This window comes from Pseudosporangium ferrugineum (genome assembly GCF_003002065.1).
In the GTDB taxonomy this organism is placed as follows: Bacteria; Actinomycetota; Actinomycetes; order Mycobacteriales; family Micromonosporaceae; genus Actinoplanes; species Actinoplanes ferrugineus_A.
In genome coordinates this window covers 451490-508565 of sequence record NZ_PVZG01000003.1, presented here as the reverse complement: position 1 = coordinate 508565, position 57076 = coordinate 451490, and the positions used below count along the sequence as shown (strand labels likewise).

At 72.0% G+C, this 57076-nt stretch carries 51 protein-coding genes and 2 tRNA genes (2 of these 53 cut by a window edge); 26 read left to right on the top strand and 27 right to left on the bottom strand.

Translation table 11 applies throughout. From position 1 onward, the window contains the following. Positions 1–973, bottom strand: partial view of an alpha/beta hydrolase family protein gene (locus CLV70_RS09675; protein ID WP_106126033.1) — the 5' portion only. 1748 nt of this gene lie to the left of the window's left edge; 973 of the gene's 2721 nt are visible here — the first part of the coding sequence; the start codon lies at positions 971–973; its stop codon lies off the left edge, out of view. A 51-nt stretch (positions 974–1024) separates the two neighbouring features. Beyond that, positions 1025–1786 (bottom strand): AbfB domain-containing protein, encoded by a 762-nt coding sequence (locus tag CLV70_RS09670; RefSeq protein WP_146164005.1) that lies wholly within the window; start codon positions 1784–1786, stop codon positions 1025–1027. 290 nt (positions 1787–2076) lie between these two features. Between CLV70_RS09670 and CLV70_RS09665 the strand changes: the two genes are divergently transcribed. Further along, positions 2077–3063, top strand: coding sequence for a hypothetical protein (locus CLV70_RS09665; RefSeq protein WP_106126031.1), 987 nt, complete (start codon positions 2077–2079; stop codon positions 3061–3063). A gap of 39 nt (positions 3064–3102) precedes the next feature. Here the strand turns inward: CLV70_RS09665 and CLV70_RS09660 are convergent, their stop codons facing one another. Beyond that, positions 3103–3696, bottom strand: a complete 594-nt coding sequence (locus CLV70_RS09660; RefSeq protein WP_106126030.1) for a LysE/ArgO family amino acid transporter — start codon at positions 3694–3696, stop codon at positions 3103–3105. Positions 3697–3761: 65 nt separating this feature from the next. Here CLV70_RS09660 and CLV70_RS09655 point away from each other — a divergent pair, with 65 nt between their 5' ends. Continuing rightward, a complete protein-coding gene (locus tag CLV70_RS09655; protein ID WP_106126029.1) occupies positions 3762–4619 on the top strand; it encodes a LysR family transcriptional regulator ArgP in 858 nt (285 codons plus the stop codon). On the opposite strand, the gene CLV70_RS09650 is transcribed toward CLV70_RS09655, so the two are convergent. Both CLV70_RS09650 and CLV70_RS09645 read right to left on the bottom strand, forming a co-directional pair. Then, positions 4620–5168, bottom strand: a complete 549-nt coding sequence (locus tag CLV70_RS09650; protein WP_106126028.1) for an LOG family protein — start codon at positions 5166–5168, stop codon at positions 4620–4622. It abuts the gene before it with no gap. A gap of 1 nt (position 5169) precedes the next feature. Next, complete coding sequence (locus tag CLV70_RS09645; RefSeq protein WP_106126027.1) at positions 5170–5946, bottom strand: LOG family protein; 777 nt, start codon at positions 5944–5946, stop codon at positions 5170–5172. 197 nt (positions 5947–6143) lie between these two features. On the opposite strand from CLV70_RS09645, the gene CLV70_RS40100 reads away from it, so the two are divergent. Then, the gene (locus CLV70_RS40100) at positions 6144–6305 is read left to right on the top strand and encodes a hypothetical protein (protein WP_170148592.1); all 162 of its coding nucleotides are present in this window, start codon (positions 6144–6146) and stop codon (positions 6303–6305) included. A gap of 4 nt (positions 6306–6309) precedes the next feature. On the opposite strand, the gene dapE is transcribed toward CLV70_RS40100, so the two are convergent. Next, positions 6310–7383, bottom strand: coding sequence for a succinyl-diaminopimelate desuccinylase (gene dapE, locus CLV70_RS09640; RefSeq protein WP_106126104.1), 1074 nt, complete (start codon positions 7381–7383; stop codon positions 6310–6312). A 59-nt stretch (positions 7384–7442) separates the two neighbouring features. Here dapE and dapD point away from each other — a divergent pair, with 59 nt between their 5' ends. From dapD to CLV70_RS09620, 4 genes are all read left to right on the top strand, one after another. Further along, a complete protein-coding gene (gene dapD / locus CLV70_RS09635) occupies positions 7443–8390 on the top strand; it encodes a 2,3,4,5-tetrahydropyridine-2,6-dicarboxylate N-succinyltransferase (RefSeq protein ID WP_211303694.1) in 948 nt (315 codons plus the stop codon). 213 nt (positions 8391–8603) lie between these two features. Beyond that, complete coding sequence (locus CLV70_RS09630; RefSeq protein ID WP_106126026.1) at positions 8604–9617, top strand: LacI family DNA-binding transcriptional regulator; 1014 nt, start codon at positions 8604–8606, stop codon at positions 9615–9617. 38 nt (positions 9618–9655) lie between these two features. After that, the gene (locus CLV70_RS09625; RefSeq protein ID WP_106126025.1) at positions 9656–13309 is read left to right on the top strand and encodes an ATP-dependent helicase; all 3654 of its coding nucleotides are present in this window, start codon (positions 9656–9658) and stop codon (positions 13307–13309) included. 31 nt (positions 13310–13340) lie between these two features. Further along, complete coding sequence (locus CLV70_RS09620) at positions 13341–16928, top strand: ATP-dependent helicase (protein WP_106126024.1); 3588 nt, start codon at positions 13341–13343, stop codon at positions 16926–16928. Between the two features lie 232 nt (positions 16929–17160). On the opposite strand, the gene CLV70_RS09615 is transcribed toward CLV70_RS09620, so the two are convergent. Beyond that, a complete protein-coding gene (locus CLV70_RS09615; protein ID WP_106126023.1) occupies positions 17161–17568 on the bottom strand; it encodes a pilus assembly protein CpaE in 408 nt (135 codons plus the stop codon). Positions 17569–17791: 223 nt separating this feature from the next. On the opposite strand from CLV70_RS09615, the gene cspE reads away from it, so the two are divergent. Then, positions 17792–17995, top strand: a complete 204-nt coding sequence (cspE, locus tag CLV70_RS09610) for a transcription antiterminator/RNA stability regulator CspE (protein WP_015625344.1) — start codon at positions 17792–17794, stop codon at positions 17993–17995. 418 nt (positions 17996–18413) lie between these two features. On the opposite strand, the gene CLV70_RS09605 is transcribed toward cspE, so the two are convergent. After that, positions 18414–19145, bottom strand: coding sequence for a lysophospholipid acyltransferase family protein (locus tag CLV70_RS09605; RefSeq protein ID WP_106126022.1), 732 nt, complete (start codon positions 19143–19145; stop codon positions 18414–18416). A gap of 159 nt (positions 19146–19304) precedes the next feature. Between CLV70_RS09605 and CLV70_RS09600 the strand changes: the two genes are divergently transcribed. Both CLV70_RS09600 and CLV70_RS09595 read left to right on the top strand, forming a co-directional pair. Beyond that, a complete protein-coding gene (locus CLV70_RS09600; RefSeq protein ID WP_146164004.1) occupies positions 19305–19484 on the top strand; it encodes a hypothetical protein in 180 nt (59 codons plus the stop codon). A gap of 120 nt (positions 19485–19604) precedes the next feature. Then, a complete protein-coding gene (locus CLV70_RS09595) occupies positions 19605–20492 on the top strand; it encodes a hypothetical protein (protein WP_106126102.1) in 888 nt (295 codons plus the stop codon). A gap of 48 nt (positions 20493–20540) precedes the next feature. Here CLV70_RS09595 and CLV70_RS09590 read toward each other — a convergent pair whose 3' ends face one another. The 8 genes from CLV70_RS09590 to CLV70_RS09555 form a co-directional block, all read right to left on the bottom strand. Beyond that, on the bottom strand, positions 20541–21479 hold the full coding sequence (locus CLV70_RS09590) for an ABC transporter permease (protein ID WP_106126020.1): 939 nt from the start codon (positions 21477–21479) through the stop codon (positions 20541–20543). Then, the gene (locus CLV70_RS09585; protein ID WP_106126019.1) at positions 21469–22242 is read right to left on the bottom strand and encodes an ABC transporter ATP-binding protein; all 774 of its coding nucleotides are present in this window, start codon (positions 22240–22242) and stop codon (positions 21469–21471) included. Before CLV70_RS09585 ends, CLV70_RS09590 begins: the two co-directional genes overlap by 11 nt. Positions 22243–22303: 61 nt before the next feature. Next, the gene (locus tag CLV70_RS09580) at positions 22304–23356 is read right to left on the bottom strand and encodes an ABC transporter substrate-binding protein (RefSeq protein WP_106126101.1); all 1053 of its coding nucleotides are present in this window, start codon (positions 23354–23356) and stop codon (positions 22304–22306) included. Between the two features lie 8 nt (positions 23357–23364). Next, complete coding sequence (locus CLV70_RS09575; RefSeq protein WP_106126018.1) at positions 23365–23778, bottom strand: RrF2 family transcriptional regulator; 414 nt, start codon at positions 23776–23778, stop codon at positions 23365–23367. 208 nt (positions 23779–23986) lie between these two features. Then, a complete protein-coding gene (locus tag CLV70_RS09570) occupies positions 23987–24358 on the bottom strand; it encodes a hypothetical protein (protein ID WP_106126017.1) in 372 nt (123 codons plus the stop codon). A gap of 48 nt (positions 24359–24406) precedes the next feature. Then, on the bottom strand, positions 24407–26479 hold the full coding sequence (locus CLV70_RS09565) for an SIR2 family protein (RefSeq protein WP_106126016.1): 2073 nt from the start codon (positions 26477–26479) through the stop codon (positions 24407–24409). Next, positions 26476–27747, bottom strand: coding sequence for a YqgE/AlgH family protein (locus tag CLV70_RS09560; RefSeq protein ID WP_106126015.1), 1272 nt, complete (start codon positions 27745–27747; stop codon positions 26476–26478). Before CLV70_RS09560 ends, CLV70_RS09565 begins: the two co-directional genes overlap by 4 nt. 2 nt (positions 27748–27749) lie before the next feature. Next, complete coding sequence (locus CLV70_RS09555; protein ID WP_146164003.1) at positions 27750–28097, bottom strand: effector-associated constant component EACC1; 348 nt, start codon at positions 28095–28097, stop codon at positions 27750–27752. A gap of 145 nt (positions 28098–28242) precedes the next feature. On the opposite strand from CLV70_RS09555, the gene CLV70_RS09550 reads away from it, so the two are divergent. From CLV70_RS09550 to CLV70_RS09535, 4 genes are all read left to right on the top strand, one after another. Further along, positions 28243–29538 (top strand): M16 family metallopeptidase, encoded by a 1296-nt coding sequence (locus tag CLV70_RS09550; RefSeq protein ID WP_106126013.1) that lies wholly within the window; start codon positions 28243–28245, stop codon positions 29536–29538. Continuing rightward, positions 29535–30854: a M16 family metallopeptidase gene (locus tag CLV70_RS09545; RefSeq protein WP_106126012.1), complete on the top strand. Its 1320-nt coding sequence runs from the start codon at positions 29535–29537 to the stop codon at positions 30852–30854. The genes CLV70_RS09550 and CLV70_RS09545 overlap by 4 nt, the downstream gene beginning before the upstream one ends. A gap of 38 nt (positions 30855–30892) precedes the next feature. Next, positions 30893–31864, top strand: a complete 972-nt coding sequence (nudC, locus tag CLV70_RS09540) for an NAD(+) diphosphatase (protein ID WP_106126100.1) — start codon at positions 30893–30895, stop codon at positions 31862–31864. Positions 31865–31967: 103 nt separating this feature from the next. Continuing rightward, positions 31968–32849, top strand: coding sequence for a phytanoyl-CoA dioxygenase family protein (locus tag CLV70_RS09535; RefSeq protein ID WP_106126011.1), 882 nt, complete (start codon positions 31968–31970; stop codon positions 32847–32849). Positions 32850–33044: 195 nt separating this feature from the next. On the opposite strand, the gene CLV70_RS09530 is transcribed toward CLV70_RS09535, so the two are convergent. Beyond that, positions 33045–33287: a mycoredoxin gene (locus CLV70_RS09530; protein WP_106126010.1), complete on the bottom strand. Its 243-nt coding sequence runs from the start codon at positions 33285–33287 to the stop codon at positions 33045–33047. A gap of 81 nt (positions 33288–33368) precedes the next feature. Between CLV70_RS09530 and CLV70_RS09525 the strand changes: the two genes are divergently transcribed. The 3 genes from CLV70_RS09525 (at position 33369) to CLV70_RS09515 (ending at position 36450) form a co-directional block, all read left to right on the top strand. Continuing rightward, on the top strand, positions 33369–35510 hold the full coding sequence (locus CLV70_RS09525) for an ATP-dependent DNA helicase UvrD2 (RefSeq protein WP_106126009.1): 2142 nt from the start codon (positions 33369–33371) through the stop codon (positions 35508–35510). A gap of 117 nt (positions 35511–35627) precedes the next feature. Next, positions 35628–35942 (top strand): hypothetical protein, encoded by a 315-nt coding sequence (locus CLV70_RS09520; RefSeq protein WP_245908127.1) that lies wholly within the window; start codon positions 35628–35630, stop codon positions 35940–35942. A gap of 145 nt (positions 35943–36087) precedes the next feature. Then, the gene (locus tag CLV70_RS09515; RefSeq protein WP_106126008.1) at positions 36088–36450 is read left to right on the top strand and encodes a WhiB family transcriptional regulator; all 363 of its coding nucleotides are present in this window, start codon (positions 36088–36090) and stop codon (positions 36448–36450) included. A gap of 728 nt (positions 36451–37178) precedes the next feature. On the opposite strand, the gene CLV70_RS09500 is transcribed toward CLV70_RS09515, so the two are convergent. From CLV70_RS09500 to CLV70_RS40095, 3 genes are all read right to left on the bottom strand, one after another. Further along, on the bottom strand, positions 37179–38525 hold the full coding sequence (locus CLV70_RS09500; RefSeq protein ID WP_106126005.1) for an ABC1 kinase family protein: 1347 nt from the start codon (positions 38523–38525) through the stop codon (positions 37179–37181). A 4-nt stretch (positions 38526–38529) separates the two neighbouring features. Continuing rightward, positions 38530–39909 (bottom strand): PqqD family protein, encoded by a 1380-nt coding sequence (locus CLV70_RS09495; RefSeq protein WP_106126004.1) that lies wholly within the window; start codon positions 39907–39909, stop codon positions 38530–38532. Between the two features lie 462 nt (positions 39910–40371). Next, the gene (locus CLV70_RS40095; RefSeq protein ID WP_015625326.1) at positions 40372–40533 is read right to left on the bottom strand and encodes a DUF5679 domain-containing protein; all 162 of its coding nucleotides are present in this window, start codon (positions 40531–40533) and stop codon (positions 40372–40374) included. Between the two features lie 593 nt (positions 40534–41126). Here CLV70_RS40095 and CLV70_RS09490 point away from each other — a divergent pair. Together CLV70_RS09490 and CLV70_RS09485 are read left to right on the top strand one after the other, a co-directional pair. Further along, on the top strand, positions 41127–41660 hold the full coding sequence (locus tag CLV70_RS09490; RefSeq protein ID WP_106126003.1) for a M48 metallopeptidase family protein: 534 nt from the start codon (positions 41127–41129) through the stop codon (positions 41658–41660). Between the two features lie 353 nt (positions 41661–42013). After that, entirely contained in the window at positions 42014–42610 is a 597-nt protein-coding gene (locus tag CLV70_RS09485; protein WP_106126002.1) for a hypothetical protein, read from the top strand. Between the two features lie 206 nt (positions 42611–42816). Here the strand turns inward: CLV70_RS09485 and CLV70_RS09480 are convergent, their stop codons facing one another. Further along, positions 42817–44067 carry a zinc-dependent metalloprotease gene (locus CLV70_RS09480; protein WP_106126098.1) on the bottom strand — a complete coding sequence of 417 codons (1251 nt, stop codon included), beginning with the start codon at positions 44065–44067 and terminating at the stop codon, positions 42817–42819. A 90-nt stretch (positions 44068–44157) separates the two neighbouring features. Here CLV70_RS09480 and CLV70_RS09475 point away from each other — a divergent pair, with 90 nt between their 5' ends. The 6 genes from CLV70_RS09475 (at position 44158) to CLV70_RS09450 (ending at position 52975) form a co-directional block, all read left to right on the top strand. Then, positions 44158–45189 (top strand): YlbL family protein, encoded by a 1032-nt coding sequence (locus tag CLV70_RS09475; protein ID WP_106126001.1) that lies wholly within the window; start codon positions 44158–44160, stop codon positions 45187–45189. 109 nt (positions 45190–45298) lie between these two features. Continuing rightward, complete coding sequence (locus tag CLV70_RS09470) at positions 45299–48274, top strand: UPF0182 family membrane protein (protein WP_106126000.1); 2976 nt, start codon at positions 45299–45301, stop codon at positions 48272–48274. 407 nt (positions 48275–48681) lie between these two features. After that, positions 48682–48755 (top strand) — tRNA-Met (locus CLV70_RS09465). A gap of 334 nt (positions 48756–49089) precedes the next feature. Further along, positions 49090–49821, top strand: coding sequence for an NUDIX hydrolase (locus CLV70_RS09460; protein ID WP_106125999.1), 732 nt, complete (start codon positions 49090–49092; stop codon positions 49819–49821). Then, a complete protein-coding gene (locus tag CLV70_RS09455; RefSeq protein ID WP_106125998.1) occupies positions 49818–50969 on the top strand; it encodes a 5'-methylthioadenosine/S-adenosylhomocysteine nucleosidase family protein in 1152 nt (383 codons plus the stop codon). The genes CLV70_RS09460 and CLV70_RS09455 overlap by 4 nt, the downstream gene beginning before the upstream one ends. Further along, complete coding sequence (locus CLV70_RS09450) at positions 50966–52975, top strand: hypothetical protein (protein WP_106125997.1); 2010 nt, start codon at positions 50966–50968, stop codon at positions 52973–52975. The genes CLV70_RS09455 and CLV70_RS09450 overlap by 4 nt, the downstream gene beginning before the upstream one ends. 87 nt (positions 52976–53062) lie before the next feature. Here the strand turns inward: CLV70_RS09450 and CLV70_RS09445 are convergent, their stop codons facing one another. From CLV70_RS09445 to CLV70_RS09435, 3 genes are all read right to left on the bottom strand, one after another. Continuing rightward, complete coding sequence (locus CLV70_RS09445) at positions 53063–53674, bottom strand: class I SAM-dependent DNA methyltransferase (protein ID WP_106125996.1); 612 nt, start codon at positions 53672–53674, stop codon at positions 53063–53065. A gap of 10 nt (positions 53675–53684) precedes the next feature. Beyond that, on the bottom strand, positions 53685–54167 hold the full coding sequence (locus CLV70_RS09440; protein ID WP_106125995.1) for a hypothetical protein: 483 nt from the start codon (positions 54165–54167) through the stop codon (positions 53685–53687). Between the two features lie 100 nt (positions 54168–54267). Next, positions 54268–54651 (bottom strand): helix-turn-helix domain-containing protein, encoded by a 384-nt coding sequence (locus CLV70_RS09435; protein ID WP_106125994.1) that lies wholly within the window; start codon positions 54649–54651, stop codon positions 54268–54270. A gap of 152 nt (positions 54652–54803) precedes the next feature. Here CLV70_RS09435 and CLV70_RS09430 point away from each other — a divergent pair, with 152 nt between their 5' ends. After that, the gene (locus CLV70_RS09430) at positions 54804–55181 is read left to right on the top strand and encodes a hypothetical protein (protein ID WP_106125993.1); all 378 of its coding nucleotides are present in this window, start codon (positions 54804–54806) and stop codon (positions 55179–55181) included. Positions 55182–55466: 285 nt separating this feature from the next. Here CLV70_RS09430 and CLV70_RS09425 read toward each other — a convergent pair. From CLV70_RS09425 to CLV70_RS40345, 3 genes are all read right to left on the bottom strand, one after another. Beyond that, positions 55467–55540 (bottom strand) — tRNA-Met (locus CLV70_RS09425). A 50-nt stretch (positions 55541–55590) separates the two neighbouring features. Beyond that, positions 55591–56343, bottom strand: a complete 753-nt coding sequence (locus CLV70_RS09420; protein ID WP_245908126.1) for an enoyl-CoA hydratase — start codon at positions 56341–56343, stop codon at positions 55591–55593. Positions 56344–56367: 24 nt separating this feature from the next. Further along, positions 56368–57076 carry the 3' portion of a lamin tail domain-containing protein gene (locus CLV70_RS40345; RefSeq protein ID WP_245908125.1) on the bottom strand. 407 nt of this gene lie beyond the right edge of the window, so only the last 709 of its 1116 coding nucleotides appear in the window; its start codon lies beyond the right edge, outside the window; the stop codon is at positions 56368–56370.

Below are 57076 nucleotides of genomic sequence, written 5' to 3'. Positions count from 1 at the left end.
AGCGCACCCTGCCGTGGTAGCCCTCCTGCGCGGCCGGCGGCGGGGTGAGCGTGTCCATCGCCGCCCGGCTCACGCCCTCGCCGCCGCGGGAGTGGCCCATCAGGAACACCCGCGACAGGTCGGCGCGGGGCGCGGACCGGACGATCGCGGGGGCGCCCGCCCGGCCGCTGCCCGCCCAGTCCGCCCACTTCGCGAGGTGGTTGCGGACCAGCGAGGAACGGGCCTGCGCGCCGCGGTCGGCGGCGTACTCGTTGTCCTGGCCGTTGATGCCGTTGGCCGAGATGGAGACGGTCACGTAGCCCTGCGACGCGAGCAGTTCCTGGGCCTGGAGGTAGCCGCGGTGGCTCGGGATGGGCTGGGAACCGGCCGGGCACGGCCAGGTCTGATCGCCCAGGTCGTCGGGCCCGGCGAAGCACAGGTAGTGCCGGCCGTGCAGGAACAGGGCGAGCGGGCGCTTGCCGGGTGCACCCTTCGGCGCCACGACCACGGCCTGCATCTCGACCTTCTCGGGGAGGTCCGGCAGCTTGATGCCGGGGAGCGTGTACTCACCCTGGACGGTCCGGTAGGGCCCCTTCTTCCCCGGGTCGACGGCGTTCGCCTTCGCCGGCCCCGGGACCACGGGCTCGGGGGCGACGGACCGGCGATGGGCCGCCGGCGCGGCCTGGTCGAGGCGCCGGCCGCCGGCCCGCACCTCCAGCGAGCCGAGGCCGGCCGCCCGGTCCAGGTCGAGCGTGAAGGTCTTCCGGTCGGGCGCCGCCTTCGGCCGGCCGAGCAGCCGCCCGCCGGACCAGAACTCGACCTCGGCGTCGCCCATCGGCACCCGCTCGTCCGAGCGCCAGGTGAGGTGGCCTCCCTCGACGGACCACCCGCCGGAGGAACCCGCGGGGCCGGGCGGCGGGGCGGCGTGCGCCTGCCCGCCCGTCCCCACTATCAGTGCCGCGGCGAGCGCGGCCGACACGACAAGTCTGCGCATGCGCCCGGTGTACTCGATAGGTGCAAATCGCTCGATGATCGTCGAAACACCTCAGAGCGGCGGGCGGACCGTGAATCCGGTGGCGATCGGGGCCAGGTACAGCGAGGACTGGTACCGGGAGATGTAGCGGTCCGGGTAGTTGACTGATCGCAATGCGTAGATGCCGCCTCCCCGGGACGCCGGGCAGAACGTGCTGTCGGCGGCGAACAGGGGTGTGCCGTCGAACCGCTCGAGACGCAATTCGAAATTGCGGTGGCGCAGGAAGAACCCGGGGAGGTTCACCGCTTCGAAGGACACGCATCGGGCGTCGGCGGCGCCCCGGCGTACGCGGAACCGGGAATCGGCGCGGTCCCCGGCCGGGCTGCGCGCGTCGATCCGGTCCACCCGGCCGCGGAAGTCGTGGTGGCGTACCCGGCTGCCCGGGTCGCCCGCCGGCGACAGCCCGATCGTGGTGCCGGCGACGAACCCCGCGACGGGCGGCTTCGACGAGGGCTTGGGCGTGCTGGTGCCCGTCCCGGTCGACGGCGCGCGGGTGCGCGGCGCCGTGACCTGCTCGGACTCGTCGGCGACCGGCTCGATCGGCGGCCGGGCCGGACGGGTGGCCGAGGGAGCGGCCGAGGTGGTCGCCGACGCCCGCGGTGCCGCGTCGGGCACCGGCGGGATCGGCGGCATCGGCACGAACTGGGCACGCTGGGACCCGGGCCCCGGCATGAGCGCGATGGCGACGGCGCCGGCCACCGCGAGCAGCGCGAGGGCGACCAGGGCCGCGCCGGGTCGCCCGCCCACCAGGGGCCGGTCGGCCGGCGGGGGCATCGGAGGAAGCGTGGTGGTGGGGCGATTCGCCGGGGCAAAATATTGCACCGGGGATACCCATTCCTCGTGCGGAGGTCCGGGCGAAGGACGATCCTCAGGGGGCATCGGCGTCCGTTCGATGAATAGCCGGCAAGCCGCGCGAAAGCGCGGGCCGTGGGGGCGCAAGTAATGGTCGATGCGAAGACGGCCGATGGCAAGAGGCAATCTTGCGAACACCGCGGGTGATCGATCCGCGGAGGGCGCTGATCCGTAGTGACGGGGGAAGACCGCCGCCCCGAGGGAGTTCCGCCGTGGACCATCTCCCGCCCGCAGACCGCCCCCGCTCCGACCGCGACGCCCTCTACCGGCGGCCGAACGCCGTCCCGCCCGCGTACGTCCCCGAGCCGCCGATGCCGGCCGCGCTGCCCTCCATCTCGGACTACTGGCCGGACGCCCCGCACCGGCAGGCCCCCGTGGCCCCCGCCGTGCCGCCGCGCCCGCACCGGCAGCCCGTCGCGCCCGCGCCCCGGCCCCGGCGGCGGCGTACCGGGCTGGTGCTGGTCACGGTCGTGGTGTTGCTGGCCGCCGGGGGTGTGGCCGGTGCGTATCTCACGCGGCGTACCGACCCGCCGCGGCCGGCCGCCGCGCCGCCCCCGGTGGCCCGGACGACGACCACCGCGGCGCCCGTCCGGAACAGGCTGGCCGCGCCCGTGTCCGGCCTCGACCGGGCGAGCTTCGAGCTGGTCAGCGACACCAGGGTGCTGCGGCTGCGCACCACCGACCTGGGCGACGACCTCTACCGGGTCACCACGCCGGAGGGCGGCAGCGTGCTGCCGCGGGTCACCGTCGAGGACACCGCCGTGCGGCTCTTCCTGGAGCGCAGCGGCCAGCGCGGCAAGGACGAGGTCGAGGTGCTGCTGAACACCGCGGTCCGGTGGCGGCTGACGATGACCGGCGGCGTCCAGCGTGGTGCCTTCGACCTCGGCGGGGCCCGGATCGAGGGGGTGAACCTGGTGGGCGGCGCCACCCGCCTCGAACTCACCCTGCCCCGCCCGGACGGCACCCTGCCGATCCGGATGTCCGGCGGGGTGAACCAGTTCGAGGTGTCGGCCGCGCCGAGCGTGCCGGTCCGGGTCCGTACCCGGCGCGGTGCGGGGCAGGTCAAGTTCGACGGGCGTACGGACGACGGCGTGGCCCGGGGAGCGGCGTTCCTCAGCCCGGACTGGGGTGCCAGCCGGAACCGGGTCGACCTGGACGCGGTGGCCGGCGTCGGCACCCTGCGCCTCGGCCGGGCATGACGGCTGCCTCGGACCGCACGGCGCGGCCGGGAGTGAGGCTCAGACCAGCAGGGCCACGGCCAGGCCGGCCATGACGGCTGCGATCAGGCCGTCCAGGATCCGCCAGGCGGCGGGCCTGTTCAGTACGGGCGCCAGCCGCCGCGCGCCCAGCCCCAGGGCCGTGAACCACACCGCGCTGGCCGCCGCGGCGCCGAGGCCGAACAGCCACTGGTGCGGGTGCTGCTGCGCGACCGAGCCGAGCAGGAGCACGGTGTCGAGGTAGACGTGCGGGTTGAGGTAGGTCAGGGCGAGGCAGGTCAGCAGGGTCGCGCGCAGGGTGGCGGGGGCGCGGTCGGTGGGGGTGAGGGCGGCCGGGCGGGCCGCTCGCCGTGCCGCCAGGACCGCGTACGCGAGCAGGAAAGCGGCGCCGGCCCACCGGATCACCGTGACCAACCCGGGACGGGCCGCCACGACGGCGCCCAGGCCGGCGATGCCGGCGGCGATCAGCGCCAGGTCCGAGATCGCGCAGGTCAGCACCACGGGTACGACGTGCTCCCGGCGCAGCCCTTGGCGCAGCACGAAGGCGTTCTGCGCCCCGATGGCGACGATGAGCACGAGGGACGCGGCGAAACCGGCGAGCGCGGAGGTGACCATGGCTCGACGCTAGGCCGCCGCGGTGGTGTACTCCAGCTAATGATTCTTCAGGAACTTAAGGAAATCTGATGGACGCCGTGCAGCTGACCACGTTCCAGGCGGTCATCGAGGAGGGCAGCTTCGACGCCGCCGCCCGGGCGCTGCACGTGACCCCGTCGGCGGTGAGCCAGCGGATCAAGGCCCTGGAACAGGCGGTGGGGCAGGTCCTCGTGCGCCGCGCCAAGCCCGCCGAACCGACCGAGGCGGGCCAGGCCCTCGTCCGCCTCGCCGGCCAGGTCGCCCTGCTCGAACGGGAGGCGCTGGACGCGGCGCGCGGTGCGCTGGGCGGCGGTGGGCGTACCCGGGCGACCGTGGTGGTCAACGCCGACTCCCTGCTCACCTGGTTCCTGACGGCGCTGGCCGCGGTCCCCGCCGAGCTCGCCCTGAGCTTCGACCTGCACCAGGAGGACCAGGACCACACCGCCGACCTGCTCCGCGCCGGTACGGCCATGGCCGCGGTCACCGGCCAGCACACCCCGGTCCAGGGCTGCCGGGTCGAACCCCTGGGCGCGATGCGCTACCGGGCGATGGCCGCCCCGGGCGCGTTCGCCGGCTTCGACACCACGCCGATGATCGTCTTCAACCGCAAGGACCGACTCCAGCACCGCTTCCTCGCGTCCCTGACCCGCCGCCACCTCGACCCGCCGATCCACTACGTCCCGGCCGCGGCGGCGTTCGTCGACGCGATCCGCCTCGGCCTCGGCTGGGGCCTGGTGCCGGAGCGGATCGCGGACGAGGACGTCGCCGCCGGCCGGCTCGAGGAGCTGACCCCGGGACGGCACCTGGACGTCCCGCTCTACTGGCAGTTCTGGCGCATGGAATCCACGATGCTGGCGGCCCTCACCGAAGCCGTCAAGACCGCCGCGGCCGCCGCCCTGCGCTGATCACCCGGCGAGGCTGCGCTCGATCGTGTCCAGGGCCGCGTCGATCGAGGTCGCCAGCGTCACCTGGGCGAGTGCCGCGGAGCGGACGAAGGCCGTCTCGGTGATCCCGCCGAGCCAGGACCAGAGGCCCGCGTAGAAGCCGTCCGGGTCCAGGACCACGATCGGCTTGCGGTGCAGGCCGAGGGTCGCCGTGGTCCAGACCTCGAACAGTTCGTCGAGGGTGCCGAGGCCGCCCGGCAGGGTGACGAAGGCGTCCGAGCGCTCGATCATCAGGTTCTTGCGGGCGCCCATGTCCGTGGTGACCAGCAGTTCGTCGGCGGCGGTGTCGGCGACCTCGAGGTCCACGAGGGACTGCGGGATCACGCCGAGGGTGTGCGCGCCGGACGCGCGGGCGCCGTCGGCGACCGCGCCCATCATGCCGACGCGGCCGCCGCCCGAGACGAGCGAGTGGCCGCGGGGGCCGAGCGCCTTGCCGAACGCGGTGGCGAGGTCGAGGTGCTTGGGGTCGAGGAAGCTGGAGGAGGCGCAGAAGACGCAGACGGCCGCCACGTCACCGCTTCCCGTTCTCGGCCAGCGCGGCGTCCGCCTGCACGATCATCTGTACGGCCTCGTCGACGTCGTCGGTCACCAGCAGCAGCTCCATGTCGCCCGGGCCGACCTTGCCGTCGGCGAGCAGCCGCGACTTGATCCAGTCGAGCAGGCCGCCCCAGTACTCGGTGCCCATGAGGATCACCGGGAAGCGGGTGACCTTGCGGGTCTGCACCAGCGTGATGGCCTCGAACAGCTCGTCGAGGGTGCCGAAGCCGCCGGGCAGCACCACGAACGCCTGCGCGTACTTGACGAACATGGTCTTGCGGACGAAGAAGTAGCGGAAGTCGATGCCGATGTCGACCCAGTCGTTGAGGCCCTGCTCGAACGGCAGTTCGATGCCGAGCCCCACCGACATGCCGCCGGCCTCGGTCGCGCCGCGGTTCGCCGCCTCCATCACGCCGGGGCCGCCGCCGGTGATCACCGCGTAGCCGGCCTCCGCGAGCGCCCCGCCGAGCTGCGCGGCGAGCTCGCACTCCGGGCTGTCCGGCAGGCTGCGCGCCGAGCCGAAGACGCTCACCGCGGGCGGCAGGTCGGCGAGGGTGTCGAAGCCCTCGACGAACTCGGAGAGGATGCGCAGGGCCCGCCAGGCGTCCTTGGTCTTCCACTCGCCGCGGTAGTGCGAGTCGAGCAGTTTCTCGTCCGCGGTGCTCGGCGGAATCGAATCACGCCGCAGCGTGACGGCGCCGCGATGACGCTCATGGGGTACGCGCCTGCGGCCGTTGGTGCTGTCCGTCATGGCATCCACGGTAGTGCGGACGGTCTGTAACCGGTGAATAACCGGTTGGGTTTTGCCAAGAGGATTGCGGCGTGGCGGCCTTTTTGCCAGATTGAAGCAACCGACGGTAGCCCCGCAACGTCTGTACGGTTACCGACCCCGCACGGCAGGCACGGCGTCCGGCTCCGGCCGGGCATCTCGGCGAAGGAGCCACCGTGATGACCCGTTACGAGCGAATGAAGGCACAGCGCCGCATGCAGCGGCGGATCCGCCTGGTCGTCGAGGAACGCCGCATGGCCCTGGCCCTGCCGCCGCCGGCCGCCGACCCGGCCTTCGACCCCGAGACCACGGTCGAGATCCCGCGGCCCGCCCAACCCTGAGATTTCAGTACGCCGCCAGCCATCGGTGCAGCGTGGCGGCCCCGTCCCGGATCTTGCCGATCTCCACGTGCTCGTCCGGCGCGTGCGCGAGCATCGGATCGCCGGGCCCGTAGTTCAGCGCCGGCACGCCGAGGGCGGCGAACCGCGACACGTCCGTCCACCCCAGTTTCGCCGCCGGCTCCGCGCCCACCGCCGTCAGGAAGTCGCGGGCCGGCGCCGCGTCCAGCCCCGGCAGGGCGCCGGGAGCGGAGTCGGTCACCTCCAGCTCGAACCCGTCGAAGACCTCGCGCAGATGATCCAACGCCTGTTCTTCCGTACGGTCCGGAGCGAAGCGCAGGTTGACCTCGATCGCGCACTCGTCCGGGACCACGTTGCCGGCCACCCCTCCGGCGATGTCCACGGCGCTCAGGCCCTCACGGTACGTACAGCCGTCGATGGTCACGGTGCGCGGGCGATAGTCCTCCAGGCGCCGCAGCAGCGGGCCCATGGCGTGGATCGCGTTGACGCCCCGCCAGGCCCGCGCGGTGTGCGCCCGGCGGCCCCGGGTGCGGATCCGCGCCCGCATGGTCCCCTGACATCCCGCCTCGACCACCCCGTACGTGGGCTCCAGCAGCACGGCGAAGTCCGCGACCAGCCACTCCGGGCGGTCCCGCGCGACCAGGTTCAGCCCGTTGTACTCGTGCTCGATCTCCTCCGCCTCGTAGAAGAGAAAGGTGAGGTCGTACCGCGGGTCGGGCAGGGTGGCGGCGAGGTGCAGCGCGAGGGCGACCCCCGACTTCATGTCCGCCGTACCGCAGCCGTAGATCAGATCGTCCACCACGGTCGACGGGAAGTTGTCGTGCAGCGGGACGGTGTCGAGATGCCCGGCGAGCACGACGCGCTGGTCGCGGCCCAGGTCGGTGCGGGCCATCACCGTGTTCTGCAGGCGTTCGGTGTGCAGGTGCGGGGCCTGCCGCAGGACGTCCTCGACGCAGTCGGCGATGACCTTCTCGTCGCGCGAGACGGACTCGATGTCGACCAGGGTGCGGGTCAGCACCACCGGGTCGACGAGCACGTCAGGAGTGAGCGGGTTGGCCATGAGCCGCACAGTACAGTCCGAAAGTGAAGCAGTTACCCAGCTCCGATAGGGTGCGCGATGTGAGTAGCGCGATCTCGACCTCGGCAGCCTGGGGCATCGGCCTCGCCACCGTCACCGCCGACGGGACGGTCCTCGACACCTGGTATCCGGCCGGCTACCTCGGGCTGGGCACGCTGCCCGCCGAGCCGCCGACGCTGCCCGCCGGGCTGGTCGGCCCGAAGGCGCTGGCCGGCCTCAGCACCGTCGAGGTGCGCACCGAGGTGTCGTCGCTCGCCGAGCCGATCAAGGACTCGTCGGACGCGTACCTGCGCCTGCACCTGCTGTCGCACCGCCTGGTGAAGCCCAACGAGCAGAACCTCGACGGCATCTTCGGCATGCTCGCCAACGTGGCGTGGACCTCCGCCGGCCCGTGCCCGCCGGACCGGGTCGACGAGCTGCGCCTCATCGAGCGCGCCGCCGGCCGGCACCTGAGCGTGTACGGCGTCGACAAGTTCCCGCGCATGACCGACTACGTGGTGCCGACCGGCGTCCGCATCGCCGACGCCGACCGGGTGCGGCTCGGCGCGCATCTCGCGAGCGGGACCACCGTCATGCACGAGGGCTTCTGCAACTTCAACGCCGGCACCCTCGGCACGTCCATGGTCGAGGGCCGCATCGTCCAGGGCGTCGTCGTCGGCGACGGCTCCGACATCGGCGGCGGCTCGTCCATCACCGGCACCCTCTCCGGCGGCGGCAAGGACAAGGTCTCCATCGGCGAGCGCAGCCTGCTCGGCGCGAACGCCGGCATCGGCATCTCGCTCGGCGACGACTGCGTGGTCGAGGCCGGCTGCTACATCACCGCCGGGTCGAAGCTGACCCTGCCGGACGGGCGCGTGGTCAAGGCCCGCGAGCTGTCCGGCGTCGACGGCCTGCTGTTCTGGCGCAACTCGGTCACCGGCGGGCTCGAGGCCCGGCCCCGCAAGGGCACCGGCATCGAACTGAACGCGGCGCTGCACGCCAACGACTGACCCGCTCCGGCTCGCCGCCCGACGTGTCCGGCGCGAGGCGCGGCGGGCCCTGCCGAACCGGTGCGACACCGGCTGCCGGCCCGGCAGGGGGCTCCGGCGGCTGCTGGAGGGGTTTCGCGTGACCCTTCTCCGGTACGGCCCGGCCGTCAAGCCTCGCCGGGTGCCGATTCGCGACACCCGCGGGCCGGTGAGCACGCGTGGAAGACTCGGGACATGCCTCCGCAACGGGCGACCCTGCTCCAGGTCGCACAGCGGGCCGGCGTGTCCCGCAGCACGGCGTCGTTCGTCCTCGCCGGACGCCACGTGGACATGCGGATCTCGGAGGACGCCCGGCAACGGGTCCTCCGCGCGGCCCAGGAGCTGGACTACCGGCCCAACCTGATGGCCCGCGGCCTGCGGACCAAGGTCACCCGGACCATCGCGCTGCTCTCCGACACCCTCGCCTCCGACCCGTACGCCGGACGCGCGATCCACGGCAGCCTCGCCGCGGCGGTCGCGCACGGCCACCTCCTGCTCATCGGCGAGACCGAGGGCGACGCGGTCGTCGAGGAACGGCTGATCTCGGACTTCCTCGACCGCCAGGTCGACGCCTTTCTGTACGCGAGCATGTCCACCCGCTACGTCCGGGTGCCCAAGCAGCTCAGCGGCCGGCCGGTGGTGCTGCTCAACTGCCTCACCCGGGCGGCGCGACCCACCTGCCACGCGGTCGTACCGGACGAGGTGGCCGCCGGATGGAACGCCGCGCGGACTCTCGTCGAGGCCGGCCACCGCGACGGCATCCACCTGGTCGGCGACCCGGCGGACCAGGCCTTCGCCGGGCGCGAGCGGGTGGCCGGCCTGCGGGAGGGCTTCGCCGCCTCGGGGATCAGGCTCGGTGCGGCCGTCGAGTGCTCGTGGTGGCCGGAGCCGGCGTACGAGGCGGTGCGGCGGGCGCTGGCCGGTGGGCTCGCCCCGAAGGCGCTGATCTGCCTCAACGACCGGGTGGCGCTGGGGGCGTACCAGGCGCTGCGGGAGGCCGGGCTGGAGATCCCGGACGACGTGTCGGTGCTGTCGTTCGACGACTCGGACCTTGCCGCATGGCTCCGGCCCCAGCTCGCGAGCATCTCGCTGCCGCACTACCAGCTCGGCTGGAAGGCCGTCGAACTGCTGCTCGGGCCCGCGCGGCAGCCGGCCGTGCATCGCGTACCCATGCCGGTGCGGCTCCGCGCCTCGGTCGGAAAGCCCTGACGCGGATCTTGTCGTAGGTGCGTGGTCTCATTGGTGCCGTGACCTCGACTCCCGCGGCGGTGCGCCGGCCGGCGTACCGGCTGGTGCGCAAGCCCGCACCCGCCGCGGCCGGGCTGCACGCGGACGTCCTCCAGCAGTATGTGGTGGCGCACACCGACGGGCCGCTGCTGGTGGTCGGCGGCCCCGGCACCGGCAAGACGACGGTCCTGGTGGAGGCGGTCGCGGCCCGGATCGCCGACGGGGTCGACCCGGAGAGAATCCTGGTGCTCACGTTCGGCCGCCGCGGCGCGACCGCGTTGCGGGACCGGATCGAGGCGAGGATCTCCGGGCCGACGTTCCACGAGCCGCTGGTGCGCACCTTCCACGCGTACGCGTTCGGCCTCCTGCGGCGGGCCGCCGCCGAGCGCGGCGAGCCCTCGCCCCGGCTGCTGACCGGCCCGGAGCAGGACCTGATCATCCGCGAGCTGCTCGCGGTCGTCGGCGACGAGGACGCACCCGACATCGTCCGCTGGCCCGAGGCGCTGCGCCCGGCCCTGCCCACCCGCGCCTTCGCGCAACAGCTGCGCGACCTCATGCAGCGCGCCGCCGAACGCGGGATCGGGCCGGTCGAGCTGGCCCGCCTCGGCGAGCGCCTGGGCCGCGACGACTGGCCGGCCGCCGCCCGCTTCCTCCGCGAGTACGTCGCGGTCCTCGCCCTGCGCGACGTGACCACCCGCGGCTCGACCGCCTACGACCCGGCCGAGCTGGTCCGCGCGGCGTCCGGCCTGCTCCACGACGACCCGGCCCTGCTCGAGGCCGAGCGCCGCCGCCTCGCATACGTCTACGTCGACGAGCTGGCCGACACCGACCCGGCGCAGATCGAGCTGCTGTCGCTGGTCGCGGGCGGCGGCAAACCCCTCGTGGCGTTCGGCGACCCGGACTCGTCCATCTACGGCTTCCGCGGCGCCGACCCGGAGGCGGTCACGGCCTTCCCGACCCGCTTCCGTACGGCCTCCGGCGCCCTCGCCGAGACGATCACCCTGCACACCAGCTACCGCGCCGACGCACCCCTGCTCGAATCGACCAGCCGGGTGTCCCGTCGCATGCGCGGCCGGATGCGCCACCGGGCCCTCCACCCGCCGGCCCTGCCGCAACCCGCCGACCTCCCTTCGCCCGCGCCGGCCGGCTCGGCAGGCCCTTCGCGGCCGTCCGCGGCTGCGTCCTCCGCCGCGTCCCACCCTTCGCCCGCCGGCGCGGTTCGTTCTTCGGGGGGCGGGGCTGCGGTGCCGGGTGGAGCGATCGTCTCCACGTTCCGGTCCGCGACCAGCGAGACGGCGTTCGTGGCGCACGCCCTGCGGGAGGCGCATCTGCTGCACGGGGTGCCGTGGTCGCGGATGGCCGTGGTGCTGCGGTCGACCAGCCTCCAGCTGCCGTCCCTGCAACGCGGCCTCGCCGCCGCCGGGGTGCCGACCGTGACGCATGCCGAGGACCTGCCGCTGCACCTGCAACCGGCCGTCGCACCGTTTCTGCTGCTCCTGCGGTGTGCACTGGAGCCGGAAGCGCTCGACGAGGAGGCCGCCGTCGCGTTGCTGCACTCGCCGCTGGGCGGTGCCGACCCGCTGGCCGAGCGGCGGCTGCGCCAGGGGCTGCGCGCGCTCGCCCTGGCGGCCGGGGACCGCCGCCCCTCCGGCGAACTGCTCGTCGACGCGATCCGCGACCCGGCCGGCCTGGACGTGGTCGAGCGGCGGTGGGCGACGCCCGCGCAGAACGTCGCCCGGCTCATCGCCACGGCGCGCGAGGCCGCCGCCGCGCCCGCCGCGACCGCGGAGCAGGTGCTGTGGTCCGTCTGGCGGGCCAGCGGTCTCGCCGAGCGCTGGTACGCCCTGAGCACCCGCGGCGCCCCGGTCGAACCCGGCAGCGAGGGCGGCCGGGCGCGGCAGTGGCGCGCGGAGGCGGCCGACCGCGACCTCGACGCCATGGTGGTGCTGTTCGACGCGGCCGCCCGCTTCGTGGACCGGCTGCCCGGCGCCCGCACCGAGGTGTTCCTGGACCACGTCCTCGGCCAGGACCTCCCCGCCGACTCGATCGCGCCCTCCGCCGACCGGGGCGACGCCGTGCGGCTGCTCACCGCGCATGCCGCCAAGGGACTCGAGTGGGACGTCGTCGTGCTGGCCGGCGTGCAGGAGGGCATCTGGCCCGACCTGCGGTTGCGGGGCAGCCTGCTGGGCTCGGAACGGCTGGTGGACGTGCTCGCCGGCCGGGCCGCCTCGGGCGCCGCGGCGGTGGTCGGGCAGACGTCCGCGCTGCTCGACGAGGAGCGCCGGCTGTTCTACGTGGCGACGACCCGAGCCCGGCGCCGGCTGATCGTGACGGCGGTCGCGTCGGCGAGCGTGGGCGGCGCCGACGGCGAGGAGCAGCCGAGCCGCTTCCTGACCGAACTCGGCCTGCCCGGCCGCCGCGACGACGACCCCCCCGAATCCCCGCCCACCGACCCGGACGACCCCGGCCCCGACGCCCCGGACGACCCCGGCCCTGACGCCCCGGGCCCGGACGCCCCGGGCCCGGACGCCCCGGGCCCTGACGCCCCGGGCCCGGACGACCCCGGCCCCGACGCCCCGGACCGCGACCCCGACCCCGGCGGCTCCGAGGAGCGGGCGGGCGACGACCCCGGGCCGGCGGGGCTGCATGAGCTTCTCGACGTGCAGGACGAGGTGCCGGTGGGGCGGCCGCCCCGGGCGCTCACCCTGTCCGCGCTGGTCGCCGAGCTGCGTACCGTCGTCATCGCGCCGGAGGTGTCGCCCGCCCGGCGGCATGCCGCGGCCGCCGAGCTGGCCCGGCTCGCCCAGGCCGGCGTTCCCGGCGCGCACCCGGACGAGTGGTGGGGGTTGCGGCCGTTGTCCGACGACCGGCCGCTGGTCGACGAGGGCGAGCCGGTGAAGGTCACCCCGTCCGCGATGGAGAGCGCCCTGCGGTGCAGCCTGCGGTGGCTGCTCGAACGGCACGGGGGCGCGGCGCCGGCCGGGCCCGCCCAGGGCGTCGGCAACCTGGTGCACGCCGCCGCGATGCTCGCCGAGGACGCGAACGCCGACCGGGAACGGCTCGTCGAGTACGTCTCCGCCCGCTTCGACGCGATCGAGCTGGCGGCGCGCTGGCTCGCCGGGCCCGAGCAGGAGCGGGCCCAGGGCATGGTCGACAAGCTGCTGCGGTGGCTGGCCCGCAACCCGCGGCGGCTGCTGGCCATCGAGCACGAGTTCACCGTGCGGCTCGACGACCCGAACCGGCCGATCCAGCTCACCGGGCGCGTCGACCGCCTCGAGGTGGACGAGCAGGGGCGGCTGGTGGTCATCGACCTCAAGACCGGCAAGAGCACCGCCGTGTCGGCCGGCGAGGTCGAGGAGCACGCGCAGCTCGCCGGGTACCAGGCCGCCGTGGACGCGGGCGCCTTCGACACGCTGACCGAGGGCGCGGAGAGCGGCGGCGCGGCCCTGGTGCAGCTCGGGCCGGCCAAGGAGGCACGCGAGCAGATGCAGCTCCCGCTCGCCGAGGCGGAGGACCCCAACTGGGCGTACGCGATGGTCCGGCGCACTGCCGACACCATGGCCGCGGCCACCTTCTCGGCGGTCGCCAACGCCAAGTGCCGGGTGTGCCCGGTGCGTACCAGCTGCCCGATCAGCGGCCAGGGCCGCCAGGTCGTCGAGCCCGGCCCGGCATGACCCGCCCGAGAACCCCCGCGGGCGGGGCGCGATGACCCAGCCCAGCCTCTTCACCGATGCCGCGCCGCGGCCCCGGCGCCGCGCCGACGCCGGTCCCCGCTACACGCCGCTCGAGCTGGCCAGGCTGCTCCGGCTGCACGCGCCGACCCCGGAACAGGCCGCGATCATCGCGGCGCCGGTCGAACCGGTCCTGGTCGTTGCCGGTGCCGGGTCCGGCAAGACCGAGACGATGGCCTCGCGGGTGGTCTGGCTCGTCGCGAACGGGTACGCCCACCCCGACGAGATCCTCGGCCTCACGTTCACCCGCAAGGCCGCGGGGGAGCTGGCCCATCGCGTACGGACGAGGCTCGGGCAGTTGGTGCGGCGCCTCGGGCAGCAGGACGCGCTCGCCGGTGAGCCGACGGTCGCCACGTACCACTCGTACGCGGCCCGAATCGTCACCGAGCACGGCCTGCGCGCCGGGTACGAGCCCTCCGTGCGGCTGCTCACCGAGGCCGCCCGGTGGCAGATCGTCGACTCGCTCGTGCGGTCGTACACGGGAGAGATGACCGGCCTTAACCGCGCGCCGGGCACGGTGACCGACGACGTGCTGGCGCTCTCCGCCGAGCTCGCCGAGCATCTCGTGTCCCCGGACGACCTCTCCGCCTGGACCGGCCGCTTCTTCGCCGAGGTGCAGTCCCTGCCCGGCCGGGTCTACAAGGACGTCACCGACGCGCTGCTGCGCCAGCGTCAACGGCTCACCCTGCTGCCCCTCGTACGCCTCTACGACCAGCGCAAACTCGACCTGGAGGCGATGGACTTCGGCGACCAGCTGGCCCGCGCCGCGCTGGTGGCCCGCGACCATCCCGAGGTCGGCGAGATCGAACGCGGGCGCTACAGGATCGTGCTGCTCGACGAGTACCAGGACACCAGCCACGCGCAGGTCGTGCTGCTCAACGCGCTGTTCGGCGGCGGCCACCCGGTCACCGCGGTCGGCGACCCCTGTCAGTCGATCTACGGCTGGCGCGGCGCGTCCGCGGGCACGCTCGACCGGTTCCCCGCCGAGTTCACCGGCCCCGGCGGGCGCGAGGCGTGGGTGCTCAACCTGACCCGGAGCTGGCGGAACCGCCCCGAGATCCTCCAGGTCGCCAACGCCCTCTCGCGGCCGCTGCGGGCCGCCGGCGCCCGGGTCGCCGAGCTCATCCCGGCCCAGCGCGTGGCCGAGCGCGTCGGGGGACGCACGGTGGCGTGCGCTCTGCTGAACACGTACGGGGAAGAAGCGCAGTGGATCGCCGACTCGATGCTCGCGGCGTGGCGGTCGGCGGCCCGGCTGCCGGACGCGCTGCCCGGCGACATCCCCGTCGACAAGCGCCCGACGAGCGCCGTGCTGGTCCGCGTCCGCAGCCAGATCCCGGCGATCGAGGAGGCGCTGCGGGCCCGCGGCCTGCCGGTCGAGGTGGTCGGCCTGGGCGGCCTGCTCGACACCCCTGAGGTACGCGACGTCGTCTGCACGCTGCGGGTGCTGGCCGACCCGACGGACGGCGCGGCGCTGCTGAGGCTGCTCACCGGTGCCCGCTGGCGGATCGGGCCCCGCGACCTCGTGGCCCTGCACCGCCGCGCCCGGGCCATCGCCGCGGCCCGGGTGGCCGGCACCACCGGCGGCGCCGACGACCCCCAGCGGATCGTGGGGGACCGGCTGGACGACGCCACGCTGGTCGAGGCCATGGCGGACCTCGGGGCGCCCCAGCAGTTCTCGCAGGAGGGGTACGCGCGGCTGCGGGCGTACAGCAGGGAACTGGCCGAATTGCGGCACCGCCTGGACCAGCCGCTGCCGGACCTGGTCGCCGACATCGAGCGCACGATCGGCCTGGACGTGGAGGTCGCCGTGCGCGGCTGGGGTGCCGGCGACGCCGGCCTGGCCCGCGGCCACCTCGACGCCCTCGGCGACGTCGCGGCCCGGTACGCGGGCGACACCGACGGCGGCACCATCGCCGGCTTCCTGGCCTTCCTGGCCGCGGCCGAGGAGGAGGAACGCGGCCTCGCCCCCGGCCAGGTGGACGTGGTGGAGGGCGCGGTCCAGATCCTGACCGCCCACGCGGCCAAGGGGCTGGAATGGGACGTCGTCTCGGTGGCGGGCCTGACGAAGAACGTGTGGCCGGGCCTCACCCGCGGCTCCGACAACTATCTCGGCGGCATCGGCGTCCTGCCCTTCCCGCTCCGCGGCGACGCCTCCGGCCTGCCGACGCTCGACCTCGCCGAGGCCGTGGACCAGAAGGACGTGGCGGGCGCGCTCACCGCATTCGGCCGCGCCTGGCGCGACCATGACGTACGCGAGGAGCGCCGGCTGGCGTACGTGGCGGTGACCCGGCCGCGAAGGCTGCTGCTCGCGTCCGGCTACTGGTGGGGCGACGGGGTGAAGCGCCCCCGCGGTCCGTCGGTGTTCCTGGAGGAGATCCGGGCGTCCTGCGAGGACGGCGCGGGCACGGTGGACCACTGGTCACCGGAGCCGCCGGGCGACGCCACCAACCCGTCGGCGGCGCTCGTCGCCACGGCCGAGTGGCCATCGGACCCGCTGGGCGGCCGGCGGCCGGCCATGGCGGCGGCGGCGGACCTGATCCGGCGCATGATCGCCGCCCCGACCCCGGAGGACGCGCTGGCCTTCGCCGACCTCGCGGAGGCCGACCCGGAGATCGCCGAGCGCGCCGGCCTGGCGGCGGACCTGACCGGCCTCGGCCCCTCGGCCCCCGCCGCCGGACCGACCGCCGCCGCCGGGCCGGGCTCGGCTGGCGGGGCAGGCTCGTCCGCGGGGCCGGGCTCGGCTGGCGGGCCGGGGTCGGCTGGCGGGCCGGGGTCGTCCGCTGGGCTGGGCTTGGCTGGTGGGCTGGGCTCGGCTGGTGGGGCGGGCTCTGGTGCGGGGCCGGCCTTCGACGGCGATCCGGACATCGTGCGGTGGCGGTTGGAGGCGAGGTTGCTGCTCGCCGAGCGGGAGGAGCGGGCCCGCCGCGACGGCCCGCTGGAGGTCGCCCTGCCCGCCCACCTCTCGGTGTCGCAGCTGGTCGTCCTGCGCCGCGACCCCCAGCTGCTGGCCCGCTCGCTGCGCCGCCCCCTGCCGCAGCGCCCGGCACCGTACGCCCGCCGCGGCACGGCATTTCACTCCTGGCTGGAGCAAAGGTACGGCTCGGTCCGCCTCCTCGACGTCGACGAGCTGCCCGGCGCGGCGGACGACGACGCGGCCACCGACGACGAACTGGCGGCGCTGCAGGAGGCATTCCTCGCAGGAGAGTGGGCGGAGAAGACGCCGGTGGAGGTGGAGGTCCCGTTCGCGACCACGGTCGCCGGCGTGGTGATCCGCGGCCGGATGGACGCCGTCTTCGCCGAGCCGGGCAACCGCTACGACGTGATCGACTGGAAGACCGGCCGCCGCCCCGCCGCGGCGGACGCGGCCGCGGCGGCGGTCCAGCTCGCCGCCTACCGCCTGGCCTGGGCGGCGCTCGCGGAGGTGCCGGTCTCCCGGGTACGCGCGGGCTTCCACTACGTCCGCGACGGCGTCACCGTGCGTCCGGTGGATCTGCTGGACGCGGACGGCCTGGCCGCCCTGATCACCGACCTCCCCGAGCCCGGCACCACCGACCAGTCCTGATCGGCGTGTCCCGCGGCCTGGCCGTTTCGCCACGGCCCAGGCGAGTCCCGCGGCGCGCGGCGTGTCCCGCGGCGTGCGCGAGGGCGGCCCGCGGCCCGCGGCGGGTCGCGCGGCCTGGGTGGGCGTGTTCTCGCGCATGGGCGTGTCTCACACCGCGGTGTGTCCCGATCTCGGCGGCGTGTCTCACACTCCGCCGCGCGACGCCCGTGTCTCCCCGGCCCGGCCCGGCTTGTCACAGCCCCGCGGCGGCCAGGAGGTGGAGCAGGGCGGCCGCATATGCCTCCTCCGGCGACGGCGCGGGGAACGTACGGTCCTCGCCCAGCAGGGTGACGTCGACCCGATAGCCGGCATCCGTCCTGCTCAGAGCCCGGAACGTCGCGCCGAGCAGCTCCCGCAGCTGGTCCTCGCGGGGCAGCCACAGCGCCTCCTCGAGATCCACATCGTCGAGCGCCCACTCCGTGGTGCCGTTGAACCCGATCACCTGACCGTCGGGTACCGGGTACACCTCGATCGTCATGGTGCTCAGCACGAAGATCTCCTCGTCCAGGTCCCGATCGGGGATGGCGAAGTGATCGCCGGGGCCGGGCTTCCAGGCCAGTCCCGCTTCTCTGAGCTGCCGTGCCACTTGTACGCCGATCACCGCCGGCCCTCCCTGTCCGTGCTAGGCTCCCACCGTTGTGTCAGTTTGGTTCCCAGTACTCAGGAGCGCCTGTGGGGAAGTCTGCCCCAGGCGCTCTTTGTCGTAACCCGGGTTCTCCGGTACGGGCGATCAGTACGGCGACACGAGTCCCGCAGAAAACGGGTCTTACCACCTCGTTCCGGTCCATAATGGCCAGGAGCGATCGACCGTCGAGGAGACGAGCATGGTTACCGGCGTTGTGAAGTGGTTCAACGCGGACAAGGGCTTCGGGTTCATCACCCCGGACGACGGCGGCGCCGACGTCTTCGCCCACTTCTCCGCGATCCAGACCTCCGGCTACCGCAGCCTGGACGAGAACCAGCGCGTGGAGTTCGAGGTCACCCAGGGCCAGAAGGGCCCGCAGGCGGCCAACATCCGCCCGCTCTGATCTCAGCTCTACGCTGACACACCGGCGTCGGTCCCCCACGGGGGCCGGCGCCGATGTGCTTTTCCGGCCTTCGATCGCCCGGTCCGCCGCCGCGCGCAGGCCCTGAAACGAAGGTCCACCGCCCCCGGAACCCGCCACGCCAACCCCCGCTCGCCGCGCCCGGCCCGCGCGATGCCCGTTCGCCGCGCTGCCCGGCACGCGTGTTCTTGGCGGGAGCGATGCTGGGCAGCGCGAGGCCCGGTTCCCACGAGCCCGCCCAGGCGTGAGCCCGCGCAGGCGTGAGCCCGCGCAGGCGTGAGCCCGCGCAGGCGTGAGCCCGCGCAGGCGTGAGCCCGCGCAGGCGTGAGCCCGCCCAGGCGTGGTGCTCGGCCGCCGCGGTCTCCCGAAGGCGCGATGCCGGCCCGCGCGGGTTCGGTGCTCAGGCCTCCAGGCGGGCCGGGTCGCCGACGTCCTCCGGGCGGGGTGCCGTGCCGCCCAGGTGGGCCGGCAGCCACCACCGGTCGTCCGGGCCCGACGGCTGGTCCGGGTAGGCCGCCTGGGCCTCGTCCAGCAGCCGGGTCAGGCGCCGGTGCAGCTCGGTCGTCGTCGCCTCCGTCGTGGTGGCGTCGCCGGTGGGGATGGGTTCGCCGATCTTGATGATGACCGGGACGTGCCGCTTGGTCAGTTCCTTCTTGCGGCCCTTGGTCCAGAGCCGGTGCGGGCCCCAGACCGCCATCGGGATCAACGGTACGGCCGCCTCCTGCGCGAGCCGCGCCGCGCCCGACTTGAGCTTCTTGACGGTGAACGACTCGCTGATCGTCGCCTCGGGGAAGACGCCGACGACCTCGCCGTTCCTGAGGGCCGTCTCCGCCTCGTGGAAGGCCGCGTTGCCGGCCTTGCGGTCGACCGGGATGTGGCGCATGCCGCGCATCAGCGGGCCGCTCACGCGGTGGTCGAAGACCGACTTCTTGGCCATGAAGCGTACGAGCCGGTCGGCGGGCTGGGCGCCGAAGCCGCAGAAGATGAAATCGAGGTAGCTGACGTGGTTGCTCGCCAGCACTGCCCCGCCGGCCGCCGGAATGTGGTGCGCGCCGTCGACCTGGATCTTCAGGTCCAGCACCCGGAACAACGTCTTGGCCAGGCCGACCACGGGGGGATACACGATTTCCATTGGGTCACGGTACCGGCGTGCGATGAAACTTACCTGGGAGGAATGCAACCCGTCCGGGGTTCGAAGCGTCTTATGGGTGACTGCGCCGAGCCGTTCACTGGTCCACGCTGAGAGGACCGAGGGGTACGGCACTGCCTGGGAGGCCCTCTTATGCACACCATGTCCGGACGTCGTGAACTGGCGATCGTGTTCGCACTGGCAGTGCTCGGCCTCGCCCTGGTCGGCGTGGTGGCCTTCGCACCCTGGTACGGCTCGGTCAGCTACGGCGACATCGGCCCCTCGGTCATCGAGACGATCCCCCCGGCGCTGGGCGGCGTGCAGGCGGCCCTCGTCAGGTGAGCTGAACCGGCCGGCCGGGAGGCACGGCACGGAGCCCCGGACCGCGGTGAGGTGTGCCGAACGTCCGTTTGCGCGTCGGGCGGTGACCCATGACGCGCGGTCGTGGTGTTCACTGGGATGATGTCCGAGGGCACCCAGACTCCCACCGCCTGGTCGCGGCCGGGTGGCCCGTGGGCGTCCGGGACGGTGACCGCTCCCGGCGTACCCCCGCTTCTGCCGCCTCCCGCCGCGCCGCCGCAGCCGCCCGGCGATGACGGGCCACGACGGCGCCGGCGGCAGATGTTGATCTTCGGCGGGGTGGCCGGGGCGATTCTCGCGATCGGTCTGACCATCATCCTGATCGTGGCGCTCACGTCGGAGGGCGACCCGTTCGGCCGCAAGGCGTCCGGTCCCACCGAGGTGCGCCCGCCGCTGGCGCAGATGTGCCCGGCCCCGACCGTGCCGCCGAGCGCGGGCCCGACCGCCCGGCCCGGTCAGGTGCCGCCGGCGACCGGCGAGCGCACCACCGACGCCGAGGCGGGCATCTCCTACAAGAAGTACGGCGACCCGTGGGTGCCCTGGGACACCACGTGGCGGGCGGGGACGCTGGAGGTGCCGTACAAGGTCGGTCAGCACTTCGTCACCGAGGAGTACAGCGGTGGCTCGTACCATGCCTCGATCCTGTCGGCCGCGGTGCCGGCGGCGGACAACGACGCGGTGACGCTCGACCTGGAGTGCGTGGGGCGGCAGGTGGCGGCGGACGTGCGCGCCGAGTATTACCCGCAGCCCAACCAGCTGGAGCCGCTGCGCGACGAGATGACCACGCTGGGCGGGCGGCCGGCGTGGCTGAGCGAGTTCCGGCTGCACTTCCGGGCGCCGGGGCTGTCCGCGACCGAGGAGCTGTCCGCGGTGGCGATCATCGACGTGGGGAAGCCGACCGCGGCCGTGCTCTACGTGTCGATCCCCGGCACGCACAAGCAGTTCGACTACGTCGTCGACGACGTCCTGAAGTCGGTCCGGCCGCTCTGAGCAGCGCGAACGGGCCCCGCGTGCGAGGCCCGTTCCACGTCCGGCGGGTCAGGAGCCGGTCAGGCCCCACCGCTTGCGCAGGGCGTTGTCCGCGGCGTTGAAGAGCACGTCGATCAGGATGCCGATCACGAGCACCACGATGATGAACGAGATGACCAGGCTCGACTCGTTCAGATCACGGGCCTGCTGCATCCGTACGCCGATGGACAGCGCGCCCGGCACGATCACCAGGAGCTCACCGGCCATCAGGCTCCGCCAGGAGAAGGCCCAGCCCTGCTTCAGCCCGGAGATGAACGACGGCAGCGAGGCCGGCAGGATCAGGTGGCGGTACTTGGCGAAGCCCTTCATGCCCAGCACCTGCCCCACCCGCAGCCACGTGCGCGGGACGTAGTCGATGCCGCTGATCAGGCCGTTCGCCACCGAGGGCGCCGCGCCGATGACTACCACGAACATGATCGCGCTCTCGCTGATCTGGAACAGCAGGATGGCCAGCGGGAACCACATGATCGACGGCATCGTCTGCAGGCCGGTGATCAGCGAGCCGATCGCCGCCCGCAGCGGGGCGAACCGGGAGACCGCCGCGCCGACGACCGTGCCGATCAGCACCGCCAGCGCGAAGCCGGTCAGCGCCCGGATCATGGTCAGGCGTACGCCGTCCCAGAAGTCCGCCGTGGTGATCAGGCCGCCGAGGTCCTCGAAGACGGTGGCGGGGCCGGGCAGCACGTACACCGGCTTCCACTCCGCCCAGACGACCAGCTGCCAGGCGAGCAGCACGATCGCGACGGCGAGGAGCTTGGGCCACGCGCTGCGCCAGATGCGTACGCCGAGCGCGCCCTTGTCGCTCCGGCCGCCGAGCTCCAGAGCGTCGAGGCCGGTCACCCGGTCGGCGGCGGCGAGGTCGGTCCGCGGCTGCTCGGCCGGTGGCGGGGTGGTGTCCTGGGCGACGCCGTCGAGTCCGGCGCGGGCGGACGGGAACTTAATGGGCATGACGGGCGACCTCCGCGCGGAGCCGATCGGTGATCTCGGCGGCCTGGCCGGCCACCTCGGGGGAGTCGATGCGCCGGGGCCGGTCGTGGGTGACCGGGAAGTCCTCGATGACCCGGCCGGGGCGGCTGCTGAGCAGGATGACCCGGTCGCCGAGGCGCACCGCCTCGCGGACGTTGTGGGTGACGAACAGGACGGTGAGCTGCTGCTCGCGCCAGATCCGCTCCAACTCGTCGTGCAGGATGTCGCGGGTCATCGCGTCGAGGGCGCCGAACGGCTCGTCCATCAGCAGGATGTCCGCGTCCTGGGCGAGGGAGCGGGCCAGGGCCACGCGCTGGCGCATGCCGCCGGAGAGCTCGTGCGGGCGCTTGTGGCCGAAGTCCTTGAGCCGGACGACCTCCAGCAGCTCCTGGGCGCGCCGCTTGCGTTCCGCCTTGCCCACGCCGCGCAGGCGCATGGGCAGCTCCACGTTGCCGGCCACCGACAGCCACGGGAACAGCGCCGCCTCCTGGAACATCAGGGAGACGTGCCGGCCTCCGATGTCGAGCGTGCCGCCGCTGATCCGGTCGAGGCCGGCGACGAGCGAGAGCAGCGTGCTCTTGCCGCAGCCCGACGCGCCCAGCAGACACACGAACTCGCCCTTGCGCACGGTCAGCGAGACCTTGTCGAGGGCGAGGAGGGCGTTGGCGCCGGAGCCGTACTGCTTGGAGACGTGATCGAGGCGTACGACCTCGGTCTTGAGATCGGTCGCTTCCGCGATGCTCATGATGGTTCTCCGCAGGTGAGTGCCGGCCGGGCCCGCGTGGCGGGCCCGGCCGGGCGGCTGATCAGGAGGAGGCGGCGTCGCTGACCTCGGGCTGCCCGTCGGCCTTGAGCAGCTCGTTGAGCGGGCCGAGGTCGTAGATCCCCTTGAGGTCCACCGGCTTGAGCAGGCCGACGTCCTCGGCGTGCTTGGCGCTGGTGAACAGCGAAGACGCGATCGGGTCGTTGGTGAAGGTCAGGTTCTTGAACGCGGCGGCGAGGATGTCGTCCTTGAGCGGCTTGCCGGACAGGGCGGCGAGCTGCTCGTTGGCGGCCTTCTGCGCGCCGGCGGTGTCGGTGGCGATGAGCTTCTCCGCGGCGATGTGGCCCTGGAGCAGCTTCTTGACCGTGTCCGGGTGCTCCTTGAGGAACTCCTGCTTGACGATCAGGTGGGTGGTCACGAACTGGCCGTTGGGCCACAGGTCCTTCTCGTTGACCAGGATCTTGCCCTTGGACTCGAGCACCATCTTGCTGAGGTTGGGCTCGGGCACCCACGCACCGTCGATCGCGCCCTGGGCGAACGCCTGCACGGCGGTCGCGTTGTCCTGCGGCAGCACCGAGACGTCGCCGCCGCCCTGCTGGTCGGCGGTGAGGCCGTTCTCCTTCAGCCAGGCGCGCAGCGCGACGTCCTGGGTGTTGCCCAGCTGCGGCGTGGCGATCTTCTTGCCCTTGAGGTCGGCCGGGGCGTTGATGCCCGCCTTCACGACCAGGCCGGCGCCGCCGGAGGTGCTCCCCGCGATGATCTTCAGCGCGGTGCCCTTGGAGGTGGCCCAGCCGTTGATCGCCGGGTTCGGGCCGATGTACGTGGCGTCGACCGCCCCGGAGAACAGCGCCTCGATCGCCGCGGGACCGGCGTTGAAGGTCTTGGGTTCCAGCTTGGTGGTGCCCAGCGCCTGCTGGAAGAGGCCGTTCTTGACGCCGACCAGCGCGGGCGCGTGGGTGATGTTCGGGAAGTAGCCGAGGCGCAGGGTGGTCGCCTCCCCGCCGGATTCCGAGTCGTCGCCGCACGCGGTCAGGGCGGTGGCGGAGACAAGGGCGGCGGCAGCGAGGGCAAGCGCACGGAGAGTGCGGGAGCTCATGCTCACTCCTAATTCGTGGGAATCGCGGAAACGGTGAGTTGGGCGAGGGTCCGGTGGTTCACGACTCCCTCGATGGCCTCCTCCACCGCGAGCCAGACGTCCTTCAGGCCGGTCGCGACCCCGTGGTACGTCGTGGTCGTGGTGGGCAGGCCACGAACGGTGGTCAGCGCTCCGCCGACGGCCCGGACCACGTCGCCGACGGTGATCTCGTCGGCCGGCCGGGCCAGGGCGTACCCGCCGTCGACGCCCCGGTGACTGTGCAGCAGCCCGGCACGCCGCAGGTCGAGCAGGATGCCCTGGAGAAAGCTGAGCGGGATGTCCTGGACCGCGGCCAGGCTGGCGGCCTTGACCAGGTGGGGATGGTCGGCGGCGATCGCGAGCATGGCCCGGACGGCGTAGTCGGTGCGTGCCGAGACGTACACGGGGCATGTCCTCTCGGTCCGGTGGAGCGCAAACTCTGCTTTCTCTATCTGATGGATGGGAATAGTGGACGAGGTAGGAGGCGTGCGTCAACCCCGAACCGCATGATGGGAAGGGCAGGTCACCCGCGCCGGGGAGGCCAAAAGCGCACGAAAGTAACCGTTCGGCCGAGGGGCGGGCCGAACGGTGGAGGCTTGCCGTGCTGAGGGGTCAGGCGGTGGCGGACCAGGCGGCGGCGGTCTCGAGGAGGGCCTTGACGCAGGCGTCGTTGCCCTCCGACAGGCGCAGCACGCGGGCCGGCACGTAGCCGGCCGGGTCGACCTCGCGCAGCCAGGCGGCGGCCAGGGACGTGCGGTTGGCGGTCTCGAAGACGGTGATGAGCTCCGCGGCGGCTGCCAGGCGGCGGCGGGCGGGGGAGTCCGGCCGTGCCGGGCCGGCGAACCAGGACTCGAACTGGGCCACGGAGTCCGCGCCGGCGAGGTACGCGGTCAGCTCGCTGCCGAGGACGGCGACGCACAGCTCCGCGTCGTCGCCGGCGGTCGCGGTGTGGTGTCCGGCGCGGTCCAGCACGGTGGCGGTCATGACTACGACGCTAACGCCCGTACGCCGCCGCGGCGACCTCCGTGGCGCCTAGCGAAGAAAAAGGGCGGTCACCCGGGCGGCGAGGTCGTCCAGGACCGGCTTCCCGTCCTCGATCGCCGCGACGAACGCCGCCCACGAGTCGAGCGGGAAGTCGTCCGTCTCGAGCACCGGCTCGTGGTTGAGGTAACCGGGCAGCAGCAGGGCGTTGTGGAACAGCCAGGGGATGTAGCTGCCCTCGACGTCCCAGCCCGGCAGCTCCCGGGTGCGGTGCAGGTGCCGGCTCAGATCGTCCTGCGAGGACCAGCGCAGCATGTGCGCGTCGTGCTTCAGATTCTTGATGTACGGGTTGTAGAGGTGCCCCGGCCCGTTGCCGAACGTCTGCCGCCACTGTGCCCACAGGATCGCCTCGTCGCGGCCGCCCAGCGTCATGACGTCGTTGGTGGCGCTCTCGAGCAACATGCTGTTCAGGTACGGCCAGAGCGTCAGCGGCGTCAGCAGGTTCTTGGCATCCGTACGCAGCACCGACTGCACGATCGGCCACGCGTTCTTCTCGAGCTCGTCCCAGGAGGTCAGGTTGGGTACGGCCTTCGCCGCGGCGAGCAGCGCGTAGAGCGACGGATTGCGTTCCCCGTAGAAGGTGCGGGCCACCGACCAGGGGTCCGTGGGGCGGAGCAGGGCTTCGGGCGTACCGGCGGCGGGGTGGCGGTGGCCGCGGTCGAGGAACTCCGTGAGGCTGACGAAGGTGCGTGCCGCGCCGTGCCCGGTGTGGTCTATCCAGCGGTCCAGGTCGGCGAGGAAGCCGGAGTGTGCCTCGTGGTCGCGGGAGCCGACGTCGTCGACGCAGACGCGTACCTCCACGCCGAGGCGGGCGAGGGCGCCGGCCACGAACGCCTGGACCATGTGGATCACCGAGGCGCGGGCGCGCAGGCGTACCGGCCACAGCAGCCGGATCGGCTGCACCGTGCCGCGCAGCTGGGTCACCCAGCCGAACCGGCGTTCGAGCTGGAGCAGCAGGCCGGGCACGTCGCGCGGCGGTTCGGTGCCGGGCTGGGAGACGAGCTGGCGTTCCCAGTTGTGGTGGCGTACCCGGTTCTTCAGTCCGGTGGCGCGCGGCGGCACCGGCACCTGGGCCCGCTCGGCGAGGGCCGGGAACAGCCGCTCGGAGTCGACGCCGGGGAAGCACTCGACCGCCGTGCCGGTGCGGTCCCGCAGGCGTTCCGCGGTGCTCAGGGCGGTGGCGGCGTCGGCGTCGTTGAGCGCCCACAGCACCCGCAACGGCCGGGTACGCGCGACCGCCGACGCGATGGTCCCGGCCCAGTCGCTGCTGCCGATCACGCACACCGTGTCGCCGCGGATGAGGTCGGCGGTGGTGGCGACCAGCGGCGCGTTGTCCGCGATGTGCGCCGGATCGTGCAGGAGCTGCGGGCCGCGGACGTGCAGGGTGGGGCGCCAGAAGCCGTGCACGTGGAAGACGCGTACGGCGCCGTCGGAGCCGCCGGCGTGCCCGAAGCGGCCCCGCGCGTCCAGCGGCAGGCTGACCGCCCGGCCGCCGGCGTCGCGGATCGCGATCTCCAGCAGCGGGTCGAAGTTCGTGGTGAGCACCCGGTGGTCGAACGCCTCGGGGATGCGCGCGAGCAGGTGGCCGAGGGCCTGCACGCCGCGCGGCAGGTTCCACGAGAAGCGGTCGTTCTCCACGCCCTCCGCCACCCCGCGTTCCAGGCGCTGGCCCAGGCCGTGGGTGGCCAGCGGCGACTCCATCGGGTCCGGGGCCGCGTACGCCTTCAGCACCGCCTGCTGCGCGATGACGTCGAACGCCTCGCCGGACACCCAGTCGGTGAACACCCGCCGGTACGCCCGGTACACCTCGACCGGCGCGGCGCCGACGAGCTCGGCCCGCGCCTGGGCGAGCGCCCGCTCCAGCGCCCCGTCGTCGTTGCGCCCGGCGGCGTAGCTGTCGGCGATCTCGAGCACGCCCGGCACCCGCGGGATCACGCCGGCGGTGACGCCCGAGCCGACCAGCAGGGTGATGTGGTCGGCGTCGTGCAGCGCCACGGTGAGCCGGTCGAGCAGCAGCTGCTCGCCGGGGCTCAGGTCCTCGCCCGCCGGCTCCGGCGCCGTCATCGGCCCGCCTGCAGGGACTGCCACAGCTCGCCGGGACGTTCGGTGAACACCTGGCGGGAGGTGTGCCGGCTGGCGATCAGCGCACCGCGGTCCAGGTATTCCTCCAGCTCGCCGGCGCGCCAGCCCAGGTAGCCCACGAAGACGCGCATCACGTCGACGCTGTCGGAGACGTCCTCCGGGTTGCCGGAGAGGTGCAGCGTGCCGAGCCGGTCGCGGACCGGCGTGAACCGCAGTGGCGTCGCGGCGCCGGCGCGCAGCAGGGTCACCACGATGTAGCCGTCCTGGGCGACCGGCCCGCCGTGGAACAGCATCACCGGGTTGCGCAGCAGCCGCCGCCACGACGCGGGGAAGCCGGCCGGCAGCTCGCCCTCGGGCTGGGTGATGCACACGCCGAGCGCGCCGGTCTGGTTGTGCCGCAGCACCAGCAGCGCCCGCTGGCCGAGGTCCTCGTCGACGAACCAGGGCGCGGCGTAGAGCACGCTGCCGGCCAGGTTGTGCCGGGGCGCGGCCACGTTGTGCACCAGCGGCATCTCGCCGCCGGAGTCGCGGGCGCGCAGCTCCGGGCGCTCGTACCCGCGGCGCAGCATGGCCCGGCGTACCGTACGCCAGACGGTGTGGACGGTCAGCGTGGCCGGCGTCGCCTCCGGCGGCGGTGGACGCAGCCCGTCCCGCAGCAGCCGGATCAGTTCGCCGGTGAAGGCGGTGTGGAGCTCGCCGCGCGGGGCCACGGCCGGCCGGTTCGCGGGCGCGGAGACCAGTAGGCAGGTGCCCTCGGTCTCGGCCTTGTCGGCGACCGCGTCCGTGCCGGTGGTGTCGCCGCCCAGCTCCGCGCCGGCGCGCCCGGAATAGCAGCAGTCCAGGATGATCACCCGGCGCCGGGCCCGGGTGTCCGCGACGGCGCGGCGGATCCATTCGTACGGTACGCCGCGCTCGTAGGGCACCTCGGGGTCGCAGCCGGGCAGCCCGAGGATGAGGTTGTCGTCGTCGGCGTCGACCAGCCCGTGCCCGGCGAAGTAGACCAGCAGCAGGCCGTCCCGGCGGGTCGCGGCGGCGGCCTTGCGGATCGTGCGGCTGACCGCGGCCGGGTCCTCCGGATCGAGCAGCACGTGACAGTTCTCCGCCGGGATACCCCACAGGTCCTCGCTGCGCAGCAGGTCGCGCAGGTCGGTCACGTTGCGCTCGGCGGCGGGCAGCTCGAAGAGCCTCCGGTACGCCGCCACGCCGATCAGCACGACCTGCGAGCCGGCCGGATCCGCCACCTCGGTCATGGTTACCGCTGCTCGCGGTCTTCGAGCCGCTGGAGGGCCGCGGTCAGGGCGCGGTGGTCCTCCGCCTCGATCCGGATGACCGACCCGTCGGGGCCGGTGTGCACGATCGTCACCCGTGGCGAGGGCCGCCGCGAATCCCGCCAGGACGCCACCGCCAGCGCCAGCTGACCGGCGGAGAGCCCGCTGCCGATCACCAGGGTGAGCACGTCGAGCAGGGTGCCCATGGTCTCCGGGTCGCCGTCGCGGCCCCGGGCGAGGCGCCCGTCGACCCGCACCGCCTGCTCGCCGCGCAGCCAGCGGTGCAGCGACTCGGCGTCCTCCGTCGACGCGCACTCCAGTCGCAGCTCCACCGGCATGGATTCCCCCGTCGATATCGATGCATTTAATGACGTCGTGGACTTCGCCCCGCGAAACTAGCACTGCGGTCCCAGGCGGTGACCGGGCGTGCCGGTCGATGGCGGAACGGCGGGATAGATTCTGGGGGTGGCCCGCAGAATGAAGATCCCCGCGACGAAGTACCCGGTCGAACGGTTCACCCTCGACAACGGATTGCGGGTGGTCCTCACGCCGGACCGCAGCGCGCCCGTCGTCGGCGTGGCCGTGGTCTACGACGTCGGCATCCGGTCCGAGCCCGAGGGCCGGACCGGGTTCGCGCACCTCTTCGAGCACCTGATGTTCCAGGGTTCGGACAACCTCGAGAAGCTCGCCCACTTCCGGCACGTGCAGGGCGCCGGCGGCAGCTTCAACGGCTCCACCCACCTGGACTACACCGACTACTTCGAGGTGCTGCCGGCCGGCGCCCTCGAGCGCGCGCTGTTCCTCGAGGCGGACCGGATGCGCGGCCCGCGGCTGACCGAGGAGAACCTGCGCAACCAGGTCGACGTGGTCAAGGAGGAGATCCGGGTCAACGTCCTCAACCGTCCGTACGGCGGCTTCCCCTGGCTGAAGCTGCCGCCGGTGATGTTCGAGACGTTCCCGAACGCCCACGACGGGTACGGCTCCTTCACCGACCTGGAGAGCGCGACGGTCGACGACGCCGCCGAGTTCTTCCGGAAGTACTACGCCTCGGGCAACGCGACGCTGGCCGTCGCCGGTGACTTCGACGTCGCCGCCACCGTCAAGCTCATCGAGCACCACTTCGGTGACGTGCCGGCCCGGCCGCGTCCCGAGCTGCCGGACTTCGCCGAGGCGGGGCTGACCGCCGAGCGCCGGGAGAGCTACGTCGACCGGCTGGCCCCGCTGCCGGCCGTCGCGGCGGCGTGGCGGGTGCCCGACCCGATCGGGGACTTCGCCGGCTACCTGCCGTACGTGGTGCTCGCCGAGGTCCTCACCGACGGCGACGCCTCCCGGCTGGTCGAGCGGCTCGTGCAGCGCGACCGCATCGTCACCAGCGTCGGCGGCTACATCGGCTTCATGGGCGACGAATACCAGGTGCGGAACCCGACCGCCCTGCTGTTGCAGGCGCACCTGCCACCCGGCGGGGACACCGGCAAGGTGCTGCGGGTCGTCGACGAGGAGCTCGACCGGCTCGCCACCGGCGGTTTGGCGCCCGGCGAGCTCGCCCGCACCCAGGCCCGGATGGCCACGCACCTGCTGCGTGACACCGACGCCGTGCTCGGGCGCGCATTGCCGATGGCCGTGCTGGAGCTGCAACGCGGCCGGCCGGAGCTGCTCAACGAACTGCCCAAGCTGGTCGGCGAGGTGACCGAGGCGCAGATCGTCGCGGCCGCCGCCGCCCTGCGGCCCGAGGGCCGCGCCACCGTCGAGGTCGTCCCGGGAGTCAACCAGTGACCATCAGGACCCTGCCGGACCTCGTGCCGGATTCGAAGATCAAACTGCCGAAGCAGGCCGAGCGTACGCTCAGCAGCGGCCTGACGGTCATCGCCATCAGGCGACCCGCCGTGCCCCTGGTCGAGCTGCGGCTGCGGGTGCCGTTCGGGCGGGCGCCGCTGGCCCGCGCCACCGTGCTGTCCCAGTCGCTGTTCACCGGCACCGCCACGATGTCCAGCATCGACATCGCCGCCGAGCTGCAGGCGGTCGGCGGCGGGCTCTCCGCGGGCCTCGACCCGGACCGGCTGCTCATCACCGGCAACTCGCTCGCCGCCGGGCTGGACCGGATGCTGGAGATCCTGGCCGGCGTGCTCACCGACGCGGCGTACCCGGCCGACGAGGTGGCCACCGAGCGGGACCGGCTCGTCGACCACATCCAGGTCGCCCAGAGCCAGCCCGCGCACCTGGCCCGTACGGCGCTGCTCAAGCGGATGTACGGCCGGCACCCGTACGCGGTGCAGACCCCCGAGCCGGAGCAGGTCAAGGGCGTACGCCCGGCGCAGCTGCGGGCCCTGCACGCCGACCGGGTCCGGCCCGACGGCTCGGTGCTCGTGCTGGTCGGCGACCTCAACGTCGAGAAGGCCATCGACGCGGCGGAGAAGGCGCTCGGCGGCTGGATCGGCCCCGGCCGCGACGGCAAGGTGCCGCCCACGCCGGCGCTCGAGCCCGGGCCGCTAGTGCTGGTCGACCGGCCGGGCGCGGTGCAGTCCTCGCTGCGGATGGCGCTGCCGGCGGTGCCGCGTACCGACCCCGACCATGCCCCGCTGCAACTGGCGAACATGGTGTTCGGTGGCTACTTCTCCTCGCGCTGGGTCGAGAACATCCGGGAGGACAAGGGCTACACGTACGGCCCGCACACCGCGATCGAGCACTTCGTCGCCGGCTCCGCCCTGGTCGTGTCGGCGGAGGTGGCCACCGAGGTGACCGGCCCGGCGATGCTCGAGACCCTGTACGAGCTGGGCCGCATCGCCAGCCTCCCGCCGGGCGAGGACGAGCTGGAGCAGGCCCGCCGGTACGCCCTGGGCACCCTGCGCCTCGGCATGTCCACCCAGGCGGGGCTGGCCGGGCTGGCGAGCATCTACGCGAGCTTCGGGCTGCGGCTCGACTACCTGACCGAGTATTCGGCGGCGCTGAGCTCGGTGACCCGCGAGCAGGTGGCCGACGTGGCGGCGCGCTACCTCGCCCCGTCGCGCGCGGTGTCGGTGGTGCTCGGCGACGCGGAGAAGGTGGAGGCCCAGCTGGCCGCCCTCACCGCGGTGGAGCGCGGCGCGGAGTGAACGTCACCCCGCACGCCGCGCCGGGCGAGCAGCCGGACGTGGCGGAGCAGCCCGGTCTCGACGGGCGGTCCGGTCTCGACGGGCCGCCGCTGGCGCGGACCAGCCTGGACCGGGCCGCGCACCGCCGCAAGGACGAGGCCTGGCTGGCCGAGGCGTGGAAGACCGGCCTGGTCGTGGTCGTCGACATCGCCAACGGCGGCCGGGCGCTGGTGTCCGGCACGGCGACCGGCACGCCGCGGCTCGTGCTGGTCGGCGCCGACGAGGCCCCCGGCGGCGAGCGGCTGTTCCTGGGCGTGGACCCGGCCGGGGCACCGATCTTCGCGGTCGACGCCCCGCTGCCCGAGACGGCCGGCGCCGAGCCGCGCACCCTGCGGGACATCGGCGACCGGCTCGATCCGCGCGACGCCGGCATCTTCACGACCGCGGCGGCGCTCGGCAACTGGCACGCCACCCACCGGTATTCGCCGCGCTCGGGACAGCCGACGACGGTCGTGGAGGCCGGCTGGTCCCGGGTCGACGCGGACGGCCGGCAGATGTGGCCGCGTACCGACCCGGCGATGATCGTGCTGGTCCACGACGGGGTGGCCGGTCCCGCGGGCCGCTGCCTGCTGGGCCACAACGCCGCGTGGCCCGAGGTCGGCGGGGTGCGGCGGTTCTCGTGCCTCGCCGGCTACGTCGAGCCCGGCGAGTCCGCCGAGGCCGCCGTGGTCCGCGAGGTGCGCGAGGAGGTCGGCGTCAAGATCCGGTCGCTGGCGTACGAGGGCAGCCAGTCCTGGCCCTATCCGGGCTCGCTCATGCTCGGATACACCGCGGCGGCCGATCCCGGGCAGGCGCTGGTCGTGGACCCCGAGGAGATCGACGAGGCGCGCTGGTTCACCCGTGGGGACATCGCCACGATGATCGCCGGGGATTACGTCGAGCCGGCTTCCGGCGTACGGATGAATCTGCCTATGCGTAGTTCTATTGCCTTTTATCTAATTGAACGTTGGTTGGGGGATTCCACCCGGTAACGGATCCACATTCTTCGAATCAGAGAACTCTTCACACCAACTTTGCAACTTTGGGAGGAGGCTGCTGCGTCTGGAGAGCAGACACGAGAGGTGGTTCCTTCAGATGAGCCTGGTTGCCGAGCAGACCTGGACCCCGATGACGGCCGACGAGCGCGCGACGTTCCAGCGCGACGGCTTCTTGGTGATCCCAGGTGTGCTGACCGAGAACGAGGTCGCGATAGCGCGCACCGCGATCCTGCGGTCCAAGGAGAAAGCCTCGCGCGAGGGCGGCCTCGGGCCGACCGGCGCGCTGCACCAGCTGTCCGCGGTGACGAACAACCCCGAGCTGGCCTTCCTCCTCGACCACCCCAAGGCGTTCAAGTACATCTGGTCGATGCTGGGCTGGAACGTGCACGTCTACCACTCGCACGTCGACGTGCACCCGCAGATCCACGAGAAGCAGAAGGACTGGTGGCACTGGCACCAGGACGGCGGCCGGCAGAACCGGGAGCTGGAGACCGACCCGCGGCCGATGATGTCGGTCAAGTTGGCGTACTGGCTCTCCGACGTGTCCGAAACCGGTCGGGGCAACTTCACCGTCCTGCCGGGCAGCCACCTGACCAACTGGCTGCCGGGCCCGCCGTCGCGCGGCGTGCCGTGGCCGCAGCCGGAGGGCGCGCTGCAGATCACCGCGAACCCCGGTGACCTCGTGGTCTTCGACCGGCGCCTGTGGCACGCCCGGTCGGACAACTACTCGCCGATCACCCGCGTCGGCGCGTTCTTCGGCTACACCTACCGCTGGGTGGCCGGCCGCGACGAGGTCGCCGACCTGCCGAACACGCCGGAGTGGAAGACCTTCAATCCGGTCCAGCAGCAGCTCCTCGGCGGCGCCGGCGACGGCAGCGGCGACCACGCGTGGGGTCACTACCCCGAGAGCACCCCGCTGTACGGGGAGCTGAAGCGCCAGGGCCTGCTCGACTCGAGCATCCCCGCGCTGATCCCCTGACGGGTCTTGCGCCGCGGCTTTCGACGCGGCCTCGGCCGCGGCTTTCGACGCGGCTTCTTCTTGACGCGCAGTGGGCCGGTGCTGGCTCTCCCCGCCCGGCTCGCTGCTGCACCGCTCGCGCCGATCCCGCCGCCACGGGACGGTGCGAGGCACGAAAAAGCTGGGCCACCCCGCCGGTGGCCCAGCTTTTCGCCGTCAGGCGGACAGCGCGGCCAGGTGCTCCTTGACCTGGACGATGGACGGGTTCGTCATCGCCGAGCCGTCGTCGAAGCGCATCGTCGGGACCGTCTGGTTGCCGCCGTTGACGCTCATCACGTACTCGGCCGCCTTCGGGTCCTGCTCGATGTCGATGACGTCGTACGCGATGCCCTCCCGGTCGAGCTGCGACTTGAGCCGGTGGCAGTAGCCACACCAGGGCGTCGAGTACATCGTCAACATCGGTCAAGGTCCCTTCGCGGAGGTCACATGGCACTACGCCATCCGGGGAAACGTCGGACCGGGGTGCCATGATTCCCGGTTGTGACAGCGGAACGTGTTCTCACCGGGCTCGACCCCGACCAGCGCAGGGCGGTGACCGCCCCCGCGGGGCCCGTCTGCATCCTGGCCGGAGCCGGCACGGGTAAGACCCGTGCGATTACCCACCGCATCGCATATCGAACACTGTCGGGCGAAATCAGTCCGCGGCACGTCCTCGCCGTCACCTTCACCGCGCGCGCCGCCGCCGAGATGCGCGCCCGCCTCACCGAGCTCGGCGCCGGCCGGGTCCAGGCCCGCACCTTCCACGCCGCCGCGCTGCGCCAGGTCCGCTATTTCGCGCCCCGGTTGCTCGAGGGGCGGGGCATGCCCGAGCTGGTGGAGAGCAAGGCGAGGCTGGTGGGGCTCGCCGCCGCGCGGGCCGGGGTGCGCGCCGACCGTACGGCCGCCCGCGACCTCGCCGGCGAGATCGAGTGGGCCAAGTCGTCGCTCGTCGAGCCCGGGGAGTACGTCGTCGCCGCGACCAAGGCGCTGCGCGAGCCGCCGTACGAGGCCGCCAAGGTCGCCGAGATCTTCGCCGCGTACGAGTCGCTCAAGCGCCGCCAGGGCGTGATCGACTTCGAGGACATGCTGCGCGCCGCCGTCTGGGGCATCGAGGAGCACCAGGACGTCGCCGAGCAGGTCCGCTCCCAGTACAGGCACTTCGTCGTGGACGAGTATCAGGACGTCAACCCGTTGCAGCAGCGCCTGCTCGACGCCTGGCTGGGCGGTCGCGACGACCTCACCGTGGTCGGCGACGCCAGCCAGACCATCTACTCCTTCACCGGGGCGACCTCGTCCTACCTCGTCGACTTCCCCCGGCAGCGCCGCGAGGCCGTGGTGGTGCGCCTCGTCCGCGACTACCGCTCCACCCCGCAGGTCGTCGGCCTCGCCAACGCGGTGATCCAGCAGGCCCGCGGCACCGAGGCCAAGCTGCGGCTCGAACTCGTCGGCCAGCGCCCGCCCGGCGCCGAGCCCGACCTCAAGATCTTCCCGGACGAGCCGGCGGAGGCCGTCGCGGTGGCCCGGCGCTGCCGCGAGCTGATCGCCTCCGGCACCCCGGCGAGCGAGATCGCGGTGCTGTTCCGCACCAACGCCCAGTCCGAGACCTACGAGAAATCGCTCGCCGAGGCCGAGGTGCCGTACGTCGTCCGTGGCGCCGAACGGTTCTTCGAACGCACCGAGGTGCGCCAGGCGATGATCGCGCTGCGGGCGGCCGTGCGTTCCACCCCGGGCGAGACGCCGCTGGTCCAGGCCGTCGTGGACGGCCTCTCGGCGACCGGCTGGGCCCGGGACCAGCCCCCGCCCGGCGGGGCGCAGCGCGAGCAGTGGGAGGCGCTCGCGGCGATCGTCGCCCTCGCCGAGGAGTACGAGCGCAGCCCCGCCGTGCTGCCCATCGGCCAGGCCGGGGCGGTGCAGCGCGACGTGTCCCTGTCCGCCTTCAACGACGAGCTGGCCCGGCGCGCCGAGCAGCAGCACGCCCCGACGGTCGAGGGCGTCGCGCTGGCCTCGCTGCACGCCGCCAAGGGGCTCGAATGGGACGCGGTGTTCCTGGTGGGGCTGGCGGACGGGACGCTGCCCACCACGTACGCGAAGACACCCGAGCAGCTCGAGGAGGAGCGCCGCCTGCTGTACGTCGGTGTGACCCGGGCGCGGCAGTGGCTCTGGCTCTCGTACGGCCAGTCCCGCTCGCCCGGTGGACGCACCCGGCGCCCGTGCCGCTTCCTGCCCCAGCTCGGCGAGACCCAGCACCGCACGTTCGAGAAGGCCGGGGCGGGAAGTCGGAAACCCGTCAATCGGCGTACCCAGGTCATTTCCTGCCGGGTCTGCGGCGCCACCCTCCTGGCCGGCGCGGACCGCAAGCTCGGCCGCTGCCCCACCTGCCCGTCCGACCTCGACGAGGAACTGTTCGAGCGGCTGCAGACCTGGCGGGCGCACGCCGCGGCGGAGCAGAAAGTCCCTGCGTACGTGGTGTTCACCGACGCCACGATCGTGGCCATCGCGGAACGCCGGCCGAGCACCCCGCCGGAGCTGCTGGCCATCGCCGGAATCGGCCCCCGCAAACTCGCCCAGTACGGCGCCGCGGTGTTCGCTCTGGTCGGGGGCGCGAGCCCGGCCGAGGCCGCCTCAGAAAACTTTGAAAACTAGTCCGTTAATTCGTTTGCCCTCCCTCGCAGGGACGGCATAGCCTCAGTTCACACCTTGGCGAGCGGCGTGCTCAACGGGGTTCAACGACGAGTGCAAGTGATGGAGGAGGTGGCACCGATGAGGCTCAACTACACGAACGAGCGACCGTCGACGCTGCTTGCTGCTTCCTGCGCTCCGTCCGTTCCGTGGTCCCCGATCGCTCCCGTGGCGAAGTCCGCCCTCCCGGTGGAATCCGCCCCCGTGGCGATCTTGGCCGCCGAGCGGGCCCCGGCTTCGCAGGCGCACCAGGTCCAGATCCAGGCCGAGCTGGTCCGGGTTCTGGTGTCCGTCGATGGAAGCTACGGGACCACTGGGTTCGTGGGCAGCAACGGCATGAAGCGTCGTCTGACGGATGGTGCCGACGGTGTCCCGCCTCGAGGAAGGCCGGTCTGAGAAACCAGACCTCCGGCTCACCTCGAGGCCGCGGAACCCGTAACCGGGATCCGCGGCCTACTTTTTTTTGCCGGCTTACCGGCCGGTGCGTGATCAGCACCAACGATCCAGAAGATCGAGAGAAAGAGAGAGGTGACCGGGCTTTATGAGTCTGGCGCTGGCCCCACTCGACGTGAGCGTCGAGATCGAGGCAAACCTGCCCTGTCGGAAGTTCGACCCGGACCTGTGGTTCTCGGACTCCCCGGCCCAGCTGGAACTGGCGAAGTCGCTCTGCGGGGACTGCCCGCTGCGCGTCGAGTGCCTGGCCGGCGCGGTCGACCGGAGCGAGCCCTGGGGAGTCTGGGGCGGCGAAATCTTCGAGCGCGGCGCCGTCGTTCCGCGCAAGCGGCCCCGTGGCCGCCCCCGCAAGGTCGACGTCGCCCGCGACGCCGAACTGGCGGTCGAGGTGGAGGAGCGGCTCGCGGCGAACGGCCTCGAGACCCGCAGCTCCGTCCGACTGGCCGCATGAGATGACCCTGACCACCCCATACCGGAAGACGGAAGACGAAGCCATGACCTCGAACGGAACCCCCAAGGTAAAACTCATCCAAGAGGCGCTCTCCCGAGCACGAATGCGTCGGCCTCAGGCCGACCACCACCCTGAGGCGCACCGTCCCGCACGCCAGATCGCCGTGGAGGCCCGCTACCGGGCCGCCCGTGAACTGGGTGGACGCCTCTGACCCACCCCGAACAGCCCGGCCCCGTCCGCAGTCCACTGCGGGCGGGGCCCCTTCACATCCCGCATCATGCCGGGTGTTCGCGCTGCTCCGGGCTGGCGCGCTGCGTCGGGCTGGCGCGCTGCGCCGGGCTCGGGCGCTGCGCCGGGTGTTTGCGCTGCGCCGGGCTCTCGCGCTGCTCGGGCTCTCTCGCTTCGCCGGCCTTTGTGCCCGCCATCCCGGTGTGCCCGCGGGCGCTTTCCTGCCACCGCCGTCCGGACCCCGCCACGGCCCACTCCAGCCCGGCCTCTCCGTCCCCCGCCGGGCTCGCGTTCACATCGACGGTGGTGCGCCGGGGCACGGGCGCTCTCTTGTTTCGCCGGGCTTCCTCGCCTCGCCGGGCGTTGCGTCGGTCGGGCGTTGTGTCGGTCGGGCGTTGTGTCCGTCCGGCTTTGCGCCCGCGGGTTTGCTGTCACGCCGGGTTTGCTGTCCGGCCGGGCTTTCTCGCTCGGGCCGGACTTGCGCCCCCGCCGCGCCTACCTCAGGAGACCGGGGCGAAGCCGGGTAGCCATTTCTGCAGGATCGAGCGATACGGCGCCTTCGCCTCGAGCTGGCAGAGCACGCCGATCGAGCCGAGGGTCACCCGGTGGATCAGCAGGTAGGACGGCGGCAGATTGAGTTTGCGGCTGAGTTGGAAGGCCGGGGAGCGTGGGCTCGACAGGCGCGTCGCCTCCGAGCGGATCCAGCTGCGGGTGAAGCGGAACTCGTCCACGGCCACCGGCTCGATCATCGGGCGCAGGAAGTCGAGGACCGCCTGGGCGTCCAGTTCGTCGTCCGGCTTGATGAAGCCCTCGTCGCGCAGGCCGTCCGCCACCGCCTGGGCGTCCCCGTCGAGTGCGAGGCGCACGAGGCGGCCGATCGGCTCCGGGTGGCCGTCCGGGAGGCGGGCCACTGCGCCGAAGTCGATCACGCCCAGCCGGCCGTCGGGCAGGATGCGGAAGTTGCCCGGATGCGGGTCGGCGTGCAACAGCCCGGCGCGTGCCGGCGCGGAGAAGTGCAGCGTCGCCATGAGCCGGCCAGCCTCGTCGCGTTCCGCCTCGCTGCCGTCGCTGATGACCTTGGACAGGGGCGTACCCTCGACCCACTCGGTGACCAGCACCCGCGGCGCCGACCCGACCACGCGGGGCACGAAAATCTCGGCGTCTCCCGCGTACGCGACGGCGAAGGCCTTCTGGGTCTCCGCCTCCATCGTGTAGTCGAGCTCCTCGGTGATGCGCTCGCGCAACTCCGTGAGCAGCGGCTTCATGTCCATGCCCGGCTGGATGATCTTGAACATGCCAGCCAGCCGGCTCAGCTGCTTGAGATCGGCCAGCAACGCCTCGCCGGCGCCCGGATACTGTACCTTGACGGCGACGTCCAGCGTCTTCGGCCTGGCACCCTTGCGGCTCGGCGGTAGCTTCCAGACCGCCCGGTGCACCTGCCCGATGCTCGCCGCCGCGGCCGGGCTGTCGTCGAAGTCGGCGAACCTGTCCCGCCAGTCCGCCCCGAGCTGCTCGGCCAGCGCCTTGTGCACGCTCGCGACGGGCATCGGCGGCGCCGCCTCCTGCAGCTTGGTCAAAGCCTGCCGGTACGGCCCGGCCATCTCCTCGGGCATCGCCGCCTCGAAGACGGACAGCGCCTGCCCGAACTTCATCGCACCGCCCTTGAGCTGCCCGAGCACGCTGAAGAGCTGCTCGGCGGTGCGCTGCTGAATGTCGGCGGAGATGACGTCGGTGGCGATGCCGGTGACCCGCTTGCCGAGCCCCAGCACGGTCCGCCCGGCGAAGCCGAGGGGAAGGGCGGCGAGCTTGGCTGTCCGGGACGCCGCACGACGCGGGATGTCGGTCACCAGATCATTGTGCCCGCTGCGGCGGCATTCGACCGCCCTGGACGGATCGGGCAGCCCGCGCAGCCCGGCCGACCGTGCCCTCCGAGCCGGTGGCCAACCCGAGACCATCCTTCCGTACGCAGGAACAGGCGCTCTTCCCAGCACAGCCACATGCCCTCCTCCGTCCGCAGAAGCACCCGTGATGAGCAGTCCAACTCCGTCTCCTCGCCCGGCCCGAAGCGCTGATCTCCACCTCGGCGGCCACGGTCTCGGGCACCCTCCCGTCCACGAAGGCGAGCACCTGCGCCACCGCGTACGCCGTAGCCGCGAGCACCGTCGTGACCGCGCAGGCCTCATCGCCGCGCACGGGCGGCTCCGGTCGCCCGGCCGCCGGATCGCGATCGCGACGATGCAGGTCCAGGCAGTTGAGGCAGGGACCGCCGGACGCCGGCACGAGCGGACCGACGATCGCGACGGCCTCCCGGATGGCGACGGCGAGATGGGGCTGCCGCCGCTGAACCTGCCCGGCGGAGAGCAGGGCAACAGGCTGGTCGTGGCTCAGCTGAACCACCAGGGACGCCGAACCCCGCCTGATCGTCCGCGTCTCGGTGCCCGGCACGGCTCGGACCACGGCCTCCTCGACAGCGAGCGCGAGCGGCCGGCCGCGATCCGTCTCCAGCAGCCGCGACGCGAGCAGGTGCCGCCGGGTGACCGCGCCGGGCAGATCGGCGTGCACGTGCCCGATGCCCGACTCGGCGAGCGCCACGGCGATGCCGGCAGCCAGCCTCCCGCGCCCCGAGATCATGATCCGTGCCGCCCGCCGGCGCCGCAGGACGGTGGCGGGTAGGTCAGGCCCCGTCCGGGATGCGGAAGGGGGCCCGGGCGCAGCGCGAGGATCGGTGGCGGCGCGGTCGATGGCCGATGAGGGAGCAATGGCAGGCGAGGAGGCGTGGTGGCTGACGGGGGAGACGGAGGTGGGAGGCGGCGTGCGGGGGTCTCGGGTGGGCGAGGGGGCGGGGTGGCTGGGTGGGGTGTCCAGGAGCGGGATGGTGTGGGTTTGTGCGGAATCGAGGGCGAGGGTGAGGGCTTCGCCGGACAGGCGGTCGGCGTCGGAGGGGGAGGGGTAGAGGGACTGGGCCGGCAGGACGAGGCCGGCCTGGTGCAGGGAGTCGAGCAGGGCCCTCGTGTCGGGTGGGGGGACTCCCGCGGTGGCGGCTCGGCGGAGGATCTCCCGCTCGGAGCGGGAGCCGTCCAGGAGGTCGAGGACGTCGGCGGTCGAGGGGCGGGGGAGATCGATCACCACGGCCGTTCCGGGGCGAAGGCCGAGCTGGAGGGTGCGGACGTCACGCCAGGTGCGGAAGAGGCCCGGCAGCAGGGTCGGGCGGTGCAGGGGTGGGCAACTCATGCGTGACAGGTTGTCACGTGATCCCTGCGGAGCGGGTTCGTTGTCCACAGGCGCGGAATCGCCCGTGCTCGGCTATCCACAGGTATGCCGAAGTTATCCACAGGCCACGTCGGAGGTGGATAACTACTCAACGTGTCGGAGCGCGCACAGGTTATGACCCGCGGGAGTGAAATGGCGCAGGCCGAGCGGGGCGTGGCGGCGTCGAAGAGGGGATGGCGCGGGCAGGCGGTGCGGCGCGGGCAGGGCGGCGCGGGCGGGGGCCCCGGGTAGGCGGTGCGGCGCGGCATGCAGGGCGGCGCGGGCGGCGCGGGCGGGCGGTGCGGCGCGGGCAGGCGGTGCGGCGCGGCATGCAGGGCGGCGCGGCAGGGCGGCGCCGGTGAGCGGGACGGTGCGGTGAACGGGGTGGCGCAGGAAGGCGGGGGCCGCCGTGAGGCTGCCCCCGCCTTCCGGTGATGCTTCCGGTCAGGCCTTCGCCTTGCCCAGGATGCGGTTCACGGTCGTGCCGCAGACCGGGCACTTGCCCTTGGCCATGTTCATGCCGGTCTTCGAGACCTCGACAGTGCCCTGGAAGTCGCGCTTCTCCTTGCACTTCACGCAGTAGCCGTTGTACGTGTTGTCGGCCACGGTTCCTCCTCGTCATGTTGTCGGCCGGGTCGGCCCGATGCCCCGGATCGCGGTCAGGTCGCTGACCTGGACCACTCCGGGGCCCTGCTCGCGGCGACAGGCCGCGATCTGTGTTCGGCGCTGGACCGCTCCGCGACCACGTGGATGTGGCCACCCGCTCGAGGCGGTCACTACCCAGGTCCGGCCATTTCCATGTCAGCGCAGCATCGACGGTGTCGTCGACGTCGTGAGTCTGCCGGTCGGGTTGACCCTTTTTGGGCAGATACGGGCGGACACGCCGACGATTTAGTTCACAACGCCTGAAACAGGACGTTGTTGTCCGAACGGCGCTAAAGGCTCGGCCGGTCGGAGGGCGCGGGGGCTCGAGGATGGCACCGTACGGGAGGTTTGGACGCCGCCGCTGCGGTCATCCACAGGCTTGGATACCGTCGGGTACTGCAGGCTGCATGGATCACCCCGGAAAATATTTTTCGGATTCTGTGGGGCGAAGCTCACATTTTGGGTGCGTGTCGTTTGACGTACCCTTGCGGCCACCTGGCCCTGACGGATTAACGTCGCAATGTGAACCCTACTGTGGGCCGCGCGAGCCGGTAATGGCCAGGACGCGCAAGCCCGTCGTCGAAGTGCGGCGCAGCCAGCGCCGCCGCCGCACGGTGTCCGCGTATCGCGAGGGCGAGCGGGTCGTCGTCCTCATCCCCGACCGGTTCTCGCGTGCCGAGGAGACCGAGTGGGTCGCGCGGATGCTCGCTCGGCTGGCCGCCCGCGAGGAGCGGATCCGCCCCACCGACCATGAGCTGCTCGGGCGCGCGAACAAGCTGATCGCCCGCTACCTGGCCGACCACGCGGCCCAGGTGGTCCCGGCTAGCGTGCGGTGGGTCACCAACCAGAACGGCAGATGGGGCTCCTGTACGCCGGACGACGGCACCATCCGCATCTCGCACCGCATCCAGGAGATGCCGGACTGGGTCATCGACTACGTGCTGCTCCACGAGCTGACGCACCTCGTCGTGCCGAGCCACAACGCGGCGTTCTGGGAGTTGGTGAGCCGCTACCCGAAGGCGGAACGGGCCCGCGGCTACCTGGAGGGCATCTCCGCCGCGACCGGCCTGGTCCTCGCCGACGACTGACCGCGCTCCCGGCAGGCCGCTCCCCGCTGAGGTGCCGGCGGTCGAGCGCGGGCATGCCCGACTTTGAGGGCCGCGCTGAGGGGCGGACAGCCAGACAGCCGGGCGCTCAGGGGCGGACGTGCGCGCGGCGGGCGTGGTCGAGGGCGGACGTGCGCGCGGCGGGCGTGGTCGAGGGCGGGCGTGCCGGCGGCGAGGCGTGTTCGCGGCGGGTGCGCTGATGGCCGGGCGCGACGGCTGCTGGGCGTGTGACGGTTGCCGGGTGTGACGGTTGCCGGGTGTGACGGCTGCTGGGCGTGACGGCTCGGCGCGCGTTGCCTGTTGGGCGAGTGGGTCGGCGGGGCTAGCCTCTCGGGGTGACTAGACGGGTCGTGGTGGCGTTGCTGACGCCGGTTGCGTGGAGTCCTCCCGGGGTGGGGCTGGGGGCCTGGCGGGCCGCGTTGGCCGAGGACGTCGTCGATCTGCTGGCTCGGTTGGCTCAGGCTGAGCCGGCGATCGCGGCTACCTCGGGTGATGTGGCGCTGGCGCGGGAGATCTCGTGGCCGGGTATGCCTATCTACGAGGTGGCTTCGGCGACCGTGTTGCCCGTGCTGGCGGCCGCGGAGAAGGATGGGTTCGAGCAGGCTGCCGTGCTGGCCGCGGACGCTGCTGATGTGCCGGGCATGATTCTCGGGAAGCTGCTGCGGCCGTTGAGCAGCAAGCCGATCGCTGTGGCGCCGTCGGGGCAGGGGGGTGGGCTGCTGGGGGTTGCCGTGAATCTGCCGGTGCCCGGGTGGCTGGCCGATGTCGATCTGGACTCGGCGACTCCGATGACGGTGCGCAGGGGTGCGCCTCAGCCGAGCCTGGTCGAGTCGACGCCCGAGTGGCGGCGGCTGCGGGGGGCGGCAGAGCTGGCGACGCTCGATCCCGCGCTCGAGGGCTGGGAAAACACCAGGGCACTGCTCGGCGGCTGACGCGGAGGAGTGCCCTGGGCTGGGCTTGCGAGGTGTGCGGCCGGTGCGGGGTGGGGTGCGGGAGTGGCGGGGGAGCCGGGACTGGGGTGACGGGCTGCCACTTACGCAGAATGAAGGGCGAGGGCCAGCGGATGCTGGGCCCCCGCCCGGCCTCGACGGGAGTGACGGTCCGCACCACCCACCGAGCTACGACATCAGTTTTTGATCTAGGCCTTTGACTCTCCGCTTTCTCCGCCCTCGTCGGTGAGGCCGTCGAGCTCCGAGATGTCCCAGTCGAGTTTGCTGCGGGCGAATTTCTCCGGGTCGGCGAAGTCCTCGTCGGTGGGGAGGAGGTCCGGGTGGTCCCAGAGGGCGTCGCGGCCCTGGACGCCGCGGGCTTCGGTGACGGCGGCCCAGAGGGCGCCTGCTTCGCGGAGGCGGCGGGGGCGGAGTTCGAGGCCGACGAGGGCCGCGAAGGTCTGCTCCGCCGGGCCGCCGGCCGCGCGGCGGCGGCGGAAGGCCTCGCCGAGGGCGGCGACGGAGGGTAGGCGGTCGCCGGCCGCGGAGTCGACGACGTGGCCGACCCAGCCTTCGATCAGGGCGAGGGCCGTCTCAAGGCGGGCCAGGCCGGCCTTCTGCTGCGGGGTGTCCTCGGGCGTGAAGATGCCCTCGAGCGCCATGGCCTGCATCGACTCGGGGTCGGAGGGGTCGACGCGGCTCATCGCCTCTTCGATCGCCTCGCGGTTGACGGTGATGCCGTTGGCGTAGGTCTCGACGGCGCTGAGCACGTGTGCGCGCAGCCACGGGACGTGCTGGAACAGGCGCTGGTGGGCCGCCTCGCGGAGGGCCACGTAGAGCCTGACCTGGTCCTCGGGGATCTCGAGGCCGTCACCGTACGTCTTGATGTTGGCCGGGACGAGCGCCGCCGTGCCGGCCGGGCCGAGCGGGAGGCCGATGTCGCCGGCGGAGAGCACCTCCGCGGCGAGCTGGCCCAGCGCCTGGCCGAGCTGGCCGCCGAAGAGGGCGCCGCCGAGGGTCGCGACCATCGACTGCATCGGGCCGAGTTGGGCGCGGGCCTCCTCGGGGACGAGGTCGCCCATGGCGCCCACCATGCGGCCCGCGATCGGGTCGCAGAGCTTCTTCCACACGTCGAGGGTGTTGTACACCCACTCGTTGCGGTTCCAGGCGGTCGCGTCGCGGACGCCGGAGGGCAGCGCGGACGCCGGGTCGAGCCACAGGTCGGCGAGGCGCAGGGCCTCGGAGACGGCGTTGTGCTCGTACATGTTCACCGACGGGTCACCGGTCGCGCTCAGCTGGCTGGCCGCCACCTGGCGGGCCAGATCCCAGTTGACCGGGCCGCTTCCCGGCGCGGCGAACATCTGCTGCAGCTGATTCATGAACTGCTGCATCTGCTGCGGGTCGGAGGGATCGGGCGGCTGGGCGCCCGGCAGGCTGAAGCCGAACGGGATATCAGGCACGTCCCCAACGGTACGCGCGTCGAGGGCCTTCGTGACCAATGCCGGTGTCAGCTCAGAGAGAACTCAGGGTCGGTTGGTACGGTCACGCGCATGAGACGTCGCGGTGTCACGGTCATCCTCGGCGCCCTGATCACCGCACTGCTGGCAGTCGGAGTCATGGCCTTTCCCCTGCCCTACGTCGTGCTCAAGCCCGGACCGACGGTCAACACGCTCGGTTCGGACAACGGCAAAGAGGTCATTCAGGTGACGAAGGCCGAGACCTCGACCAGTAAGGGTCAGCTCCGGCTCACCACCGTAGGGGTCCAGCCCAGCGTGGAGCTGGTCTGGGCGATCCGGGGCTGGTTCAGCGACGAGCAGGCCGTCGTCCCGCGGGACCTGATCTACCCGCCGGACCGCAGCGAGCAGCAGGTCGAGCAGCAGAACGCCGAGGAGTTCAAGTCGTCGCAGACCAGCGCCGAGACGGTCGCGCTGCGCAAGCTGGGATACCCGGTGGAGACTTTCGTGACGTCCGTTACGCCGAACGGCCCGTCGTCCGCGGTCCTGCGGAAGGACGACGTGATCACCTCGGTCGACGGCGCGGCGGTGACCGGTCCCGCCGAGCTCACCGAGCTGATCCAGTCCAAGCCGGCGGGCACGAGCCTGACCATCGGATACACCCGGGCCGGCAAGCCGGGGACCGCGAGGATCGTCTCGCAGAAGAACCTCGAGAACAGCGACAAGCCTCGGATCGGGGTCGGCATCGATCAGCGGCAGCCGCACCCGTTCACGGTGACCATCGACCTCGACGAGATCGGCGGTCCCAGCGCCGGGCTCATGTTCACGCTGGGGATCATCGACAAGCTCAAGCCCGAGGATCTCACGGGCGGCAAGATCATCGCGGGTACGGGCACGATCGACGACGCGGGCAACGTGGGACCGATCGGCGGCATCCCGCAGAAGCTCGTCGGCGCGAAGGAGGCGGGCGCACAGGTCTTCCTGGTGCCCGCCGGCAACTGTGCCGAGGCGCTGCGCAACGCCGTCCCCGGCCTGCCGATGGCGGAGGTGGCCACGGTCGACGACGCGCTCACCGCGATCCAGACCTTCACGACCGGCGGCACCCCGAAACCGTGCCCGGCGTCGTGACTTGTCCACAGCCACCCCGAGCGGAACGCCGTAACACCCTAAAGTGAAGAACCGGTCTTGAGACTTTGTGGGGTTCCCGTTGGTCATGCGTAACAGTCCTCTACCGAGGATGAGCCGGCGCGGTCGCGTGACCGTCGGCGTCCTCGTGGGGGTATTCCTTCTTTTCACGTTGCTCGGCTGGGGCATCGACGCCTACACCGACTACCTGTGGTTCGACGAGGTCGACTTCACCGGGGTCTACACCGGCGTCCTGCTGACCCGCCTCCTCCTCTTCCTCGCGATCGGCCTCGGCATGGCCCTGATCATCGCGGCGAACCTCTACCTGGCCTACCGGCTGCGGCCGCTCCTGCGCCCGCACTCGGCCGAGCAGGCCACCCTCGAGCGCTACCGGATGGTGCTCCAGCCCCGCCTCGGCACCTGGATCTCCGCGGTCGCCGTCGTCATCGGCTTCTTCGCCGGGCTCTCCGCGCAGAGCCGCTGGAAGGACTGGATGCTCTTCCAGAATTCCCAGCCGTTCGGGGTGAAGGACCCGCAGTTCAACGTGGACGTCGGGTTCTACGTCTTCGACTACCCGCTGCTGCGCTACGTGCTCGGCGTGGGCTTCACCGCGATCGTGCTGTCGGTCATCGGCGCGCTGGCCGTGCACTACATCTTCGGCGGCGTGCGGCTGCAGGGCGTCGGCGACCGGATGACCTCCGCCGCCCGGGCCCACCTGACCACGCTGGTGGCGGTGTTCGTGCTGCTCAAGGCCGTCGCGTACATCCTCGACCGGCGGGCGCTGCTGCTCGAGCAGCACGTGTCGCCCGGCCTCTACGGCGCCGGCTACACCGACGTCAACGCGCTGCTTCCGGCCAAGGAGATCCTGGCCTACATCTCGATCGTGGTCGCCATCGCGATCATCGTGTTCTCCAACGCGGTGATGCGGAACCTCGTGTGGCCGGGCGTCTCGCTCGCCCTGCTGGCGATCTCGGCGGTGGCGATCGGCGGCATCTACCCGCTGGCGGTGCAGAATTTCCAGGTCCAGCCGAGCCTGGCGGACAAGGAAGCGCCGTACATCGCCCGATCCATCGAGGCCACCCGGGCGGCGTTCGGCCTGAGCGACACCCAGACGCGGGCGTATCCGGCGTCCAGCACGGTCCCGCCGGCCACGCTGGCGAACAACCCGAGCGCCCAGGCGGTCAGGTTGATAGACCCCCAGCTGGTGTCGCAGGCGTACACCCAGCAGCAGCAGGTCCGAGGCTTCTACGACTTCGGCCCGAAGCTGGACGTCGACCGCTACACGATCGACGACAAGACCCAGGACTACGTGGTCGGCGTCCGGGAGATCAACGACCGGGCCCTCACCGAGCAGCAGCAGAACTGGCTCAACCGCCACACCGTCTTCACCCACGGGTACGGGATGGTCGCGGCGCCCGCCAACGACGTCGTCTGCGGCGGCCTGCCGTACTTCGTCTCCGGCTTCCTCGGCGACGACCAGCAGCCCGGCTGCGCCTCCGACCAGGAGCAGATCAAGGTCGACCAGCCGCGGATCTACTTCGGCGAGCAGTCCACCGAGTACGCGATCGTCGGGCAGACCGACAACACCCGCAAGGTGGAGTTCGACCGGCCGCAGCCGCAGGACAACAACGCCGAGGAGCGCTACACGTACGACGGCCAGGGCGGCGTGCCGATCGGGTCGTTCTTCCGCCGGCTCGTCTTCGCGATCAAGAACACCGAGAGCAACTTCCTGCTGTCGGACGCGGTCAACGAGAACTCCCGCCTGATGTACGTGCGGGATCCGCGCTCGCGGGTGGAGAAGGTCGCGCCGTTCCTGACCATAGACGGTGACCCGTACCCGGCCGTGGTCGACGGGCGGATCAAGTGGATCCTCGACGGGTACACCACCTCGGCGACGTACCCGTACTCCCAGCAGATCAACCTGCGGGAGGAGACCCAGGACGAGCTCACCAACCGGGGCACCTTCGCGCTCGCCCGCGACAACATCAACTACATGCGCAACTCGGTGAAGGCGACGGTCGACGCGTACGACGGCACGGTCACCCTCTACGAGTTCGACGAGCAGGACCCGGTACTGAAGGCGTGGAACCAGGCGTTCGGGGGCAAGCTCATCACCCCGAAGGCGCAGACGCCGCCGTCGCTGCAGGCGCACTTCCGCTACCCGGCGGACATGTTCAAGGTGCAGCGCAACCTGCTCGCGCGTTTCCACGTCACCAACCCGGCCGAGTACTTCTCCGGGCAGGACTTCTGGCAGGTGCCGAACGCGCCGGACAACCCGGACCAGGCCGTCAAGCAGCCGCCGTACTACCTGAACGTGGAGCTGCCGGGCCAGAAGGGCAGCCGGTTCCAGCTGACCTCGGCGCTGACCCCGAACGGCCGGGACAACCTCGCGGCGCTGATCTCGGGCTCGTACGTCGACGGCCAGCCACAGCTGGAGGTCCTGGAGCTACCCGACCAGACGGCCATCCAGGGGCCGGTCCAGGTGCACCAGCGCATGACCAACAACGCCACGGTGAGATCGGAACTGACCCTGCTGTCCAACAGCAACCAGTCCCAGGTGCTGTACGGCAACCTGATCTCGCTACCGGTCGGCGAGGGCATGCTCTACGTGGAACCGGTGTACGTGAAGAGCGGTCAGCAGGACGCTGTGCCGCTGCTTCAGAAGGTGCTGATGTCGTACGGCGACGGCGGCACGTACGTGGTCCTGGCGAACAACCTCAAGGACGGCCTCGCCGCGCTCGTGGCCCAGGGCAAGAACCAGCCACCCCCGGCGACGACCCCCGGCAACACGGGCACCAACCCGCCCCCGTCCGGCACCCAGCCGCCGGCGTTGACCGGACAGCTGGCGCAGGCCGCGACGGCCCTGGACAAGGCCATCGCGGACGTCAGGTCGGCCCAGCAGTCCGGCGACTTCGCCAAGTACGGGCAGTCGCTCCAGGCCCTCGACAAGGCGATGACCGACTTCCAGAACGCCCAGAAGGCAGCGGCGCCGGCCACCACCCCACCCGCGGGACCGTCGACGCCGCCGTCCACGCCGGCTTCGGGGCCACCCGCTTCGACACCGGCATCCACACCTAGCGGGGGCTGACCCCCACCTGAACGCACACCCAGCGGGGGCTGACCCCGCCTGAACGCGAGCGGCCCGCCGGGTAACCGGCGGGCCGCCTGCATGTGGGAGTGGGCCGGCGGGGAGCGCAGGCATTGAGCGTGGGCTGGCGGGTGCCTGCTTTTTGCCGGAGCGGCCTGGCAGGGCCTGATTTCGGTCAAGCTGGCCTGCTCTTGTCGGAGCGGGTTCCGGTCGGAGCGGGGTTGTTGGAGCGGGTCTTGTTGGAGCGGCCGGGCGGGGTGCTCGCTGTGTCGACCCGGCTGGGTGGGGTGCCCCTGGGTGTGGGAGCGACCTGGCAGATGATCGGCTGGCCGTTCGCGTGTGTGGGGCAGGTTACGGGGGGCCGTTTTGCAGGCGACGAGGACGTCGCGATAGAGTGGAGAAACCGACGCGGGGTGGAGCAGCTCGGTAGCTCGCTGGGCTCATAACCCAGAGGTCGCAGGTTCAAATCCTGTCCCCGCTACAAAGAGAAGCGCAGAGGGCCTTCACCCGCCGGGTGAAGGCCCTCTGCGCTTCCGCGGTCGAAGACGAGAACCGACCAGCGTTGCTACCCGAGGTATGTGGATCCGCTCGGACGATGGCGCCTTCGCCACGTGGTAGACGCTCGCCCCGGCCCCTCCAGGCATCACTGCCCTCCGCGCCGCTCTCGGCGGGAGTTGGGCATAGCTACACGCTGCGTGCCGCGCGACCGTCGCATGCCTCGTTGGTCTCTTGACATCTAGTGGCCACTAAGAGTGTCGGTGACCTGACACCTGGTACCTATTCTTGTCGACTCGACAAAAAGGTACGGTCGAGCTGTGCATGATGACACCTGGGAACCGCCGCGGATCCTGCTCGCCGTCGATCTCGTCATCCTCACCCTGCGCGGTGGCCGTCTACACCTCCTTCTCGTACGACGCGGCATTGAGCCGTTCGTTGGGAGGGCAGCGTTACCGGGTGGGTTCCTCGCCGATGAACGCGAGGACATCCTTAGCGCCGCCCGCCGGGAATTGCGCGAGGAGGCAGGGCTTACCGACATCCCACACCTCGAGCAGCTCGGCACCTACGGTGAGCCCGACCGTGACCCTCGTGGACGGGTGGTCTCCGTCGCGCACCTGGCCGTCGTGCCGCGTCTTCCCGAGCCCGTCGCCGGAACCGACGCCGCTGCCGCCGAGTGGACGCCGGTCGACGACGTGCTCGCCGAGCGGGTGCCGCTCGCCTTCGACCACCTGCGCATCGTCGCCGAGGGGGTTGAGCGTGCCCGCTCCAAGCTGGAGCACACAGGGCTCGCCACCGCGTTCTGCCCTGAGGTCTTCACCCTTACGGAGTTGCAGCAGGTCTACGAGGCCGTCTGGGGCACACCGCTCGACCCTCGCAACTTCTACCGCAAGGTCCAGGGCACGAAGGGCTTCGTGATCCCTGCCGGTCCGCCCCGCTCCACCGGGACCGGACGCCCGGCCCGCGTCTACCGCGCCGGCCCGCGCCGGGACCTGTACCCACCCATGATCCGCACGGTTCCGACAACCGCAGCCGGAGGAGGCAAGAGATGACCAGGCCCGTGGTCGTGCTCACCGCACTGGACCTCGAGTACGACGCAGTCCGCGAACGTCTCACAGGGGTCGAGCCGCACGTGCATCCGATGGGCACGCGCTTCGAGCGCGGCACCATGACCGGAAGCTCCTGCGAGATCGTTCTCGGCCTCGTCGGCAAGGGCAACCACCCCTCCGCCGTCATCGCCGAGCGCGCCATGACCGAGTTCGATCCGGAAGCGGTCATTTTCACCGGTGTGGCCGGGGCGCTCTGGCCCTCTATCGGTCTCGGCGACGTCGTCGTGGCCACCCACGTGTACGCGTACCACGGCGGCACCAGCGAGAGCGACGCGTTCCGCATCCGGCCTCGCGTGTGGGAGATCCCTCATGCCTGTGATCAGCTCGCCCGGCATCTGGAGCGGGAACAAGGCTGGGCGACGGGCCTCACCGGAGGTGTTCCCAAGGTGCGGTTCGGGCCGATCGCCGCCGGGGAGGTCGTCCTGGACTCGGCGTCCTCGCCCGAGGCAGCGCGCATCCGGGACCACTACAACGATGCGCTCGCAGTGGAGATGGAGTCGGCCGGAGTCGCCCAGGCGGCCCACCTGAACCGCTCTCTGCCGGCCGTCGTCGTCCGCGGCATCAGTGATCGTGCCGACGGAACCAAGGTTCACACCGACGGCGAGAACTGGCAGCCGCGTGCTGCCGCCAACGCCGCGGCCTTCGCCCTCGCGCTTGCCCGGGAGCTCGGACCTCAGAACGGCTCCTCCCCTCGCCGTCCTCGGAAAGGAACAGGTGATGCGTCAATGCCCGGCTCGGTCAGAAACGTCGCCAAAGGCAACGCCCACGTCGGATTCCAAGCACACACCGTTCACCAGGCGACCGTCTACGGCGCGCCGGGCAATCCTGCCCGGGAGGAATTCCATGACCAGATCGCGGACCTGCGCGCCTTGCTCCGCAAGGCCCACGAGGCGGGTGACGTGGACACAGACACCTACCGCGCGGCAGAACAGGAGATCGACACCGCCGCCGCCGACGTGCCTCCGGCCGACGCAAACGCGCGGAGCCGCGCGACCACAGCCCTGCGGAAGCTGCGCGGCCTGCTGCTGGACTGGACAGACCTCGCGACGCGGGTCGCCGGGCTCATGTCGGCGCTGCGGGGTATGTCATGACCGCCGGCCCGCAGGAGAAAGCGTTTACCAACGTCGCGGATGGCCAGGCCAACGTGGGCTTCCAGGCCCAGGAGGTCCACATCGAGGGCGGATACCATGTCAGTGACGAGGATCCGCCGGAGCGGCAGTTTGAGGTCGGCCGCCGCTACCTGGAGATCAGCGCGCCGCCCGAGGCGAGAGAGCTGATCATGAAGGCGGTCGCCCGGGGCTACCGGAACTCCCGGGCCTACTTCTATCTCGCGCTCGCGCTCCTGAGCGGCCGTACCGTGCAGAGCTTGACGGACCAGGAACTCGCCCGGCTGGCCCACGTCCGCCGCTGGGCGGCCGAGCATTCCGAAGATCCGTGGGCACGAGGCATCAACGCCGTCAGCTCACTGCTGGACTCGTTGCCGCAGACCACAGCGGAGTCTCCTGACCCCGCCGCGATCGGTGTGGTGGTCAAGGAGTTCGAATCGCTCAACCCGCCACTTCAGGAAAGCATCCTCAATCACCTCGAAGTCTTCCTGGCCGGCCCGCACCAGGACTGGACCTGGCAGAAGACGTTCGCCACCGCCCGGCGTGACAGGACAGCCAACGACCGGGCGGAGCGGGTCTGGAAGTTCTTCCAGCCCAAGCCGGCTCATCCCCGGGAGGTGCCACCACCTCCGATCCGGCTCGGCGCCAAGGATTATCTACGCGCTCTCGGCGGCTCGGCCCTGCTCCTCGTGACCGGCCTCGTGGTGATTCGGTACGCGTGGGCTCACGCATGGCTCCGCTCGGCCGGCTATCTGCTGGCGGTCCTTGGAGCTGCCACCGTGGCGGTCCGCACGGGCTTCACGATCAGGCTGGCCCGGCACCGACGCCGGATGGCTCGTCAGCGTCTCACCTTCACGCCCCGGCGTACTCCTGCCCAGTCCGACCGTTTCGCCTCGGGAATGGACCGCCTGTTCGACCGCTACTTCGGTCGCTACCTGCCGTCGGGCGCGGCGCGGGAGACCTGGCTGGCGGAGACCGCCGGAATCCGGCAGACCCTCCGCAACGAGCTGGTCGAGCTGTATCGAGAGCAGGGGGTCGAGGCCAAGCACGTCGCCTGGCTGGTGAGATTCCTCGCCAGCGACGTCAAGCGGCAGTGGCTCAGCGGTGAACTGACGGCGGAGCCTCGGAGCTGCCGGGTGTCGCCCTCGACGCGGATCGCGTACGGCTCGGCCGTATTTACCGTGGCCGTGGCCGGGCCGCTGCTACTGTGGCAAGCCCTCGTCGAGGCGCCGTTCACAACGGTGATCGCGACGGTCGGCGTGGTGGTAGGGACTCGACTCGCCATCCGCGGCTGGCTCGCGATCCTTCTCGAGGGCCACCGTCACCGCGATGACCTGATCCGGGCTCGGCGCGACTTCGAGGACCGGAGGTCGGCGTACGACAGGTGGGTGCGCAAGCTGGCGTCAAAGCCGACCGACGCGGAGATGGCGCACTGGCTTGACTGCGATCGCAAGGTCTTGGTCGAGGACGCGCTGCGGCAATACCGCCTGGCCGCACAGGACGTGATCGCGCATGCCTTCATCGAGGCTCCCGTGCCGCGGTGCAAACGGGCCAGGGTCCGCAAAGGGCCGTGGCGCTACTCGCAGTACAAACTTCTGCTCTTCCTGCTCACCAAGGACGGCGTCCGCCAGGTCAAGGTCACCCTCGACTTCGAGACCATGGAGTTCGGCGACCAACAGCGCCTCACCTACCAGTACAACTCAGTCGTGGCGGCGAACGTGGTGGATGCCCGCAGCGGCGAGAAGAAGCTGTCCCTGACCCTGACGAACAATCCCCGGGACGAACTGACGATCACCGGTGAATGGCCGGGCATGCCGGAGTTCGGCGACGACGACCGCATCGCCTATCGGGTGTCGCTCGACGCTTCTGGCCTCGAACGCACCCTGCACGTGTTGGAGGGCATCGCCGCAGAGGGCAAGGAGTGGATCACCCACGAGCACCGCCGGGAGCGCGCCGGTCTCAGGCGCCTCGTCGCGGCGATGGACGACTGATCCTCTGCTGCGCTGCCGGACCGGGGTCGCATGATCGCGGTGCAGGCGACCATCTGCCGGTGACGCTGGACGTGTCGTCGGTTCGGATCAGGGGTTGTTCAGGACCGCTGCGATCATGGCGACGGGGCGGTGGGTGGCGCTGCCCGGGCGGCGTTCGTGTTCGACTTCCGTGAAGCCCGCCTCGGCCAGGCGTTGGGAGAACTCGCCGATGGGCCAGCGATACGCCCTGGCGACCTTGTGGTCGAAGGGTTCCGTGCGGTCGTCGGCGTCGAAGAGGCCGGCCACGAGCTTGCCAGCCGGTTTCAGGACCCGGCGGAGTTCGGTGAGGACCTCGTCCAGGTCCTGCGGTGGGATGTGGATGAGCGAATAGGAGGCCAGGATGCCGGCGATGGAGTTGTCCGCCGCGTCGAGGCTTTGCATGGTTCCTACGTGGTAGGTGCCGGTGGGGTGGGTTGCCTTCGCGTGGGCGATGAACTCGGGGACCAGGTCGATGCCGACGGCGTCGACGTTCAGCGACCGGAGGTAGGCGGTGAGGTGGCCGGGGCCGCAGCCTACGTCGAGCACTGTGCCGGGGCGGATCGACAGGTGGCGGCGGATGAAGGCCAGGTCGGCGGGGAGGGACTGCTCGCTCGTACCGTAAAGGTCTATGTAGAGGTCCGCTATGGACGCGTAGGCGTCGCGGACCTGCTTTTCGTCCATGGTGGGCGGCTCAGCGCTGGGTCGGCGGGCGGCGCAGGGAGCGGACGTTCGCGTCCACCGGCTGGTCGGCCGTCGCCACGCGCATGCCGTTGAGGTAGCCGTCGGTTTCGCGTTGTTCGCCGTACTCCGCGAGGCGTTCGCTGATGATCTGCCATTCGCGTTCGCGGTCCGTGGCGAGCTGGGCGCGTACCTCGGTCAGAAGGGTCTTGATCTGCTCGGGGTCTGCCGTTTCGGCGCGTTCCTCGCCGAGGCGCTGGAGGATCTGGTCGCGGGCGAAGACCACGAGGACCGCCAGCCAGGCTAGGACGAAGATGCCGGTGACCAGGACGATCACGGCGACCGCCTGGACGTTCGGCGGGGGGCCCGGTGGCAGGCCGGCCGGGTTGCCCGGCGGTGGGCCCGGCTTCTCGGGGAAGGCCGCGATGGACGTGATGGCCAGCGCGCCCGTGGCGGCGATCGCGACGATGAGGCAGCAGACGAGCAGCTTGCTCATCTGAAGGTGCAGTCCGTTCACGGTTGGTACGCGATCGGCTTCGGCCCGCGCAGTCATACCCGCGAGATTACGGACATCCGTCCCGTGACGCGAATTACTGTCACGCGGAACGGCGGCGGCGGAGGACCTTCCGGTAGGGGTCGATCATCCGATCGAGGACAGTCTCGAGGGCGTGGCGGTCCTCCGCCGGGATCGGCGAGTCGTCGGCCAGCATCCGGGCCAGCTCGTGCACCAGCGGGTGGGCCGGCGGCGGCCCCGGGTCCACCCCGCCCAGACGATCCGGGTACGCCGCGAGCACCAGTTCGTTGATGCTCCGGCCGAGCACGGGCGCGATCCGCTCGATCGACCGGATCGTGGGCCGCTGCTCCTCGCTGAGCCAGCGCAGCACCACCGACGGATCCATCCCCACGGCCCGGGCGAAGTGTGTCGGCGTCGGGAACCGGGCGGCGTGGATCGCTTCCTTGAGATAGCCGCCGAAGCTCATCCGAGAAGCATAGGCGGGGGAACGGCACTCCGGAGGATTGGTTGAAGTGCCATCTACTGCTAGCGTCATTGGCTGGATAACCAATGGCTCGGGCCGCCACCCGTCGCCACCCGTCCGCCGCTCCCGTACCTGCCGAGAAAGGTCGTGGCCCCGTGGTGTCGCTGACGATCGTGGCGATCCTTCTCCTCATGGCGACCGGCGTGGTGGCCACCGTGCTGGCCGGCGCGGTGGCCGGCAAACGCCTGCTCCGGCGGCCACCGGCAACGACGCCTCGCAGGCCCGAGAGCCCCGGCGGCGTCCTCCCGGTCACGCCGCCGGTACCGGACCCACACCCGCCGGCGGTGGCGGCCGCGGCGGGTGTGGGTCCGCTGAAGACGCCGCCCACGGTCGCGGCGGCGCCGGTCACGGTTTCACTCGAACGGGTGGCACCGGCGGCGGCCCGGCGAGTGCCCCGGAACAGCGCCTCCGCCCGATTCGCCAGCCGGCCGGTCAGCGGACGCCCGGTCTCCGGAGCCGTCCGCCGCTCCTGACCCGCCCACTGCTGCTGAGCCACCCGGCTGTGGAGCGCGGGCAGCGGAGAGCTGTGGTGCCTGCGGGTGGCGGAGAGCTGTGGTGCCTGCGGGCGGCGGGGAGCTGTGGTGCCCGTGGGCGGCGGGAAATCGTGGTGGCCGGGCTGCTGGGTGGCCGGAATCGGGAAGGGAGCCAGCCGGTTCAGGAAGCCCCGGGTCGTGGTAGCGAGGACTGGGTGACGCCGGCGGCGGCAACGGACACGAAAACGGCCCCCCAGATGATCTCTGGAGGACCGTTTTTCTTTGTAGCGGGGACAGGATTTGAACCTGCGACCTCTGGGTTATGAGCCCAGCGAGCTACCGAGCTGCTCCACCCCGCGTCGGCCTGGTAACGCTAGCACGTTGGTGGCGAGGGCACCGGCACCGCCCCTCAGCGGCGGTAGCGGGCGACTGTTTCCTGGATGGCCGGGCCGGTGGCCGAGGCTGCCTGGGCCCAGGATTCGTATTCGAGGCTGGCGGCGAAGTCGGCCGTTGTCGCCGTGCGTACCCCTGTTTTGATGTCGCGGGCCGTGGCCGGGTCCAGGGTCGCCCAGCGGGAGGCTCGTTCGTGGGCCGCGGCCAGCGGGTCTTCCGCGAGGGTGCCGGCCAGGCCGAGGCGGACCGCTTCCGGGCCGTCGATGCTGCCGCCGTCGAGCAGGAGTTGCAGGGCGCGTTCCGGGCCCAGGGCGCGGGTCAGGAACCAGGTGCAGCCGCCGCCGGGGTGCAGGCCGATCTTGGTGAACGGGGCGATGAAGCGGGCCTGCGGGCCGGCGATGCGGGTGTCGCAGGCCATGGCCAGGTTGAGGCCGGCGCCCACCGCCGGGCCGTGGACGGCGGCGATGGTGGGGATCGGCAGGGACATGACGCGCAGGAAGCTGTCGTAGACGCGGTGGAGGTCCGCTCGGATGTCGGCGACCGGGCGGTCGGTGTCGCCGAACAGGGCCGGTAGGTCGGCTCCCGCGCAGAAGGCCGGCCCCGCGCCCGCGATGACCAGGGTGCGGGCGTCGGGGTCGGCTGCCACCTCAGCGATCGCCGCGGAGAGCGTGTCGCGCAGCTCCGCGTCGATCGCGTTGCGGCGGGCCGGGTCGTTGAGGGTGATGGTCCAGCGGCCGTCCGGCGTACGGTCGCGCAGAAGTTTGCTCACGGTTCCCGACCGTACTGGTGATCGTCAGCAGTAGGTGACGCCGCTGCCCTTGCCCCACTTGCACGAGTCGATCGACTTGCCGGTGTTGGTCCGCAGGTACGCGGTGTCGCCGCCGTTGTTCCACACGTAGCCCGTCCGGTTCCAGTAGCGGTGCTGGCTGTCCGGCCTGCCGTTGGTGCCCTTGCCGGTGTGGACGTACAGGTACTTGCGGGCGCCCAGCCTGTAGTCGCCGGAGATCGTGTAGACCTTGCCGGAGGCGTCGCGCACGGTCCAGCCCTTGAGGTTGATCGTCCGCGACGTCTTGTTGGTCAGGCGGACCCACTCGGCGACGAGGCTCTTGTTGCTGCCTGAGTCCGTACCCGGGGAGTTGTACTGGATCTTCGAGAACTGGACGTCGCCGGCCTTCACCGCAGGGATGGCCGGAGCCGGGGTGGTCGGGGCCGGGGTGGTGGGGGTCGGGGTGGTGGGGGTCGGCGTGCTGCCGCCGCCGCTGCCCGAGCCGTTGCCGACGTTGATCTCGACGGTCTCGGTCTGGCCCTTGAGCAGGTTGTTGTCCGCGTCGGCGTCGATCACCGCGCGGTAGTACTTCGTGCCCGAGCCCTGGCCGCTCAGCGTCGTGGAGAAGATGGCGGCGTCCCCGGCGGTGTAGCCGGTCGCGACGTCGGCCCAGACGCCGCCGGCGCCGCGCTGGATGTGCACGCGCAGGCCGGGCTGGGTCGGGTTGGCCGTGAGG

Bases quoted from the DNA above. Each gene is read 5' to 3' on its own strand.
- CLV70_RS09565 (WP_106126016.1), bottom strand. From the start codon at position 26,479: ATGACGGCGCCGGAGCCGGCGGGCGAGGACCTGAGCCCCGGCGAGCAG.
- CLV70_RS09570 (WP_106126017.1), bottom strand. From the start codon at position 24,358: ATGACCGCCACCGTGCTGGACCGCGCCGGACACCACACCGCGACCGCC.
- CLV70_RS40100 (WP_170148592.1), top strand. From the start codon at position 6,144: ATGACCCGTTACGAGCGAATGAAGGCACAGCGCCGCATGCAGCGGCGG.
- CLV70_RS09515 (WP_106126008.1), top strand. From the start codon at position 36,088: ATGAGTCTGGCGCTGGCCCCACTCGACGTGAGCGTCGAGATCGAGGCA.
- CLV70_RS09580 (WP_106126101.1), bottom strand. From the start codon at position 23,356: ATGAGCTCCCGCACTCTCCGTGCGCTTGCCCTCGCTGCCGCCGCCCTT.
- CLV70_RS09475 (WP_106126001.1), top strand. From the start codon at position 44,158: ATGAGACGTCGCGGTGTCACGGTCATCCTCGGCGCCCTGATCACCGCA.
- CLV70_RS09470 (WP_106126000.1), top strand. From the start codon at position 45,299: ATGAGCCGGCGCGGTCGCGTGACCGTCGGCGTCCTCGTGGGGGTATTC.
- CLV70_RS09455 (WP_106125998.1), top strand. From the start codon at position 49,818: ATGACCAGGCCCGTGGTCGTGCTCACCGCACTGGACCTCGAGTACGAC.
- CLV70_RS09490 (WP_106126003.1), top strand. From the start codon at position 41,127: ATGGCCAGGACGCGCAAGCCCGTCGTCGAAGTGCGGCGCAGCCAGCGC.
- cspE (WP_015625344.1), top strand. From the start codon at position 17,792: ATGGTTACCGGCGTTGTGAAGTGGTTCAACGCGGACAAGGGCTTCGGG.
- CLV70_RS09520 (WP_245908127.1), top strand. From the start codon at position 35,628: ATGAGGCTCAACTACACGAACGAGCGACCGTCGACGCTGCTTGCTGCT.
- CLV70_RS09620 (WP_106126024.1), top strand. From the start codon at position 13,341: ATGACCCAGCCCAGCCTCTTCACCGATGCCGCGCCGCGGCCCCGGCGC.
- CLV70_RS09600 (WP_146164004.1), top strand. From the start codon at position 19,305: ATGTCCGGACGTCGTGAACTGGCGATCGTGTTCGCACTGGCAGTGCTC.
- CLV70_RS09585 (WP_106126019.1), bottom strand. From the start codon at position 22,242: ATGAGCATCGCGGAAGCGACCGATCTCAAGACCGAGGTCGTACGCCTC.
- CLV70_RS09530 (WP_106126010.1), bottom strand. From the start codon at position 33,287: ATGTTGACGATGTACTCGACGCCCTGGTGTGGCTACTGCCACCGGCTC.
- CLV70_RS09660 (WP_106126030.1), bottom strand. From the start codon at position 3,696: ATGGTCACCTCCGCGCTCGCCGGTTTCGCCGCGTCCCTCGTGCTCATC.
- CLV70_RS09645 (WP_106126027.1), bottom strand. From the start codon at position 5,946: ATGACGGACAGCACCAACGGCCGCAGGCGCGTACCCCATGAGCGTCAT.
- CLV70_RS09560 (WP_106126015.1), bottom strand. From the start codon at position 27,747: ATGACCGAGGTGGCGGATCCGGCCGGCTCGCAGGTCGTGCTGATCGGC.
- CLV70_RS09550 (WP_106126013.1), top strand. From the start codon at position 28,243: ATGAAGATCCCCGCGACGAAGTACCCGGTCGAACGGTTCACCCTCGAC.
- CLV70_RS09435 (WP_106125994.1), bottom strand. From the start codon at position 54,651: ATGAGCTTCGGCGGCTATCTCAAGGAAGCGATCCACGCCGCCCGGTTC.
- CLV70_RS09450 (WP_106125997.1), top strand. From the start codon at position 50,966: ATGACCGCCGGCCCGCAGGAGAAAGCGTTTACCAACGTCGCGGATGGC.
- CLV70_RS09535 (WP_106126011.1), top strand. From the start codon at position 31,968: ATGAGCCTGGTTGCCGAGCAGACCTGGACCCCGATGACGGCCGACGAG.
- CLV70_RS09605 (WP_106126022.1), bottom strand. From the start codon at position 19,145: ATGGAAATCGTGTATCCCCCCGTGGTCGGCCTGGCCAAGACGTTGTTC.
- CLV70_RS09440 (WP_106125995.1), bottom strand. From the start codon at position 54,167: ATGAGCAAGCTGCTCGTCTGCTGCCTCATCGTCGCGATCGCCGCCACG.
- CLV70_RS09670 (WP_146164005.1), bottom strand. From the start codon at position 1,786: ATGCCCCCGCCGGCCGACCGGCCCCTGGTGGGCGGGCGACCCGGCGCG.
- CLV70_RS09590 (WP_106126020.1), bottom strand. From the start codon at position 21,479: ATGCCCATTAAGTTCCCGTCCGCCCGCGCCGGACTCGACGGCGTCGCC.
- CLV70_RS09630 (WP_106126026.1), top strand. From the start codon at position 8,604: ATGCCTCCGCAACGGGCGACCCTGCTCCAGGTCGCACAGCGGGCCGGC.
- CLV70_RS09595 (WP_106126102.1), top strand. From the start codon at position 19,605: ATGTCCGAGGGCACCCAGACTCCCACCGCCTGGTCGCGGCCGGGTGGC.
- CLV70_RS09495 (WP_106126004.1), bottom strand. From the start codon at position 39,909: ATGAGTTGCCCACCCCTGCACCGCCCGACCCTGCTGCCGGGCCTCTTC.
- dapE (WP_106126104.1), bottom strand. From the start codon at position 7,383: ATGGCCAACCCGCTCACTCCTGACGTGCTCGTCGACCCGGTGGTGCTG.
- CLV70_RS09445 (WP_106125996.1), bottom strand. From the start codon at position 53,674: ATGGACGAAAAGCAGGTCCGCGACGCCTACGCGTCCATAGCGGACCTC.